Origin of the sequence: Streptomyces sp. NPDC020362 (genome assembly GCF_040642095.1) — a bacterium.
Classification (GTDB): domain Bacteria; phylum Actinomycetota; class Actinomycetes; order Streptomycetales; family Streptomycetaceae; genus Streptomyces.
This window is the reverse complement of record NZ_JBFAET010000031.1, coordinates 1-54,271: the sequence shown is the minus strand read 5'-3', so window position 1 is coordinate 54,271 and position 54,271 is coordinate 1. Positions and strand designations below refer to the sequence as shown.

The 54,271-nt window shown below is 70.3% G+C and carries 57 protein-coding genes, 1 tRNA gene and 1 pseudogene (1 of these 59 cut by a window edge); 22 read left to right on the top strand and 37 right to left on the bottom strand.

The genetic code is table 11. The features are described 5' to 3' along the window. Positions 1-268, top strand: the 3' portion of a protein-coding gene (locus AB0H32_RS15130; protein WP_361119535.1) for a DEAD/DEAH box helicase. It extends 2,318 nt beyond the left edge of the window; 268 of the gene's 2,586 nt are visible here — the last part of the coding sequence; the start codon falls outside the window, past its left edge; the stop codon is at positions 266-268. A gap of 126 nt (positions 269-394) precedes the next feature. Here AB0H32_RS15130 and AB0H32_RS15125 read toward each other — a convergent pair whose 3' ends face one another. From AB0H32_RS15125 to ssd, 7 genes and pseudogenes are all read right to left on the bottom strand, one after another. Further along, entirely contained in the window at positions 395-892 is a 498-nt protein-coding gene (locus AB0H32_RS15125; protein ID WP_361119533.1) for an Rv3654c family TadE-like protein, read from the bottom strand. A gap of 176 nt (positions 893-1,068) precedes the next feature. Beyond that, a pseudogene (locus AB0H32_RS15120) lies at positions 1,069-1,428 on the bottom strand (TadE family type IV pilus minor pilin); the annotation flags it as partial. After that, positions 1,415-1,615: a DUF4244 domain-containing protein gene (locus AB0H32_RS15115; protein ID WP_361119531.1), complete on the bottom strand. Its 201-nt coding sequence runs from the start codon at positions 1,613-1,615 to the stop codon at positions 1,415-1,417. The gene AB0H32_RS15115 and the pseudogene AB0H32_RS15120, both read right to left, overlap by 14 nt. Positions 1,616-1,714: 99 nt before the next feature. Then, entirely contained in the window at positions 1,715-2,500 is a 786-nt protein-coding gene (locus AB0H32_RS15110) for a type II secretion system F family protein (protein ID WP_361119529.1), read from the bottom strand. Next, positions 2,497-3,342, bottom strand: coding sequence for a type II secretion system F family protein (locus AB0H32_RS15105; protein WP_361119555.1), 846 nt, complete (start codon positions 3,340-3,342; stop codon positions 2,497-2,499). Before AB0H32_RS15105 ends, AB0H32_RS15110 begins: the two co-directional genes overlap by 4 nt. 23 nt (positions 3,343-3,365) lie before the next feature. Continuing rightward, positions 3,366-4,598: a TadA family conjugal transfer-associated ATPase gene (locus AB0H32_RS15100; protein ID WP_361119527.1), complete on the bottom strand. Its 1,233-nt coding sequence runs from the start codon at positions 4,596-4,598 to the stop codon at positions 3,366-3,368. Then, entirely contained in the window at positions 4,595-5,701 is a 1,107-nt protein-coding gene (gene ssd, locus AB0H32_RS15095; RefSeq protein WP_361119525.1) for a septum site-determining protein Ssd, read from the bottom strand. The genes AB0H32_RS15100 and ssd overlap by 4 nt, the downstream gene beginning before the upstream one ends. A 582-nt stretch (positions 5,702-6,283) precedes the next feature. Here ssd and AB0H32_RS15090 point away from each other — a divergent pair. Beyond that, positions 6,284-7,117: an HAD-IB family hydrolase gene (locus AB0H32_RS15090; protein WP_361119524.1), complete on the top strand. Its 834-nt coding sequence runs from the start codon at positions 6,284-6,286 to the stop codon at positions 7,115-7,117. A gap of 336 nt (positions 7,118-7,453) precedes the next feature. Here AB0H32_RS15090 and AB0H32_RS15085 read toward each other — a convergent pair whose 3' ends face one another. Continuing rightward, positions 7,454-8,278, bottom strand: coding sequence for an oxidoreductase (locus tag AB0H32_RS15085; RefSeq protein ID WP_361119522.1), 825 nt, complete (start codon positions 8,276-8,278; stop codon positions 7,454-7,456). Positions 8,279-8,424: 146 nt separating this feature from the next. Here AB0H32_RS15085 and AB0H32_RS15080 point away from each other — a divergent pair, with 146 nt between their 5' ends. Beyond that, on the top strand, positions 8,425-9,405 hold the full coding sequence (locus AB0H32_RS15080) for an ATP-binding protein (protein ID WP_361119520.1): 981 nt from the start codon (positions 8,425-8,427) through the stop codon (positions 9,403-9,405). A gap of 3 nt (positions 9,406-9,408) precedes the next feature. On the opposite strand, the gene AB0H32_RS15075 is transcribed toward AB0H32_RS15080, so the two are convergent. Then, positions 9,409-10,674, bottom strand: a complete 1,266-nt coding sequence (locus AB0H32_RS15075) for a hypothetical protein (protein ID WP_361119518.1) — start codon at positions 10,672-10,674, stop codon at positions 9,409-9,411. 335 nt (positions 10,675-11,009) lie between these two features. Between AB0H32_RS15075 and AB0H32_RS15070 the strand changes: the two genes are divergently transcribed. The 6 genes from AB0H32_RS15070 (at position 11,010) to AB0H32_RS15045 (ending at position 19,166) form a co-directional block, all read left to right on the top strand. After that, the gene (locus AB0H32_RS15070) at positions 11,010-13,310 is read left to right on the top strand and encodes a SulP family inorganic anion transporter (protein ID WP_361119516.1); all 2,301 of its coding nucleotides are present in this window, start codon (positions 11,010-11,012) and stop codon (positions 13,308-13,310) included. Between the two features lie 115 nt (positions 13,311-13,425). Then, positions 13,426-15,381, top strand: coding sequence for an acetate--CoA ligase (gene acs, locus AB0H32_RS15065; protein WP_361119514.1), 1,956 nt, complete (start codon positions 13,426-13,428; stop codon positions 15,379-15,381). Positions 15,382-15,780: 399 nt separating this feature from the next. Continuing rightward, complete coding sequence (nhaA, locus tag AB0H32_RS15060) at positions 15,781-17,238, top strand: Na+/H+ antiporter NhaA (RefSeq protein ID WP_361119512.1); 1,458 nt, start codon at positions 15,781-15,783, stop codon at positions 17,236-17,238. A gap of 86 nt (positions 17,239-17,324) precedes the next feature. Beyond that, complete coding sequence (locus AB0H32_RS15055) at positions 17,325-17,813, top strand: phage holin family protein (protein ID WP_361119510.1); 489 nt, start codon at positions 17,325-17,327, stop codon at positions 17,811-17,813. After that, the gene (locus tag AB0H32_RS15050) at positions 17,810-18,745 is read left to right on the top strand and encodes an alpha/beta hydrolase (protein ID WP_361119508.1); all 936 of its coding nucleotides are present in this window, start codon (positions 17,810-17,812) and stop codon (positions 18,743-18,745) included. The genes AB0H32_RS15055 and AB0H32_RS15050 overlap by 4 nt, the downstream gene beginning before the upstream one ends. 241 nt (positions 18,746-18,986) lie before the next feature. Continuing rightward, positions 18,987-19,166 carry a hypothetical protein gene (locus tag AB0H32_RS15045; RefSeq protein WP_361119506.1) on the top strand — a complete coding sequence of 60 codons (180 nt, stop codon included), beginning with the start codon at positions 18,987-18,989 and terminating at the stop codon, positions 19,164-19,166. A 16-nt stretch (positions 19,167-19,182) separates the two neighbouring features. On the opposite strand, the gene AB0H32_RS15040 is transcribed toward AB0H32_RS15045, so the two are convergent. The 3 genes from AB0H32_RS15040 to nth all read right to left on the bottom strand — a co-directional run bounded on the left by AB0H32_RS15040 (position 19,183) and on the right by nth (position 22,378). Beyond that, a complete protein-coding gene (locus AB0H32_RS15040; protein ID WP_361119504.1) occupies positions 19,183-20,382 on the bottom strand; it encodes a MarP family serine protease in 1,200 nt (399 codons plus the stop codon). A 141-nt stretch (positions 20,383-20,523) separates the two neighbouring features. Then, the gene (locus AB0H32_RS15035) at positions 20,524-21,219 is read right to left on the bottom strand and encodes a CoA pyrophosphatase (protein WP_361119502.1); all 696 of its coding nucleotides are present in this window, start codon (positions 21,217-21,219) and stop codon (positions 20,524-20,526) included. Positions 21,220-21,271: 52 nt separating this feature from the next. Beyond that, positions 21,272-22,378, bottom strand: a complete 1,107-nt coding sequence (nth, locus tag AB0H32_RS15030) for an endonuclease III (protein ID WP_361119500.1) — start codon at positions 22,376-22,378, stop codon at positions 21,272-21,274. 330 nt (positions 22,379-22,708) lie between these two features. On the opposite strand from nth, the gene AB0H32_RS15025 reads away from it, so the two are divergent. Beyond that, positions 22,709-23,383: a Crp/Fnr family transcriptional regulator gene (locus tag AB0H32_RS15025; RefSeq protein ID WP_018547939.1), complete on the top strand. Its 675-nt coding sequence runs from the start codon at positions 22,709-22,711 to the stop codon at positions 23,381-23,383. A gap of 264 nt (positions 23,384-23,647) precedes the next feature. Then, complete coding sequence (locus AB0H32_RS15020; RefSeq protein ID WP_361119498.1) at positions 23,648-24,469, top strand: nucleotidyltransferase domain-containing protein; 822 nt, start codon at positions 23,648-23,650, stop codon at positions 24,467-24,469. A gap of 80 nt (positions 24,470-24,549) precedes the next feature. On the opposite strand, the gene AB0H32_RS15015 is transcribed toward AB0H32_RS15020, so the two are convergent. The 4 genes from AB0H32_RS15015 to AB0H32_RS15000 form a co-directional block, all read right to left on the bottom strand. Beyond that, positions 24,550-25,380, bottom strand: coding sequence for an MBL fold metallo-hydrolase (locus AB0H32_RS15015; protein ID WP_361119496.1), 831 nt, complete (start codon positions 25,378-25,380; stop codon positions 24,550-24,552). Further along, positions 25,377-26,258 (bottom strand): NUDIX hydrolase, encoded by an 882-nt coding sequence (locus AB0H32_RS15010; protein ID WP_361119494.1) that lies wholly within the window; start codon positions 26,256-26,258, stop codon positions 25,377-25,379. Before AB0H32_RS15010 ends, AB0H32_RS15015 begins: the two co-directional genes overlap by 4 nt. An 80-nt stretch (positions 26,259-26,338) precedes the next feature. Next, positions 26,339-26,803 (bottom strand): RidA family protein, encoded by a 465-nt coding sequence (locus AB0H32_RS15005; RefSeq protein WP_361119492.1) that lies wholly within the window; start codon positions 26,801-26,803, stop codon positions 26,339-26,341. Continuing rightward, entirely contained in the window at positions 26,800-26,958 is a 159-nt protein-coding gene (locus AB0H32_RS15000; protein WP_009189813.1) for a DUF4177 domain-containing protein, read from the bottom strand. The genes AB0H32_RS15005 and AB0H32_RS15000 overlap by 4 nt, the downstream gene beginning before the upstream one ends. 106 nt (positions 26,959-27,064) lie before the next feature. Between AB0H32_RS15000 and AB0H32_RS14995 the strand changes: the two genes are divergently transcribed. Together AB0H32_RS14995 and AB0H32_RS14990 are read left to right on the top strand one after the other, a co-directional pair. After that, positions 27,065-28,042 carry an ArsA-related P-loop ATPase gene (locus AB0H32_RS14995; protein ID WP_361119490.1) on the top strand — a complete coding sequence of 326 codons (978 nt, stop codon included), beginning with the start codon at positions 27,065-27,067 and terminating at the stop codon, positions 28,040-28,042. Next, entirely contained in the window at positions 28,039-29,457 is a 1,419-nt protein-coding gene (locus AB0H32_RS14990) for an ArsA family ATPase (protein WP_361119488.1), read from the top strand. The genes AB0H32_RS14995 and AB0H32_RS14990 overlap by 4 nt, the downstream gene beginning before the upstream one ends. A gap of 313 nt (positions 29,458-29,770) precedes the next feature. Here the strand turns inward: AB0H32_RS14990 and wblA are convergent, their stop codons facing one another. After that, a complete protein-coding gene (gene wblA / locus AB0H32_RS14985) occupies positions 29,771-30,109 on the bottom strand; it encodes a transcriptional regulator WblA (protein WP_361119553.1) in 339 nt (112 codons plus the stop codon). A 564-nt stretch (positions 30,110-30,673) separates the two neighbouring features. Between wblA and AB0H32_RS14980 the strand changes: the two genes are divergently transcribed. After that, positions 30,674-33,001 (top strand): transglycosylase domain-containing protein, encoded by a 2,328-nt coding sequence (locus AB0H32_RS14980; protein WP_361119486.1) that lies wholly within the window; start codon positions 30,674-30,676, stop codon positions 32,999-33,001. A gap of 377 nt (positions 33,002-33,378) precedes the next feature. Here AB0H32_RS14980 and AB0H32_RS14975 read toward each other — a convergent pair whose 3' ends face one another. Next, positions 33,379-33,846, bottom strand: coding sequence for a GatB/YqeY domain-containing protein (locus tag AB0H32_RS14975; RefSeq protein WP_361119484.1), 468 nt, complete (start codon positions 33,844-33,846; stop codon positions 33,379-33,381). A 92-nt stretch (positions 33,847-33,938) separates the two neighbouring features. Here AB0H32_RS14975 and AB0H32_RS14970 point away from each other — a divergent pair, with 92 nt between their 5' ends. The 3 genes from AB0H32_RS14970 (at position 33,939) to AB0H32_RS14960 (ending at position 36,131) form a co-directional block, all read left to right on the top strand. Continuing rightward, the gene (locus tag AB0H32_RS14970; protein WP_361119482.1) at positions 33,939-34,865 is read left to right on the top strand and encodes a metallophosphoesterase; all 927 of its coding nucleotides are present in this window, start codon (positions 33,939-33,941) and stop codon (positions 34,863-34,865) included. A 367-nt stretch (positions 34,866-35,232) separates the two neighbouring features. Then, complete coding sequence (locus AB0H32_RS14965) at positions 35,233-35,991, top strand: Pr6Pr family membrane protein (RefSeq protein ID WP_361119480.1); 759 nt, start codon at positions 35,233-35,235, stop codon at positions 35,989-35,991. Positions 35,992-36,057: 66 nt separating this feature from the next. After that, positions 36,058-36,131, top strand: a tRNA-Pro gene (locus AB0H32_RS14960). An 82-nt stretch (positions 36,132-36,213) separates the two neighbouring features. Here AB0H32_RS14960 and AB0H32_RS14955 read toward each other — a convergent pair. The 17 genes from AB0H32_RS14955 to AB0H32_RS14875 all read right to left on the bottom strand — a co-directional run bounded on the left by AB0H32_RS14955 (position 36,214) and on the right by AB0H32_RS14875 (position 47,987). Continuing rightward, a complete protein-coding gene (locus tag AB0H32_RS14955; protein WP_361119478.1) occupies positions 36,214-37,419 on the bottom strand; it encodes a site-specific integrase in 1,206 nt (401 codons plus the stop codon). Positions 37,420-37,493: 74 nt separating this feature from the next. Then, positions 37,494-37,706, bottom strand: coding sequence for a helix-turn-helix domain-containing protein (locus tag AB0H32_RS14950; protein WP_361119476.1), 213 nt, complete (start codon positions 37,704-37,706; stop codon positions 37,494-37,496). 230 nt (positions 37,707-37,936) lie between these two features. Then, positions 37,937-39,046, bottom strand: coding sequence for a DUF3631 domain-containing protein (locus AB0H32_RS14945; RefSeq protein ID WP_361119474.1), 1,110 nt, complete (start codon positions 39,044-39,046; stop codon positions 37,937-37,939). Between the two features lie 349 nt (positions 39,047-39,395). Next, on the bottom strand, positions 39,396-40,298 hold the full coding sequence (locus tag AB0H32_RS14940; RefSeq protein WP_361119472.1) for a bifunctional DNA primase/polymerase: 903 nt from the start codon (positions 40,296-40,298) through the stop codon (positions 39,396-39,398). Positions 40,299-40,382: 84 nt separating this feature from the next. Then, positions 40,383-40,922: a hypothetical protein gene (locus AB0H32_RS14935; protein ID WP_361119470.1), complete on the bottom strand. Its 540-nt coding sequence runs from the start codon at positions 40,920-40,922 to the stop codon at positions 40,383-40,385. A gap of 11 nt (positions 40,923-40,933) precedes the next feature. Continuing rightward, positions 40,934-41,122 (bottom strand): hypothetical protein, encoded by a 189-nt coding sequence (locus AB0H32_RS14930; protein ID WP_361119468.1) that lies wholly within the window; start codon positions 41,120-41,122, stop codon positions 40,934-40,936. A 413-nt stretch (positions 41,123-41,535) separates the two neighbouring features. Beyond that, positions 41,536-43,617, bottom strand: coding sequence for a cell division protein FtsK (locus AB0H32_RS14925; protein WP_361119466.1), 2,082 nt, complete (start codon positions 43,615-43,617; stop codon positions 41,536-41,538). Between the two features lie 91 nt (positions 43,618-43,708). Then, positions 43,709-43,906, bottom strand: coding sequence for a DUF6257 family protein (locus tag AB0H32_RS14920; RefSeq protein ID WP_361119464.1), 198 nt, complete (start codon positions 43,904-43,906; stop codon positions 43,709-43,711). A 79-nt stretch (positions 43,907-43,985) separates the two neighbouring features. After that, positions 43,986-44,363, bottom strand: a complete 378-nt coding sequence (locus AB0H32_RS14915) for a DUF6251 family protein (RefSeq protein ID WP_361119462.1) — start codon at positions 44,361-44,363, stop codon at positions 43,986-43,988. Then, a complete protein-coding gene (locus tag AB0H32_RS14910; RefSeq protein WP_361119460.1) occupies positions 44,347-44,694 on the bottom strand; it encodes an RRQRL motif-containing zinc-binding protein in 348 nt (115 codons plus the stop codon). Before AB0H32_RS14910 ends, AB0H32_RS14915 begins: the two co-directional genes overlap by 17 nt. Continuing rightward, the gene (locus AB0H32_RS14905; RefSeq protein WP_361119459.1) at positions 44,694-45,554 is read right to left on the bottom strand and encodes a protein spdB; all 861 of its coding nucleotides are present in this window, start codon (positions 45,552-45,554) and stop codon (positions 44,694-44,696) included. The genes AB0H32_RS14910 and AB0H32_RS14905 overlap by 1 nt, the downstream gene beginning before the upstream one ends. Continuing rightward, positions 45,551-46,159, bottom strand: a complete 609-nt coding sequence (locus AB0H32_RS14900; protein ID WP_361119457.1) for a GGDEF domain-containing protein — start codon at positions 46,157-46,159, stop codon at positions 45,551-45,553. The genes AB0H32_RS14905 and AB0H32_RS14900 overlap by 4 nt, the downstream gene beginning before the upstream one ends. 68 nt (positions 46,160-46,227) lie before the next feature. Further along, the gene (locus tag AB0H32_RS14895) at positions 46,228-46,680 is read right to left on the bottom strand and encodes a Pycsar system effector family protein (RefSeq protein ID WP_361119455.1); all 453 of its coding nucleotides are present in this window, start codon (positions 46,678-46,680) and stop codon (positions 46,228-46,230) included. Then, positions 46,677-46,946, bottom strand: coding sequence for a DUF6284 family protein (locus AB0H32_RS14890; protein WP_361119453.1), 270 nt, complete (start codon positions 46,944-46,946; stop codon positions 46,677-46,679). The genes AB0H32_RS14895 and AB0H32_RS14890 overlap by 4 nt, the downstream gene beginning before the upstream one ends. Positions 46,947-47,037: 91 nt before the next feature. Further along, the gene (locus AB0H32_RS14885) at positions 47,038-47,256 is read right to left on the bottom strand and encodes a hypothetical protein (RefSeq protein ID WP_361119451.1); all 219 of its coding nucleotides are present in this window, start codon (positions 47,254-47,256) and stop codon (positions 47,038-47,040) included. A gap of 130 nt (positions 47,257-47,386) precedes the next feature. Next, the gene (locus AB0H32_RS14880) at positions 47,387-47,767 is read right to left on the bottom strand and encodes an RNase adapter RapZ (protein WP_361119449.1); all 381 of its coding nucleotides are present in this window, start codon (positions 47,765-47,767) and stop codon (positions 47,387-47,389) included. A gap of 43 nt (positions 47,768-47,810) precedes the next feature. Next, positions 47,811-47,987: a hypothetical protein gene (locus AB0H32_RS14875; protein WP_361119447.1), complete on the bottom strand. Its 177-nt coding sequence runs from the start codon at positions 47,985-47,987 to the stop codon at positions 47,811-47,813. Positions 47,988-48,461: 474 nt separating this feature from the next. Between AB0H32_RS14875 and AB0H32_RS14870 the strand changes: the two genes are divergently transcribed. Then, positions 48,462-48,842: a GntR family transcriptional regulator gene (locus AB0H32_RS14870; protein WP_361119445.1), complete on the top strand. Its 381-nt coding sequence runs from the start codon at positions 48,462-48,464 to the stop codon at positions 48,840-48,842. 158 nt (positions 48,843-49,000) lie between these two features. Then, positions 49,001-50,248: an XRE family transcriptional regulator gene (locus AB0H32_RS14865; RefSeq protein ID WP_361119443.1), complete on the top strand. Its 1,248-nt coding sequence runs from the start codon at positions 49,001-49,003 to the stop codon at positions 50,246-50,248. Between the two features lie 65 nt (positions 50,249-50,313). Here AB0H32_RS14865 and AB0H32_RS14860 read toward each other — a convergent pair whose 3' ends face one another. Continuing rightward, positions 50,314-51,402: an XRE family transcriptional regulator gene (locus tag AB0H32_RS14860; RefSeq protein ID WP_361119441.1), complete on the bottom strand. Its 1,089-nt coding sequence runs from the start codon at positions 51,400-51,402 to the stop codon at positions 50,314-50,316. Positions 51,403-51,437: 35 nt separating this feature from the next. Then, the gene (locus AB0H32_RS14855; protein ID WP_361119439.1) at positions 51,438-52,088 is read right to left on the bottom strand and encodes a hypothetical protein; all 651 of its coding nucleotides are present in this window, start codon (positions 52,086-52,088) and stop codon (positions 51,438-51,440) included. A gap of 237 nt (positions 52,089-52,325) precedes the next feature. Between AB0H32_RS14855 and AB0H32_RS14850 the strand changes: the two genes are divergently transcribed. From AB0H32_RS14850 to AB0H32_RS14840, 3 genes are all read left to right on the top strand, one after another. Continuing rightward, positions 52,326-52,700, top strand: coding sequence for a hypothetical protein (locus tag AB0H32_RS14850; RefSeq protein WP_361119437.1), 375 nt, complete (start codon positions 52,326-52,328; stop codon positions 52,698-52,700). Then, positions 52,697-53,359 carry a hypothetical protein gene (locus AB0H32_RS14845; RefSeq protein ID WP_361119435.1) on the top strand — a complete coding sequence of 221 codons (663 nt, stop codon included), beginning with the start codon at positions 52,697-52,699 and terminating at the stop codon, positions 53,357-53,359. Before AB0H32_RS14850 ends, AB0H32_RS14845 begins: the two co-directional genes overlap by 4 nt. A gap of 102 nt (positions 53,360-53,461) precedes the next feature. After that, a complete protein-coding gene (locus AB0H32_RS14840) occupies positions 53,462-53,893 on the top strand; it encodes a hypothetical protein (protein ID WP_361119433.1) in 432 nt (143 codons plus the stop codon). The last annotated feature ends 378 nt before the right edge of the window (positions 53,894-54,271 follow it).

Genomic DNA, 54,271 nt, shown 5'->3' with positions numbered 1-54,271 from the left:
CGCCTCCTGCGAGTGCGAGGCCGGCTGCCCGTCCTGCATCCAGTCCCCCAAGTGCGGCAACGGCAACGACCCGCTGCACAAGAGGGGGGCCGTGCGGCTCCTCACGGTGCTGTTGCGGGGGGCGCCGGAGGAGAAGCCGGACGAGAGGACCGAGGAGAGGCCCGAGGAGAGGCCCGAGGAGGAGCGGGAAGGGCAGGAGGGGCAGGAGAAGCCGCAGGAGAAGCCGGCTGGGCGGGAGACGCCGGAGGAGCCGCAGGAGCGGCCGTAGGAGCCGCAGGAGAGCGACTGAGCGGCGCGATGCCCGGGACGGGCGCCTGCCCCGGTCCCTCGGACGGCACAGGCTCCACACGCACCGCCGCTCCCATCGGCTCCGGTCCTGTCGGCGCCGGTCCCGTCAGCGCCGTTCCGGCAGCACCGCAGGCTTGGGCGCCGGTCCCAGCGGCACCGCCGGCGTAGGCGTCGGCCCCAGCGGGACCGCCGGCGTAGGCGTCGGCCCCAGCGGCACCGCCGGCGTAGGCGTCGGCCCCGGTTCCGGCGGAACCGTTCCCGCCGGCCCCGCTCTTGCCCTCACCTGCGCGGCGAACGGCCCCCGTCCCGACGTCGCCGTCACGTCCGATGTCTCGCCCACGATCGCGCACCGCACCAACCGCGTCCTCTGGGCCACCGCGATCCGCTGGGCCCGGGCACAGGCCCGAGCGCCGCCCTCGGCCCAGTGGTCCGCAGCCGCGAGCGCGGCGAGATCCGCACCGCCGGCCGCCCGGTGCCTCACGACGACGGCGTGCCCGAGGGCGAGGACGGCGCCGAACACCGCGCACAGCACGGCGATCGCCCCGAGGCTCCAGATCGTCGCGGACCCGCGATCCGAGCAGCGGCCGCCACGCAGACGGCGCATCACGGCCCCACCTCCCCGGCTCGCGCCGCCCTACCGGGCCCGGCGCCCGCAGCCCCCGCGGCTCCGGAGCCGCCCCCTTCGGCCGGACCATGCGCCGCACCCGAACCGGACCCCATGCCCCGCTTCACCGCCGGACCCGAACCGGACCCCACGGCCTCCTCCTCCGCCGGACCCGAACCGGACCCCACGGTCCCTTCCGTCGCTGCCACGGCCTCCTCCCGGACCTCGAACGGCAACCCGCTCAGGACCGGCGGTCTGACCACCACCGTCACCCGGACCCGGTCGCCCTCGCGGCCGACGGACACCCGTGCTCCGCGCGGGGCCGCCTCCCGGGTCACCTGCACCACCGCGTCGGGCGGGTCCTGCCGGGCGGCGGCCCGGGCGCCGGTGCGGGCGGCGTCCACACACTGGATCTGGGCCGCCACCACAAGCAGCCCCCAGACCAGCGTCATCGTGAACGCCACCAGCACGGACAGCACCACGGCCGCCTCCGCGGTCACGAACCCCCGGTCCGCCCCTCGCTCACATCCGCGCACTGAGGGCCCGCTTCACGATGGACTGCAGCTCCGCCTTGACCTGGCCGCTGGTGACGACCTCGTACAAGAGCAACGCGAATCCGACCGCCGCGACGATGCCCATCGCGTACTCCGAGGTCACCATCCCCGCGTCCCGGCGGCACCGCTCCCGCAACCGCGCCCACAGCTCTCCTGCCTTCTCGTGCATCTCGAACTCCTTTCGTTCCAGCCCTGTTGTCTTCATCTCGTTCCAGCCCTGTTGTCTTCATCGCGTGCCTTCTGCAGCGCCCCTCGTCAGCCCCCCTCGTCAACCCCCGCCCCCTCCCACCACGCCGCCCGCCAGCCCGATCACCACGGGCAGCACGCCGATCGCGATGAACGCGGGCAGGAAGCACAGCCCCACCGGTGCGGAGATCAGCACGGCCGCCCGGCGCGCCCGGGTCGTGGCGGCCCGTGACCACTCCGTGCGCGCGTCCGAGGCGAGGCGGGCGACGGGCCCGGCCGCGGGCAGTCCGGACTCGTCGGCCCGTTCCAGCAGCCGCGCCAGGGACCCGGCGCCGGGCAGCGCGGCCAGCCCCCGCCAGGCGTCCGCCGGTTCGCCACCGAGCCGCACCTCCGCAGCGCCCCGGGCCAGCGCGTCCCCTGCGGGGCCGCCGAGGGCCTCCCCCACCGCCTGCGCGGCGATCACCGGACCGGCACCGGCCGCGATGCAGGCGGCCAGCAGATCGGCCGCGAGCGGGAGTTGACGGGCGGCGAGTACCGTGTCGACCTCCTCTGCCGGGCGCGTCCTCTCCTGCCGGCGCCGCCACTGCCACAGCCCTGCGGCGAAGGCGAGCCCCACGGCGGCACCGGCGAGCCCGCCGACCAGCACCCACGCGCCGCACGCCGCCCCGGCCACCGGGAGCCACCGCCGTACGGCTCCCATGACCTCGAAGGACGGGCCCGCGCGGGCCGTCTCCAGGGCCAGCAACTCGGCCGCCCTGCGCCGCGCCCGGCGCCGTCGCCGGGCCGCCTCCAGCCGCCACACCGCCCAGCCGAGGGCGAGCGCCGCGGTGACCACCGTCCCCAACCTGTGGGCGACTTCCCCGCTCATACGCCCTCGGCTCCCCGGACGATCCGGGCCGCCCACCACATCCCGGCGCCCTCGAACAGCGCTCCGGCCACCAGGCAGCCCAGCCCGGGCCCGCTGTGCAGCAGCACGCGCAGCGGGTCGGCGCCCATGGCCGAGCCGAGGAGCAGCCCGAGGGCGGGAAGTGCGGCCAGGAGCACTGCCGTCGCCCGGGCACCCGCCAACTGGGCGCGCAGGTCGGCACGTTGGTCCCGCTCGGCGCGCAGGGCGCCCTCCAGGCGGTCGAGGCCGGCCGCGAGTCCGGCGCCCTGGTCCACGGCCACCCGCCAGCAGGCGGCGAGGCCCAGCAGGCCCTCGGCACCCGGTTGCCGGGCCGCGACGGCGAGCGCGCCGGGCACGTCCCCGCCGAACCGTGCCGCCGCGACCACGGCTCCCTGCGCCTCCCCCAGCCCGTCGGAGTCCCGCGCGGCCCGCAGCAGCGCCTCCCCCGGCTGCCGTCCCGCACGCACCTCGGCGGCGAGCGCTCCGCACAGGCCGATCACCGCCTCCGCGCGGCGCTCCCGGGCCCGTCCGGCCCGGTGGGCCAGCCGCAACCGGCGCAGCACCGGCACCCCGGCCGCCCCCGCGACGACCGGAATCACGGAGGCGCCCAGCAGCGCGAGCAGCAGTCCGGCCGCGAGCGACCACCACTCGACTCCCCACCGGCCCCGCAGCCGCCGCAGTTCCTCCGTCGCCTGTTCCCAGGAGGGCGGACCGGCCGCCACCGCTCCGCCGCCCGCGAACAGCAGCCGGGCCCGCCGCATGCCGTGGTGCCGTCCGGCCAGCAGCCAGACCGCGGCTCCGACGCAGGCCGCTGCCGCACTCATCGACATCTCGGTGCTCACGTCCGTCACCACTCTCGCTCCTCTCGTTGCTCGTCTCGTTCGCGCCTGTCCCTGCTCCCGCCCCCGAACTCGCCGCGCAGCAAGTCCCGCAGCCGCTCCCAGCCGCGCTCCCGGGCGAAGGCAGAAGCGCCCCAGCGCAGTGCCGGTACCGTCCGCACCAGCCCCGAGCCGTCCCGTTCCAGCACGTGCACCTCGGCGATCCGGCGCCGCCCGGACCGGTCCCGTACGAGGTGGAGCACCACCGACAGCGCGGCCGCCACCTGGCTGTGCAGGGCCGCCCGGTCGAGCCCGGCCGCCGTCCCGAGGGCCTCCAGCCGGGCCGGAACGTCCGCGGCCGCGTTGGCGTGCACGGTGCCGCAGCCGCCTTCGTGGCCGGTGTTGAGCGCGGCCAGCAGATGCACCACCTCGGGGCCGCGCACCTCCCCGACGACCAGCCGGTCGGGCCGCATCCGCAGCGCCTGCCGGACGAGGTCCTCCAGGGTCACCAGGCCGGCCCCCTCCTGATTGGCGGGCCGGGTCTCCAGCCTTACGACGTGCGGGTGTTCCGGTCTCAGCTCCGCCGAGTCCTCGGCGAGCACGATCCGTTCGCCGGGTCCGACCAGGCCGAGCAGGGCGCTCAGCAGGGTCGTCTTCCCGCTGCCGGTGCCGCCGCTGACGAGGAAGGACAGCCGGGCGGCCAGCAGAGCCCGCAGGATCCGGTCCCCGCCGGGCGGCACGGTGCCCGCCTCGACCAGTTCCGTGAGGGTGAACGCCCGGGGCCGTACCACCCGCAGGGACAGGCACGTACAGCCGACGGCCACCGGGGGCAGCACCGCGTGCAGCCGGGTCCCGCCGGGCAGCCGGGCATCGGCCCAGGGCCGGGCGTCGTCGAGCCGGCGTCCGGCCACGGCGGCCAACCGCTGCGCGAGGCGCCGTACGGCCGCCGCGTCGCGGAAGACCACCGGGGTCAGTTCCAGGCCGCCGCCGCGATCCACCCACACCCGGTCCGGCGCGGACACGAGGACGTCGGTGACGCCCGGGTCGGCGAGCAGCGGCTCCAGCGGGCCGGTGCCGACGAGCTCCGAACGCAAGTGCTCGGCCGCGCCGAGGACTTCGGCATCGCCCAGTACCCGGCCCTGTTCCCGCAGTGCCTGGGCCACGCGCGCCGGAGTGGGTTCGGCGCCGCTCTCGGCCAGCCGACGGCGGACTCCGTCGAGCAGGGCCGCGCCGTCGGCCCGGTCGAATCCGGGGAGCGTCATCGCGTGCCTCCCGCCTCGGCCAGGGCCTGCTCCCAGAAGGCGGTGCAGAAGCGGGCCAGGGGACTGCGTCCACTCGCGCCGGGCGGCTCGGGGGCGGGGTGCGGGCGCAGCAGCGCAGGCTCCACGGGCACCTCGCCGGCCAGGGGCAGGCCGAGCAGCCGGGCCACCTCGCGGTCGTCGAGTCCGGGCGCGTACGGCCCCCGGACCGCCACGCGCAGGTCCCGTACGACCATGCCGACGGCGGACGCCACCCGGCCGGCCGCCGCCACCGCGCGCAGTTCGGCCGGGACGACGAGCACCGCAAGGTCGAGCTGGGCGAGGGCCTCGGCGACCCCGTCGTCCAGGCGGCGCGGGAGGTCGACGACGACCGCGCCGCCGCGCCGCCGGGCGGCGGCGAGGACCGCGCGTACGGCCTGGGGCGGAATGCCGACGCAGTCCCCGCGGTCCCAGCTGAGCACCCGCAGGGCGTGCAGCTCGGGCAGCGACTCCTCCAGGGCGCCGCCGCCGACCCGGCCACGCGAGGCGGCGAAGGCGGGCCAGCGCAGCCCCTCGGCCGTCTCGCCGCCGAGGAGTACGTCGAGTCCGCCGCCCAGCGGATCGGCGTCCACCAGGAGGGTGCGCAGCCCCTCACGCGCGGAGGTGACGGCGAGCGCGCAGGCGAGCGTGGACGCACCGGCCCCGCCCCGGCCGCCGATGATCCCGACGGTGAGGGCCGGGCGGCCGACGCCCTCGGCGACGTCGGCGATCCGGTCGACCAGCCACTGCTCGCCGTCGGGCAGCATCAGGACGTGGTCGGCGCCGATCTGGACGGCCCTTTTCCACACCCCGGGGTCGTCCTGGTCGCGGCCGACCAGCACCACTCCGCGCCGGCGCGCGGCTGAGCTCACCCGGCGGACGGCGTCGTCGCCGACGAGGACGAGCGGGGCCGTTTCCCAGCCACCGCCGTGATCGGGTACGCCGTGGTGCACCTCGGGCGTGGCGCCTGCGGCCGCGCACAGGCGCAGCAGATCGTCGAGGAGTTCTGTGTCCTCGGTGACGATGAGCGGCTGTCCCGACCGGTCTCCGGTGGCGGGTGACGAGTCGTGGGTGACGGTTCCGGCCACGTGTGATCCCCCTTGGCTGCGGCTTCCGCGCAGCCTCTGCGGCCACGCGATTCGCAAAGTTGTGGAGAACCGGCAACCGGTCTCCATATGAGCGGCCGATAGGAACCGGCCATACGCGCCCCGACAATCGGAACCGGCCATGAACTCGCCATGGCCGGAGCGCGCTGGAATCACGGTGCAGCGAACCCGGAAAACATGTGGATCTTGGTCGAAAACCGTGGACAACTCAGCGGTTGTGAATATCGCTGTCACTCATACCGGTGACCTCTGTACCGATCCCTGTACGGCTTCCACAGAGCAGTCTTCCGATTACCCACGGTAGCTAATCATGGACATGGCAAGGCTGCGCCCGTGCTGCTGCCCAACAGCCTCACAACCAGGGAGAAAGGAACGAAAACCCACCCGGACATGCGACGACCCCCGCCGGGGGGGAGAGCGGGGGTCGTCCCCACGGCCGACTCGGGGGGGGAGGAGTCGGACCGGGTTAGCACGGTCGCGAACGATCCGTGACTTCCATGGTGTACCCGAGAGCCCTCTCAGGCAAACCCACGCGCCCCACCTTACGCCGAATGGTGGGCGCATATGCTCAGGGGCGTGGAAAACCACTCCTTGCCCCGCGCAGCAGCCTTCTTTGACCTGGACAAGACGGTCATTGCGAAGTCGAGCACGCTCACCTTCAGCAAGTCCTTCTACCAGGGTGGACTGATCAACCGCAGGGCCGCACTGCGTACCGCATATGCCCAGTTCGTGTTCCTGGTCGGCGGCCTCGACCACGACCAGATGGAGCGCATGCGCGAGTATCTGTCCGCGCTGTGCCGCGGCTGGAACGTCCAGCAGGTCAAGGAGATCGTCGCCGAGACCCTGCACGACCTGATCGACCCGATCATCTACGACGAGGCCGCCTCCCTCATCGAGGAGCACCACACCGCCGGCCGCGACGTGGTGATCGTGTCCACCTCGGGCGCCGAGGTGGTCGAGCCGATCGGCGAGCTGCTCGGCGCCGACCGGGTGGTGGCCACGCGCATGGTCGTCGGCGAGGACGGCTGCTTCACCGGGGAGGTGGAGTACTACGCCTACGGCCCGACCAAGGCCGAGGCGATCAGGGACCTCGCCGCGACGGAGGGGTACGACCTCGACCGCTGCTACGCCTACAGCGACTCGGCGACCGACCTGCCGATGCTCCAGGCGGTCGGGCATGCGCACGCCGTGAACCCGGACCGCGCACTGCGCCGCGAAGCGCTCTCGCGCGGGTGGCCGGTTCTGGAGTTCCGCCGGCCGGTCCGGCTCAAGCAGCGGCTGCCCTCCTTCTCCGTGCCGCCCCGCCCGGCGCTCGTCGCGGCTGCGGCCATAGGAGCGGCGGCAGCCACCGCGGGCCTGGTCTGGTACGCGAGCCGGCGCCGCAGCATCGCCTCCTGACCGATTCACGCCCGTTTGAACCTGAAAGTAAAGAAGTGCAGGCAGGGGTTCCGCTTGCACATTGCTTGCAGTACAAAGGATTTAACGGCCCGCGAGACCAAAGGACATCCGAGAGGATCCCCTTCTACGCACATGGCCCACGGACCTTGTATGGACATCGGGCACCCACGCGACGTCGACCCGTCGATTACGGGCCAGCCGCACCAGGTGACGGGCAAAGTCCCCGACCTGATGGGCGACATATCGAGGACGCTTGGTAACCGGGTGAACATGCCAGCGGCGGTACGAGGACTCGTACCGCCGCAACCCGTGTCCGGGGTTTTTCGGGGGGGTTTCTCAGGCCGCCCCGCGCTGCAGCGCCTCGCACACCGCGGTTGATTCGCGCTGGCCCAGTTCGACCGCCCTGCCGCAATGCGCGATCCAGGCCGCCATGCCTTCCGGAGTGCCGGAGACGTACCCGTCGAGCGCGGAGAGGTAGGAGGCGCGGCCCAGTTCGGCATGACCCACCTCGGCCGGACAGACGGCCTTGGGGTCGAGACCACTGCCGACCAGGACGATCCGCTCGGCCGCGCGCGCGACCAGGCCGTTGTGGGAGGTGAAGGGGCGCAGAGCGAGCAGCTCGCCGTGCACCACGGCGGCCGTCACCAGTGCGGGCGCGGAGGTGCCCGCGATGATCAGGTCCGCGAGACCCTCCAGGCGGCCGGACACCTCCTGGGCGTCCGGCAACGGCAGTTCGACCAGCGGCTCGTCGACCGGCTCACCCGACTGGCGCGGCCTGCCGACGCCGTCATCGTTGCCCGCCGCGGCCACAAGGTGCAGCCGGGCCAGCACCCTGAGGGGCGACTGCCGCCAGATGGACAGCAACTGGCCCGCCTCGGCCGTCAGCCTCAGCGCCGCACCCACGACACGCGCCTCGGCGTCGGCGCTGAAGTCGGTGCGCCGCCGCACCTCCTCCAGGGCCCAGTCGGCGCCGGACAGCGCCGCCGAACCGCGGGCGCCGCGCAGCGCCGCCTCGGAGGTGATCTCGTTGCTGCGGCGCCGCATGACCCGGTGCCCGTAGACCCTGTCCACAGCCTTGCGCACGGACTCCACGGACTCGGCCACACCGGGCAGCGAGCCCAGGGCCGCGAGCGGATCGGCGGTCGCGCCTGTCGTACTCATGAGTACGACACTACGCGTCCGCCCTACACCCGGCCGCGACCCCCCAACGGGCTTCGGGCCCCTTTGAGCGGCCTCGCCCCACGAAGGAGTGGTCTTCTTCACTCCGACTGCCACATACAGCTATCGCATGACTACCCTTGGTGAACATGAAAATTGCTTTCGTCGGGAAGGGCGGCAGCGGCAAGACCACGCTCTCCTCCCTCTTCGTCCGCCACCTCGTGGCCGCCGGCCGGCCGGTCGTCGCCATCGACGCGGACATCAACCAGCACCTCGGCCCCGCGCTCGGCCTGGAGGAGACGGAGGCGGCCGCCCTCCCCGCCATGGGTGAACGGCTGTCGCTGATCAAGGACTACCTGCGCGGCGCCAACCCGCGCATCGCCTCCGCCGCCACGATGATCAAGACGACCCCGCCCGGCGAGGGCTCGAGGCTGGTACGGGTGGGAGAGCCCAACCCGGTGTACGACGCCTGCGCACGCCCGGTGGAACTCGACGGCGGCGCCGCGCGTTTGATGGTCACCGGCCCCTTCACGGACGCCGACCTGGGGGTCGCCTGCTACCACTCCAAGACGGGAGCGGTGGAGCTGTTCCTGAACCACCTCGTCGACGGCCCCGACGAGTACGTCGTGGTCGACATGACCGCGGGTTCGGACTCCTTCGCCTCCGGCATGTTCACCCGCTTCGACATGACGTTCCTCGTCGCCGAACCGACCCGGAAGGGGGTCTCCGTCTACCGCCAGTACAAGGAGTACGCCCGCGACTTCGGCGTCACCCTGAAGGTCGTCGGCAACAAGGTCCAGGCGCAGGACGACATCGACTTCCTCCGCGCGGAGGCCGGCGACGACCTGCTGGTGACGGTCGGGCACTCGGACTGGGTGCGGGCGATGGAAAAGGGACGCCCGCCGCGGTTCGACCTCCTGGAGGAGGCCAACGCCCATGCCCTGCACACGATGCGGGCCGCCGCCGACGCGACGCACGAGCTGCGCGACTGGGCGCGCTACACGCGTCAGATGGTGCACTTCCATCTGAAGAACGCCGAGGCGTGGGGCAACGAGCGCACGGGGGCCGACCTGGCGGCGCAGGTCGACCCCGACTTCGTGCTGAGCGAGAGCGTGGCAACTCCCGCCTGAGGGTTACTGCTTGTCGGCCGGCGCTCCGGGGACACCCTTCGGGGCCGGGGCCGGGCGGCCGGAGAGGAAGGACGCCCAGCCCTGCCGGGGCGCCTCACCCACCTTCAGGGTCCGCAGCTTCGCCAGCGTCTGCGGGTTCTGGGCATCGAGCCAGTCGACGAGCTGGTGGAAGGAGACACAGCGCACCTCGGACTTGTTGCACACCTCCTTCACCACCTCGTCGACGGCACGCATGTAGGTGCCGCCGTTCCAGGACTCGAAGTGGTTGCCGATGATCAGGGGCGCGCGGTTGCCGTCGTAGGCCCGGTAGAAGCCCTTGAGCAGGCCGTCGCGCATCTGGTCGCCCCAGTAGTCGAACTTGTCGGGGTCGCCCTGGGTCTGGGTGCCGGACTGGTTGACCATGAAGTTGTAGTCCATGGTCAGCTGCTCGTAGGTGTGCCCGGGGAAGGGGACCAGCTGCATGGACACGTCCCACAGGCCCTGCTTCTTCTTGGGCCAGACCTGGTCGTCGACTCCGCTGGAGTCGTAGCGGAAGCCCAGCTGACGGGCCGCCTTCATGAAGTTCTTCTGCCCTTCCAGGCAGGGTGTGCGGGCGCCGATCAGCTCCTTGTCGTAGTCGAAGGGCAGCGGGGTCGCCTTCTTCAGGCCGGTGTTCGTCTTCCAGGACTTCACGAACTCCTTGGCCTGGGCGATCTCGCTCTTCCACTCCTTGACCGACCACTCGCCGACCCCGCCGTCGGGGCCGCAGAAGTGGCCGTTGAAGTGGGTGCCGATCTCGTTGCCCTCCAGCCAGGCCAGCCGCACCTGCTTGAGGGTGTCGGCGATGCCCTGCTCGTCGTTGAAGCCGATCTCCGAGCTGCCAGGCGAGTGCTGGGGCGGATGGTAGAGGTCACGCTTCTCCTCCGGCAGCATGTACACGCCGCTGAGGAAATACGTCATCGTCGCGTTGTTCTCCTTGGCGACCTTGCGGAAGTGGGAGAACAGCTTCTGGCTGTCCTCACCCGCGCCGTCCCAGGAGAACACCACGAACTGCGGTGGTTTCTGGCCGGGCTTCAGCCGCTCGGGGACGGGCAGATGCGGCTGCGAGCCGGTGTACGCGGTGGACCCGTCGCCGATCAGCCGGAGCACGCTGTTGGGTGCGGGCGCCCCCTTATGCGGGCCGGACGTTCCTTGTTTCGATCCGTTGGAGCCGGTCGCGCAACCGGCGAGCGACGCGGCAGCGGCCGCGGCGACCATGGCACCGGCGGCGACCCTCTGAGTGGCGGCCATGTTCCGCCCACCTTCTTCCTTCTCTCACGAGAACGCTGGCGAGGGGCGTTTTCTGTTGATCTGCCGGGTTGTGCCGACAGCGCCGCCAAGGTCGCACGGGACCGAGAAGGAATTAATACGACAAGCCGATAAAATGATTGGTTCGTCAATAGGGGTGAACGGCTACTCCATTTGCTACGAAAAGCTATAAATACCCTTTACTTGGCATTACGGTTCATTTACCAAGCGTTGATCTCATCCCGCCGCTGCACGCCGTGACCCCCTGGCCGCGACCGAGCCCGCCCCCGACGGCGAGCACCCGGGCCGCGACCACGCCGCCCGGAGGAGACGGGACCATGTCAGCCTGCTCACCCCCTCGCACCCAGCACCCTCACGCGCCCCACAGCACCCCGCCGGCACCGCGCCGCGGCTTCCGCATCGAGGGCGCCGATCTGTCCGCGTCCCTCGCGGTGTTCCTGATCGCCCTGCCCCTGTCCCTCGGCATCGCTCTCGCCACCGGCGCCCCGCTGCAGGCAGGGCTGGTCGCCGCCGCCGTCGGCGGACTCGTCGCCGGACGGCTCGGGGGCAGCCCGCTGCAGGTCAGCGGCCCCGCCGCAGGACTCACGGTGGTCACCGCCGACCTCATCCACCGCTACGGCTGGCGGGCCACCTGCGGCATCACCGTTCTCGCCGGGCTCGCCCAACTGGGCCTCGGCTGCCTGCGCGTGGCCAGGGGTGCGCTCGCCGTCAGCCCCGCCGTGGTGCACGGCATGCTCGCCGGCATCGGCGTCACCATCGCCGTCGCCCAGCTGCACATCGTTCTCGGCGGCAGCCCGGACAGCTCCGTCCTCGCCAACCTGCTCGCCCTGCCCGCCCAGTTGGCCCACCTGCATCCGGCCGCCGTGTCGATGAGCGTGCTGACCCTGACCCTGCTGCTGGCCTGGCCGCGCATCCCCGGCCGCGCCGGACGCCTCACACGGGGCGCCCCGGCCGCCCTGGTCGCCGTCGCCGGAGCCACCGCCACCGCCGCGCTGACCGGGCTGGACCTGCCCCGGGTCGACCTGCCGTCCTGGCGCAGCCACGCCCTGGCCTCGCTGCCCGAGGGGCCGGTGCTCGGCGTCGCCGCCGCCGTACTCTCCACCACCCTGGTGTGCAGCGTGCAGTCGCTGCTGGGCGCGGTCGCCGTGGACAAGCTGGCCGCCGCCCGGCCCGGGGCCCCGGTCGGCCGCTCGGACCTGGACCGCGAGCTGCTCGGCCAGGGCGCCGCCAACATCGTCTCCGGCGCGCTCGGCGGGCTGCCGGTCGCGGGAGTGGCCGTGCGGAGTTCGGCGAATGTGCATTCCGGTGCCGTGAGCCGGAACTCCACGATGCTGCACGGCGTTCTCGTAGTAGTCGCCGCGCTGCTGATGGTCCCGATCCTGGAGCAGATCCCGCTCGCCTCGCTCGCCGCCCTGGTGATGGCCGTCGGCATCCAGATGGTGTCCCTGCACCACATCCGCACGGTGACCCGCCACCGTGAAGTGCTGGTGTACGCCGCCACCACACTCGGCGTGGTGTTCCTCGGCGTCCTGGAGGGCGTGGTCCTCGGGGTCGCCGTGGCGGTCGCCCTCGCCCTGCGCCGCCTCACCCGCACCCGTATCACGCACGAGCAGAAGGGAGTAGTCCATCACGTACGTGTACGAGGCCAGTTGACGTTCCTCGCGGTGCCCCGGCTCAGCAGAGCCCTGCATCTCGTACCCCAAGGCGCCCACGCCGTAGTGGAGTTGGACGGATCGTTCATGGACCACGCGGCGTACGAGTCACTGCAGGACTGGCAGAGCACCCACACCGCGCGGGGCGGTTCCACCGAGCTGACGGGCCGGCGCAGCGGAGTCCGGACCGCCGATCCGACCTCGTCCGCCATGTGCCGCTGCCGGCCCTGGACACCCTGGCGCAACCACCGGGCCTGCTTCCCGGGGGCTCCCGCCGCGCCGGTCGCCCAGGAACTCGCCCGTGGCATCGGCTCGTTCCAGCGCAACACCGCCCCGCTGGTGCGGGAGGAGCTGGCGCGGCTGGCGCGGGAGGGGCAGCGGCCCGCACAGCTCTTCCTCACTTGTGCCGACTCCCGGCTCGTCACGTCGATGATCACCTCCAGTGGTCCCGGCGACCTGTTCGTCGTCCGCAACGTCGGCAACCTGGTGCCGCCGCCGGGCGAGGAGCACGGCGACGACTCGGTGGCGGCCGCCGTCGAGTACGCGGTGGAGGTGCTCGGGGTGCGGTCCATCACGGTGTGCGGGCACTCGGGGTGCGGGGCGATGCAGGCGCTGCTGACCGCCGAGCCCGGGAGTGCGGCGACCCCGCTGAGGCGGTGGCTCAGGCACGGTATGCCGAGCCTCGAGCGGCTGGCCGACGACCGGCGCACCCGGCCCCGGCTGGCCGGGCGCGCGCACGCCGACGTGGCGGAGGAGCTGTGCCTGACCAATGTGGTCCAGCAGCTGGAGCACCTGCGGGCGCACGCCCCGGTCGCGCGGGCACTCGCGACCGGCGCGCTGGAGCTGCACGGAATGTATTTCCACGTGGGCGAGGCGCAGGCCTATCTGCTCGGCCGAACCGGGAAGGTGTTCGAAGACGTCAGAGGAGACGCAAGCGCGGCTGAGGAGCTGCGCAGTCCGGTGTGACCGGCCACTTCAGACAGGTCTAAACCAATTTCGCCGAAGACTCTTGTCATCGGACCCCCGTGTCTGATGAGCTGTGGCCTAGGACACAACGGACACCCCGGGAAAGGGAGATGTCGTGAGCAACGAAAGCCTGGCCAACCTCTTGAAGGAGGAGCGACGCTTCGCGCCGCCGGCCGACCTGGCCGCGAACGCCAATGTCACGGCCGAGGCGTACGAGCAGGCCAAGGCTGACAGGCTCGGCTTCTGGGCCGAGCAGGCCCGTCGGCTGACCTGGGCCAAGGAACCGTCGGAGACGCTGGACTGGTCGAACCCGCCGTTCGCGAAGTGGTTCAAGGACGGCGAGCTGAACGTCGCCTACAACTGCGTGGACCGGCACGTCGAGGCGGGCCTCGGGGACCGGGTCGCCATCCACTTCGAGGGCGAGCCCGGCGACAGCCGCGCGATCACCTACGCGGAGCTGAAGGACGAGGTCTCCAAGGCTGCCAACGCCCTGCTGGAGCTGGGTGTCCGCAAGGGCGACCGGGTCGCCATCTACATGCCGATGATCCCGGAGACGGCGATCGCGATGCTGGCCTCGGCCCGTATCGGCGCCGCCCACTCGGTGGTCTTCGGCGGCTTCTCGGCGGACGCGCTCGCCACCCGGATCCAGGACGCGGACGCCAAGGTCGTCATCACCGCCGACGGCGGCTTCCGGCGCGGCAAGCCGTCCGCGCTCAAGCCGGCCGTGGACGACGCGATCGCTCGCGTGGACAACGTCGAGCACGTGCTGGTGGTGCGCCGCACCGGGCAGGAAGTGGCCTGGAACGCCGAGCGCGACGTGTGGTGGCACGAGCTGGTGGAGCGCCAGTCGGCCGAGCACACCCCGGAGGCGTTCGAGGCGGAGCACCCGCTGTTCATCCTCTACACCTCCGGCACGACGGGGAAGCCGAAGGGCATCCTGCACACCTCCGGCGGCTACCTCACGCAGGCGGCGTACACGCACTGGGCGGTGTTCGACCTCAAGCCGGAGACGGACGTCTACTGGTGCACGGCGGACGTCGGCTGGGTCACCGGGCACTCGTACATCGTGTACGGGCCGCTGGCGAACGGCGCGACGCAGGTCATGTACGAGGGCACGCCGGACACCCCGCACCAGGGCCGGTTCTGGGAGATCGTGGAGAAGTACCGGGTCACGATCCTCTACACGGCGCCGACCGCGATCCGGACGTTCATGAAGTGGGGCGACGACATCCCCGCCCAGTTCGACCTGTCCTCCCTGCGGGTCCTCGGCTCCGTGGGCGAGCCGATCAACCCCGAGGCGTGGGTCTGGTACCGCAAGCACATCGGCGCCGACCGGACGCCGGTCGTGGACACCTGGTGGCAGACCGAGACCGGCGCGATGATGATCTCGCCGCTGCCCGGCGTGACCGAGGCCAAGCCCGGCTCGGCGCAGCGCCCGCTGCCCGGCATCAGCGCGACGGTCGTCGACGACGAGGCGCACGAGGTGCCCGACGGCGGCGGCGGCTACCTGGTCCTCACCGAGCCGTGGCCGTCGATGCTGCGCACCATCTGGGGCGACGACCAGCGGTTCCTCGACACCTACTGGTCGCGCTTCGAGGGCAAGTACTTCGCCGGTGACGGCGCGAAGAAGGACGAGGACGGGGACATCTGGCTGCTGGGCCGGGTGGACGACGTCATGCTGGTGTCCGGGCACAACATCTCCACCACCGAGGTGGAGTCGGCGCTCGTCTCGCACCCGGCGGTCGCCGAGGCGGCCGTCGTCGGTGCCACCGACGAGACCACCGGCCAGGCCATCGTCGCCTTCGTGATCCTGCGCGGTACCGCGTCGGAGGACGACAAGCTCGTCGGCGAGCTGCGCGACCACGTGGGCGCCACGCTCGGCCCGATCGCCAAGCCCAAGCGGGTCCTGCCGGTGGCGGAGCTGCCGAAGACCCGCTCGGGCAAGATCATGCGCCGGCTCCTGCGGGACGTGGCGGAGAACCGTCAGCTCGGTGACGTCACCACACTGACGGACTCCACGGTCATGGACCTCATCCAGGCCAAGCTCCCGGCAGCGTCGAGCGAGGACTAGGCGGCAGCCCCCAAGGGGCGCCCGGCGTGCACACGCCGGGCGCCCCTTTTGCATGCACCGTGCACCTCGCCTTTGCCCGCAGCTCTGTCCGCAGCACGGACCTCGCCTCGCACGCGGCACGGACCTCACCCCGTACGCGGCACGGACCTCACCCCGTACGCAGCACGAACCTCGACTCACACGCAGCGCAGGCCTCGGCCCGTACACAGCGTGAACCTCACCCCGTACACAGCGTGAGCCCACGTCGACTCATACGCGGCGTGAACCTCAGCGGATGCATCTCGCGCCAACCTTAGGTAAACTAAGCAAAGCCCTCAATGCGAAACGATCCTCAAGGTGTGCCGGGAAGTCTGGTCGGCAAGTGCTCCGTCCTGCCCACCCGATCCGGAGGTCCCCGCCGTGGCCGCGCCCCGCAAGACCGCGCCCCGTAGCCCGAACACCGCCCGCAAGGTCCTCGGCCGCCTGTCCCTGCCCGAGCGGACGTTCGTCGCGGATGCGCTGCGCACCGAGACGGTCGGCGGCGTACTGCTCCTCGTCGCGGCGGTCGCGGCACTGATCTGGGCGAACATCCCCGCGCTGCGCCACAGCTACGCGTCGGTCAGCAACTTCCACTTCGGCCCCGGCGCCCTCGGCCTGGACCTCTCCGTGGCCCACTGGGCCGCCGACGGCCTGCTCGTGGTGTTCTTCTTCGTCGCCGGCATCGAACTCAAGCGCGAGCTGGTCGCCGGGGACCTGCGCGCCCCCAGGGCGGCCGTGCTGCCCGTGGTGTCGGCGCTGTGCGGCATGGCCGTACCGGCGCTCGTGTACACCCTCACCAACCTCACCGGCCACGGCTCCACACAGGGCTGGGCGGTGCCCACCGCCACCGACATCGCCTTCGCGCTCGCCGTCCTCGCGGTCATCGGCACCTCGCTGCCCAGCGCCCTGCGGGCCTTCCTGCTGACCCTCGCGGTCGTCGACGACCTCTTCGCGATACTGATCATCGCGATCTTCTTCACCGACCGGATCGACTTTCCCGTGCTCGGCGCGGCCGTCGCCGGACTGGCGGTCTTCTGGGTGCTGCTGCGCAAGGGCGTACGCGGCTGGTACGTGTACGTGCCCCTGGCGGTCGTGAACTGGGCGCTGATGTACAACAGCGGCGTGCACGCCACCATCGCCGGCGTCGCGATGGGCCTGATGCTGCGCTGCACCGCCCGCGAGGGCGAGCAGCACGCGCCGGGCGAGCACATCGAGCACCTGGTGCGGCCGCTGTCGGCCGGTCTCGCCGTACCACTGTTCGCGCTGTTCAGCGCCGGTGTGTCGATCACCGGCGGGGCGCTCGGGGACGTGTTCGCCAGGCCGGAGACGCTGGGGGTGGTGCTCGGACTCGTCGTCGGCAAGACGCTCGGCATCTTCGGCGGCACCTGGCTGACCGCGCGGTTCACCCATGCCGAGCTGAGCGAGGACCTGGAATGGGCCGACATCTTCGCGGTGGCCTCCCTCGCCGGGATCGGCTTCACCGTCTCGCTGCTCATGGGCGAGCTGGCCTTCGCGGGCGACACGGCGCTGACCGACGAGGTGAAGGCGGCCGTCCTCGTCGGATCGCTGATCGCGGCCCTGTGTGCGACGGTGCTGCTGAAGATGCGCAACGCCAGGTACCGCGGGCTGTGGGAGGACGAGGAGCGCGACGAGGACCGGGACGGCATCCCGGACGTCTACGAGCAGGACGACCCCGCCTACCACCTGCGGATGGCGAAGATCTACGAGAACAAGGCCGCGGAACACCGGCGCGCCGCCGCCGAGAAGGCCGCCGCGGCGCGCCACGGGCTTCAGGAAGTGCCGGGCGGGGCAGGCGAGGAGGACGGTCGTCCGGCATGATCTGACGAGACGGTACAAATCAAGACGGTCTTCGAGACGGCAGACGGTCTTCAAGACGGCAGACGAGACATCAGAGGGAGAACGCGATGAGCGCACCCGACGGCAGCCCGGTCGGCGCCGAACGCAGCATCGGCCAGCTGTTCGCCTCGGCGACGACCGATTTGTCGGCGCTGGTGCACGACGAGATCGCGCTGGCCAAGGCTCAGCTCAAGCAGGACGTCAAGCGCGGCGCGACGAGCGGCGGTGCGTTCACGGCGGCCGGCATGGTGCTGCTGTTCTCCCTCCCGATGCTCAACTTCGCGCTGGCGTACGGCATTCGGACCTGGAGCGGCTGGAACCTCGCCATCTGCTTCGTGCTGTCCTTCGCGGCGAACGTCCTCGTCGCCGGTCTCCTCGCGCTCATCGGCATGGCGTTCGCGAAGAAGGTCAAGAAGAGCCAGAGCCCGCAGATGGTCGCCGCCTCGGTGAAGGAGACGGCGGGCGTCCTGCAGAACGCCAAGCCGCATCCGCGCCCGGAGCTGCCGCAGGACCGGGCTCCGGAGGCCATCGAAGCTGTGGCACGCTCGTCGTCATGACGGAGCCCGCAGCGGCATCGGCCGTACGAATCGAACTTCCCCACGGGGAAAAGGTGACGCACCGGGACGTCGCCGCCAACGGCGCGCGATTCCACATCGCCGAACTCGGCGACGGCCCCCTGGTGCTGCTGCTGCACGGCTTCCCGCAGTTCTGGTGGACCTGGCGGCACCAGCTGGTCGCGCTCGCCGACGCGGGCTACCGGGCCGTGGCCATGGACCTGCGCGGTGTCGGTGGCAGCGACCGCACCCCGCGCGGGTACGACCCCGCCAACCTCGCCCTGGACGTCACCGGCGTGATCCGCTCGCTCGGCGAGCCGGACGCCGCTCTGGTCGGCCACGACCTGGGCGGCTATCTGGCCTGGACGGCGGCGGCGATGCGGCCCAAGCTCGTACGGCGGCTCGCGGTCGTCTCGATGCCGCACCCCCGGCGCTGGCGCGCGGCGATGCTGCGGGACGCCCGGCAGACGGCCGCCAGTTCCTACATCTGGGGGTTCCAGCGGCCGTGGATCCCGGAGCGTCAGCTGACCGCCGACGACGGCGCGCTGGTGGGGCGGCTGATCCGCGAGTGGTCCGGGCCGCGACTGCCGGACGACGCGGACGTGGAGACGTACCAGCGGGCCATGTGCATCCCGTCCACCGCGCATTGTTCGATCGAGCCGTACCGCTGGCTGGTGCGCTCGCTGGCCCGCCCGGACGGCATCCAGTTCAACCGCAGGATGAAGCGGCCGGTGCGGGTGCCCACCCTGCATCTGCACGGTTCGCTGGACCCGGTGACCCGCACGCGCAGCGCGGCCGGCTCGGGCGAGTACGTCGAAGCCCCGTACCGCTGGCGCCTGTTCGACGGTCTCGGTCACTTCCCGCACGAGGAGGACCCGGCGGCCTTCTCGACCGAGCTGATCAACTGGCTGAAGGATCCCGAGCCAGACCGCTGAGACCCCGGACAGCCGAGACCCCGGACAGCCGAGACCCCGGACAGCCGAGACCCCGGACCGCGCCCGGCGTCCGGCCGGGCTCCGGGAGGTCGCCGTCCAAGACCGGTCGGTGACCGGGCCGGTGCGTGGAGTATCCGGTTCCTGGACACTTGTTCCTCGAACGGCCACATGCCTGCCGCATAGGCCAATTGGGGGGCGCGCAGGCGGTTATAGACCTTGGGGCAGGGGCACACGTCGGGGTATGGGCTGGACGCACGACTACAGTGACGCACCCCGCAACCGCCGTTCCGCTGCCGGGCCGGGCTCCCCGCAGCGGGGCACCCCGCAACTGGCGGGGACGGACCTGAGGGTGGGGATTCCGCGCATCCTGCGCCGCCGGGCCCGCTGGGTCTCCATGCGCCTGCGTCACCCGCGCGGCTGAGCCCCCTCGCCGAGGATCACAGGGCGCAGCTGTCCGTGCCCACCTGTTCGTTCGCCGTACGACCCCGGGCGATGTCCTGCTGGATCTCGTCCGCCGTGAGGGCGTAGCCGGTGTCGGCGTCGTCGAGGGACTTGGCGAAGACCACGCCGTACACCTTGCCCTGGGGCGTGAGCAGCGGGCCGCCGGAGTTGCCCTGACGGACGGTCGCGTACAAGGAGTAGACGTCGCGGCGGACCGTGCCGCGGTGGTAGATGTCCGGGCCGTTGGCCGAGATGCGCCCGCGCACGCGCGCGGCGCGGACGTCGTACGAGCCGTTCTCCGGGAAGCCCGCGACGATCGCGCCGTCACCGCCGGCCGCGTCCTGGGCGGAGAACCGGAGGGCGGTCGCCTTCAGGTCCGGCACGTCGAGGACTGCGATGTCGCGCTTCCAGTCGTAGACGACGACCTTGGCGGCGTACTTGCGGCCCTCCCCGCCGATCTGCACGGTGGGCGCGTCGACGCCCCCGACGACGTGCGCGTTGGTCATGACGCGGCGGTCGGCGAAGACGAACCCGGTGCCTTCCAGGACCTTGCCGCAGCTCTGGGCGGTGCCGGTGACCTTGACGATGGACCGCTGGGCGCGGGTGGTGACCCTGCTGTGCGCCAGCGCCGGGTCGGGCGGCCGGACGTCGGCGATCGGCTCGTTGGCGAAGGGGCTGAAGACCTGCGGGAAGCCGTTCTGCGCAAGGACGGTGGAGAAATCGGCGAACCAGGTGTTGGCCTGCGTGGGCAGCGCACGGGAGACGCCGAGGAGCACCTTGGAGCCGCGGACCTCCTTGCCGAGCGTCGGCAGGGTCGTACCGGCGAGGGCGGAGCCGATCAGCCAGGCGACCAGCAGCATCGCGACGACGTTGACCAGAGCGCCGCCGGTGGCGTCCAGGGCGCGGGCCGGGGACCAGGTGATGTGGCGGCGGAGCTTGTTGCCGAGGTGGGTGGTCAGGGCCTGGCCGATGGAGGCGCAGACGATGACGACGACCACGGCGACGACGGCGGCGGTGGTGCCGACCTGCGCGTTGTCGGTCACGGCGTCCCAGATGACGGGCAGTGCGTACACGGCCACGAGACCGCCGCCGAGGAACCCGATCACCGACAGGATGCCGACGACGAAGCCCTGCCGGTAGCCCACGACCGCGAACCACACGGCCGCCACCAGCAACAGGATGTCCAGCACGTTCACCGCTTCAGGCCTCGCCTATCCACTCCGGTCCCAGCACCCCGGCCGGGGATCCGGGAGCCCGCGCAACAGCCGCCCTGGTCCGGGCACCCGGAAGAACACAGCTCACAGCACCCGGAAAAACACAGCACGGACGACACCCTGTCATGACCGCCAGTCGAGCGGGACCTGCTTCTCCCTGTCCCAGGGGCGCTCCCAGCCCGCGTAGTGCAGCAGGCGGTCGATCACTCCGGCCGTGAAACCCCAGACCAGGGCCGATTCGACCAGAAATGCCGGGCCTCGGTGGCCGCTGGGGTGCACCGCCGTGACCCGGTTGACGGGGTCCGTGAGATCCGCCACGGGGACGGTGAAGACACGGGCCGTCTCGTTCGGATCGACGACGCCGACCGGGCTGGGCTCGCGCCACCAGCCGAGCACGGGCGTGACGACGAATCCGCTGACCGGGATGTAGAGAGCGGGCAGCACGCCGAAGAGCTGGACGCCGGCCGGGTCGAGCCCAGTCTCCTCCTCGGCCTCGCGCAGGGCGGCTCTGAGCGGCCCCTCGGTCTTCGGGTCTCCGTCCTCCGGGTCGAGGGCGCCGCCCGGGAAGGACGGCTGGCCCGCGTGCGAGCGCAGGGAACCGGCGCGCTCCATGAGCAGCAGCTCGGGGCCGCGCTCGCCCTTGCCGAACAGGATCAGCACGGCCGACTGGCGCCCCGAGCCGTTCTCCGGCGGCAGAAAGCGGCTGAGCTGGATCGGCTCGACCGTCTCCGCCGCCCGCGCCACGGGCTCCAGCCAGCCCGGCAGGCCCTCCTTGCGCAGCGCCACCGGGCCGTCGTGCGTGTCGCTCGTGTACGTCATCGCCACCCCCGTCCTGCCGTGTCCAACGCCCGAAGCCCCGGAGATCGTTCCGTCATCCGGCCCCCAGCGGCGGCGCCGGCTTGCCTCCCGCGTCGAGGTAGGCCTGCGGAGGCTTCAGGCGCTGGCCCGGGAAGCCGCCCTTCTCGTACTTCAGGAGCTTCTGCGCCTTCTCCGGGTCGGTCTCGCCCTCACCGTAGGCGGGGCACAGCGGGGCGATGGGGCAGGCACCGCAGGCGGGCTTGCGGGCGTGGCAGATGCGGCGGCCGTGCCAGACCACGTGGTGGGACAGGTCGGTCCAGTCGCTCTTCGGGAACAGCGCGCCGACGGCCGCCTCGATCTTGTCCGGGTCGGTCTCGGCGGTCCACTGCCAGCGCCGGACCAGCCGCTGGAAGTGCGTGTCCACCGTGATTCCGGGCCGCCCGAAGGCGTTGCCGAGCACGACGAAGGCGGTCTTGCGGCCGACGCCGGGCAGCTTGACGAGGTCCTCCAGCCTGCCGGGCACCTCACCGCCGAAGTCCTCGGCGAGGGCCTTGGAGAGCCCTATCGCCGACTTCGTCTTGGCCCGGAAGAAACCGCAGGGACGCAGGATCTCCTCGACCTCCTCCGGGTTGGCGGCGGCGAGGTCCTCGGGTGTGGGGTACTTGGCGAAGAGCGCCGGGGTCGTCTGGTTGACCCGCAGGTCGGTGGTCTGGGCCGAGAGCACCGTGGCGACCAGCAGCTGGAAGGGGTTCTCGAAGTCCAGCTCGGGGTGGGCGTACGGGTAGACCTCGGCGAGTTCGCGGTTGATACGGCGAGCGCGCCGGACCAGGGCGGTGCGGGTCTCGTGCGCCGGGGGCTTCGCAGCGGCCTTCCCGACAGGCACCGCCTTCTTGGCAGCGGCCTTCCCGACAGGCACCGCCTTCTTGGCAGCGGCCTTCCCGACAGGCACGGCTTTCTTGGCAGCGACCTTCCCAGCAGGCGCGGTCATCTCGGCAGCGGCCTTCTCGGCGGGCGCAGCTTTCTTCGCGGCGGCCTTCTCGGCGGGCGCCGTCCTCTTGGAGGCGGCCTTGGAAGCAGCCTTCTGGGCGGCGGTCTTCTTGGCAGCGGCCTTCTTGGCCGGAACGGCCTTCTCGGCGGACAGAGGCGTCCCGGGAGGCGTAACCTTCTTGACAGAAGCCACCTTTTTAACCGTTTTGCCTGTCTTCTTACTACCGTCGGGGCCTTGTTCGCCCACAGCGGAATTTTGACGTACAGACACCCGCCCAGCCCCCTTGGCCTGTGCTCTCACCGGCGATTTGGACACCCGGCCAGCCTAAAGCCCGGCACCGACATCCGCCCCGGACCCGGAAGATCAGCCCCCGATTGGACCCCTGCCGCTTACCTCGCGAGACCTGTGCGGCATCCTTGTGACAGATCACACTGTTTGGACCGTCCGGCAATATGGGGAGCACGGTCCCCTGGTACCAAGGGGGAGCAAGATCCCCTGAGCAGGTCGACAAGGAGAGAACTCGTGGACGACGTTCTGCGGCGCAACCCGCTCTTCGCGGCGCTCGATGACGAGCAGTCCGCGGAGCTGCGCGCCTCCATGAGTGAGGTGACCCTCGCACGTGGAGACTCCCTGTTCCACGAGGGCGACCCGGGCGACCGGCTCTACGTCGTCACCGAGGGCAAGGTCAAGCTCCACCGCACCTCCCCCGACGGCCGCGAGAACATGCTCGCCGTCGTCGGCCCCGGCGAGCTGATCGGTGAACTGTCGCTGTTCGACCCCGGCCCGCGCACGGCGACCGCGACCGCGCTGACCGAGGTCAAGCTGCTCGGTCTCGGCCACGGCGACCTCCAGCCCTGGCTGAATGCCCGCCCCGAGGTGGCCACCGCCCTGCTGCGCGCCGTCGCGCGCCGCCTGCGCAAGACCAACGACGCCATGTCCGACCTGGTCTTCTCCGACGTCCCCGGCCGTGTGGCCCGTGCCCTGCTGGACCTCTCCCGCCGCTTCGGCGTGCAGTCCGAGGAGGGCATCCACGTCGTCCACGACCTGACGCAGGAGGAGCTGGCCCAGCTGGTCGGCGCCTCGCGCGAGACCGTGAACAAGGCACTGGCCGACTTCGCCCAGCGCGGGTGGCTCCGCCTGGAGGCGCGGGCCGTGATCCTGCTGGACGTCGAAAGGCTCGCGAAGCGGTCGCGCTGAGGACTCGTCGCCGAGATCCCCGTGGGTTGCCGCCCCCGGACACGGCTTCCTCTGTGAGCGGTCACCGTGGGCTGCGGCCCCGGACCCCCGCCTCCCCTGTGAGCGGTCACCGCGGGCTGCGGCCCCCGACTCCCCTTCCTCTCCGAGCGGTCCTCGTCCTCGGACGCCGGACGGGCCGGTCTTCCGCCGGGCCGGCCCGAAATACCGGCGCAGGCCCGCCGTAAATCACCTGTCACGGCGGTGGGGACCGGGCACAGTGGCCCCATGGCCGAAACCGTTCCCCGCAGAGGTCTCGACGACCAGGGCTGCATCGAGCGCGAAGGCTCCCTCGCGCGCGTGCCGCACGTGTTCCGTCCGGTCGTGGCCGCCGCCCGCGACGGGCTGCTGGACCTCTTCGGCGCCCGGCTGCACAGCGCGTACCTCTACGGGTCGGTTCCGCGCGGCACCGCGCGCGTGGGGCGCAGCGACCTGGATCTGCTGGTCGCCCTGCGCGAGGAGCCGGCCGACGCCGACCGGGAGGCCGTGCGTACCCTCGGCGAGGCGCTCGACAAGGAGTTCCCGCAGATCGACGGCGTGGGCACGCTGCTGTACGGCCGGGCGCGGCTGCTGAGCGACCTGGAGACCTACGACCTCGGCTGGTTCGTCGCCTGCCTGTGCACCCCGCTGCTCGGGGACGACCTCGCCGAGTACCTGCCCCGCTACCGCCCCTCCTCCCTGCTCGCCCGCGAGACCAACGGCGACCTCGCGCTTCTCCTCCCCCGCTGGCGGGAGCGGATCGCCGCCGCCGGGGACACCGAGGAGGCCCTGCGCCCCCTGGTGCGCTTCATGTCCCGGCATCTCGTGCGCACCGGCTTCACCCTCGTGATGCCCCGCTGGAACGGCTGGACCAGCGACCTGCGGGAGATGGCCGAGGCGTTCGGCACGTACTACCCGCAGCGGGCCGCACAGCTGCGCGGGGCGGCGGAGTACGGAAGCGAGCCCGTCGGCGACCCGGACGTCCTGCGGTCGTACGTGGACGACCTCGGGCCCTGGCTCGCCGAGGAGTACGCGCGCGTGCACGGCGTCAAGGCGCCCCGCCCGGACTGAAGCCCCCCGCCCCGGCCGAAGCTCCCGTCCGGGCTGAAGGCTTCCCCTGCCGCCCTGGAGGCTCCCCGTCCGGACGGGCCCTAGATCAGCCCGTGCTCGCGCAGGTACTCCAGCTGGGCCCGCACCGACAGCTCGGCCGCCGGCCACAAGGAGCGGTCCACGTCGGCGTACACGTGGGCGACGACCTCGGCGGGCGTGCGGTGGCCGTCCTCGACGGCCGTCTCGACCTGGGCGAGGCGATGGGCCCGGTGGGCGAGGTAGAACTCGACGGCGCCCTGGGCGTCCTCCAGGACCGGCCCGTGGCCCGGCAGGACCGTGTGCACGCCGTCGTCGACCGTCAGCGACCTCAGGCGGCGCAGGGAGTCCAGATAGTCCCCCAGGCGGCCGTCGGGGTGCGCCACGACCGTCGTACCGCGCCCGAGGATCGTGTCGCCGGTCAGCACGGCCCGGTCGGCCGGGAGATGGAAGCACAGCGAGTCCGCGGTGTGCCCGGGGGTCGGTACGACCCTCAGCTCCAGGCCGCCGACGGTGACCACGTCCCCGGCGGCCAGTCCCTCGTCGCCGAGCCGCAGCGCCGGATCGAGGGCACGCACGCGCGTGCCGGTCAGCTCGGCGAAGCGGCCGGCGCCCTCGGCGTGGTCGGGGTGGCCGTGGGTGAGCAGCGTGAGGGCGACGCGCTTGCCGGCCCTCTCGGCCGTGTCCACCACGGTGCGCAGGTGGCCGCCGTCCAGGGGGCCCGGGTCGATCACCACGGCCAGGTCGGAGTCGGGCTCGGCGACGATCCAGGTGTTGGTGCCGTCCAGGGTCATCGCGGAGGCGTTGGGGGCCAGCACATTGACGGCCCGTTCGGTCGCGGGGCCCGAGAGCACCGCGCCGCGGGGCTGGCCGGGCAGGGCTGCTGCGTCGGTCATGCGGGGCCTCCACCGGTGCTCGGAGCGGTCGGGACGTGCTTGGTGAACTCGTCGTGCCCCGGCCAGGTCAGCACGATCTCGCCGTCCTCCAGGCGGGCGCGCGCCAGCACCGGGGTCATGTCCCGCCCGGGCGCGGCGGCGAGCGCCTCGGCTGCGGTGGCGTGCGGGAGGAGCTGGCGCAGGGTGGCGATGGTGGGCGGCATCATCAGCAGCTCGCCCTTGTCGTACCCGGCGGCGGCCTCAGCCGGGCGGATCCACACCGTGCGGTCGGCCTCCGTGGAGGCGTTGCGGGTGCGCTGGCCCTCGGGGAGGGCGGCCACGAAGAACCAGGTGTCGTACCGGCGGGACTCGAACTCGGGGGTGATCCAGCGGGTCCAGGCACCCAGCAGGTCGGAGCGCAGCACCAGACCGCGGCGGTCCAGGAACTCGGCGAAGGACAGCTCGCGCGCGACCAGGGCCGCGCGGTCCGCCTCCCAGTCGTCCCCGGTGGTGTCGCCGACGACCGAGTCGGGGTCGGGCCCGGCGAGCAGGACGCCCGCCTCCTCGTACGTCTCCCGCACGGCCGCGCAGACGATCGCCTGGGCGCCGGTCTCGTCGACGCCCAGCCTCTTCGCCCACCACGCGCGCGTGGGGCCCGCCCAGCGGACCCGACGGTCGTCGTCGCGCGGGTCGACACCGCCGCCGGGATACGCGTACGCGCCTCCGGCGAAGGCCATGGAGGCGCGTCTGCGCAGCATGTGGACGACGGGGCCGTCCGGGGTGTCCTTCAGGAGCAGCACCGTGGCCGCGCGTTTGGGGGTCACCGGTGTGAGGGTGCCGGCCGCGTGCGCGCGGATGCGGTCGGGCCACTCCTCGGGGTACCACTGCCCATTCGCCATGGCCGGAGGCTATCCCGTATAGGGCGAATGTTCGAGAGGTACCCGAGGTCAGAGGGGCTGCGGCAGGGGGGCGGGGCGGGTTACGGAACCAGCTCGACCTGGATCTCGACCTCCACCGGCGCGTCCAGCGGCAGCACCGCGACGCCCACCGCGCTGCGGGCGTGCACGCCCTTGTCGCCGAGCACCTCGCCGAGCAGCTCGCTGGCGCCGTTGACGACACCGGGCTGCCCGGTGAAGTCGGAGGCGGAGGCGACGAAGCCGACGACCTTCACGACGCGCGCGATGCGGTCCAGGTCGCCGGTCACGGACTTCACGGCGGCCAGTGCGTTCAGCGCGCAGGTGCGGGCCAGGTCCTTGGCCTCCTCCGCCGTGACCTCGGCGCCCACCTTGCCGGTGACCGGCAGCTTGCCCTCGACCATCGGCAGCTGGCCGGCGGTGTACACGTACACGCCGGACTGCACCGCGGGCTGGTACGCGGCCAGCGGCGGTACGACCTCCGGCAGGGTCAGGCCCAGTTCGGCCAGCTTGGCCTCTACCGCGCTCATGCCTGCTTCTCCCGCTTCAGGTAGGCCACGAGCTGTTCGGGGTTGGGCCCGGGCACGACCTGGACGAGCTCCCAGCCGTCCTCGCCCCAGGTGTCCAGAATCTGCTTCGTGGCATGGACGAGCAGCGGCACGGTTGCGTATTCCCACTTGGTCATGGGCCGACTGTAGCCGCTGTGACCCGGGGGACCCGCGGACGGCCGGGGGTGCCGTTGTCCACAGCCTCCCGCGTGGCTGTCGGCCGGACTGGTTAGGCTCGAAGGCGTGAGCAGGCTCCAGGTCGTCAGCGGCAAGGGCGGGACCGGAAAGACGACGGTCGCCGCCGCACTCGCGCTGACCCTCGCGACCGAGGGGAAGCGGACGCTTCTCGTGGAGGTCGAGGGTCGGCAGGGCATCGCCCAGCTCTTCGAGACGGAGGCGCTGCCCTACGAGGAGCGGAAGATCGCGGTCGCTCCCGGGGGCGGGGAGGTGTACGCCCTGGCCATCGACCCCGAACTGGCCCTTCTGGACTACCTCCAGATGTTCTACAAGCTCGGTGGCGCGGGCCGGGCCCTGAAGAAGCTCGGCGCGATCGACTTCGCCACCACCGTCGCGCCCGGGCTGAGAGACGTCCTGCTCACCGGCAAGGCGTGCGAGGCGGTGCGCCGCAAGGACAGGAGCGGGCGCTTCACGTACGACTACGTCGTCATGGACGCCCCGCCGACCGGCCGCATCACCCGCTTCCTGAACGTCAACGACGAGGTGGCGGGCCTTGCGAAGATCGGCCCGATACACAATCAGGCGCAGGCCGTGATGCGGGTGCTGAAGTCGCCGGAGACGGCGGTGCACCTGGTGACGCTGCTGGAGGAGATGCCGGTCCAGGAGACCGCCGACGGCATCGCCGAACTCCGGGCGGCGCGGCTGCCGGTGGGCAGGGTCATCGTGAACATGGTCCGGCCCGAGGTGCTGGACGCGGCCGATCTGGAACTCGTACGGACCGTGCCGCGTTCCACTCTTGCCCGGGCGCTGTCGGCCGCCGGGCTCGGCGGCGCACGGCGGGGCGGGAACGCCGAGCGGCTGGTGGACCCGCTGCTGGAGCAGGCCGCGGAGTACGCCGAGCGCTATGCGCTGGAGCAGGAGCAGCGCGCGGTCCTCGGCGAGCTGGGCCTGCCGATGCACGAACTGCCGCTGCTCGCCGAGGGCGTGGACCTGGCGGGCCTGTACGAACTCGCCACCGAGCTGGGGAAGCAGGGGTTGTCATGAGTCCGGACCCGTCCGAGGCGCAGGACGCCGCCCGCCCCCGCCTTTCCCCCGCGCGGGTGCTCGACATCGACCTCCTGCTGGACGACCGGAAGACCCGGATCGTGGTGTGCTGCGGCTCGGGCGGGGTCGGCAAGACGACGACCGCGGCGGCACTGGGCCTCAGAGCCGCCGAGCGGGGCCGCAAGGTGGTCGTCCTCACCATCGACCCTGCCCGGCGCCTCGCCCAGTCGATGGGCATCGACTCCCTGGACAACGTGCCGCGGCGGGTGAAGGGCACCGAGGATCGCGGAGAGGCAGCGCGCAGCGATTCGGCCGAGGGCGATGGCGAGCGACGGACGGGCGGCGAACTGCACGCCATGATGCTCGACATGAAGCGCACCTTCGACGAGGTCGTCGAGGCGCACGCGGACCCCGAGCGGGCGGCCGCGATCCTGGCCAACCCCTTCTACCAGTCGCTCTCGGCGGGCTTCGCGGGCACGCAGGAGTACATGGCGATGGAGAAGCTGGGCCAGCTGCGGGCGAAGGACGAGTGGGACCTGATCGTGGTCGACACCCCGCCCTCCCGCTCGGCGCTGGACTTCCTGGACGCGCCCAAGCGGCTCGGTTCCTTCCTGGACGGCCGCCTGATCCGCCTGCTGACCGCCCCCGCCAAACTCGGCGGACGCGCGGGGATGGCCTTCCTCAATGTCGGCATGTCGATGATGACCGGCACGCTGGGCAAGCTGCTGGGCGGCCAGCTGCTGAAGGACGTCCAGACGTTCGTGGCCGCGATGGACACCACCTTCGGCGGTTTCCGTACGCGCGCGGACGCCACGTACAAACTGCTGCAGGCGCCGGGTACGGCGTTCCTGGTGGTGGCGGCCCCGGAGCGGGACGCGCTGCGCGAGGCCGCGTACTTCGTGGAGCGGCTGGCCGCCGAGGACATGCCGCTGGTGGGTCTGGTCCTCAACCGGGTCCATGGCAGCGGCGCCGGCCGGCTGTCGGCCGAGCGGGCGCTCGCCGCCGCGGAAAATCTTGAGGAACCCCGCATTGTGGATCAGGGCGGCGGGAAAGCTGGACTTCGTAACTCTCCCGACACGTACGGCAGTTCAGAACCTCCCGCTTCGGCGACACCGGCTCCGGACGACGGCTCCCCCGCCGCCACGGACGAAGGCTCCCCCGCCATCACGGCCGACAGCTCTCCCGCCGCGGACCCGGAGCGATCCGTCGACCAGCTCACCGCAGGCCTGCTGAGGCTGCACGCCGATCGCATGCAGCTGCTCTCACGCGAGCAGCGCACGCGTGACCGCTTCGCCGCCCGCCACCCCGAAGTGGCGGTCGTCGAGGTACCCGCGCTCCCCGGAGACGTCCACGACCTCACGGGCCTGCGTACCATCGGCGACCGACTGGCGGCGGGGCACGCGGAGCTGCCCTAGCGACAGACGTAACAGACGTATACGAGGGCTGCCGTAGCGACAGACGCATACGGGGCTACCACCGGCAGGCTCACGAGGCTGTCGTGGCGGCAGGCGTACAGCGCCGTCGCAGCGACGGCCGTGACAAGAGGCCGTCGCAGGCCGCACACGGGCCTCACACCGGGCCGGACCACCCTCGCCCGCCCGATACGCGCCGCCGCTTCCCCCGGCGCAGGTCCTGCAGGTGTTGTCCCAGGACGCAGGTCCGACCGTTGCTTCCCGTGGCTTTCGCCCGGTCGGAGCGGTCCTGGGTGCCCGCCGCGAGCCGATGCCCTCAGCTCACCGCCGCGTAGTTCTCGTACACCTCGTCGCTGTCGAGGGGCAGGATGCCGACGCCCCGCTCATACTCCGAGCGGGCGGTCTCCAACAGCCTCCGCCACGAGGTCACGGTGGGCCGCCGGCGCAGCAGTGCGCGGCGCTCCCGCTCCGTCATGCCTCCCCACACGCCGAATTCGACGCGGTTGTCCAGCGCATCGGCCAGGCATTCGGTGCGTACCGGACATCCGGTGCACACTGCCTTGGCCCTGTTCTGCGCTGCTCCTTGAACGAACAGTTCATCCGGATCGGTAGTGCGGCAGGCAGCCTGCGCACTCCAGTCGGTTACCCAGCCCATACCGGCGCCGTCCTCTCCCGAATCGAGGCTCCCCCACGGCGGCAGCGGCATATTCACCGCCGCCAGTTGAGGACGTTACGGAAGGCGGGGACAGCGCAACACCCCCTTCGGGCCCAATCTTGAATGGCCCGAACGGACTATGGGTAAGCGGCAGATCACCCGCGGGAGTGAGCTGACGACATGCGTGATCATCCCGGCAAACCGGGACAGCTATGGTGCGCCACATCGGGCACCGGGTAACACACGAGGCGGATTCGGACACGCCCCCACCAGAAAGTCGGGGTACTTCCAGAACGATTCGGGGTCGCCGGACGTATTGATACGTGGCCGCACTGCCGTGACAGTTGAGAGCAGCTTAGGCCAAGGCCTGCGCGCGTGTCCGGCGAATGAGAAGGTAGGCACCGTGCTTTGCCGCGCCGTGGCGCGGCAGCACTCCTCCGGCGTGCCCTGAAACGCCCCGGGCCGGACATCTCCGGCATCTCGGACATCACGATCCGGCACCCGAACATCCCGAGAAGCGGTCGCTCCATCGGAACGCTCAGGAGTACGGATTAGGCTGCCCCCATGCCAAAGAAGCGCTCGGGCAGTGGTCTGTCGGCAACACAGCAGGCCGCCAAGTTCCTCGGTGTCAGTGTGCTCGCGGGAGCCGTGATGGCGGGCATCGCGCTGCCCGCGGCCGGCGCGCTGGGCCTCGCGGCCAAGGGCTCGGTCAAGGGCTTCGACGAGATCCCGGCCAACCTCAAGAGCCCCCAGCTCAGCCAGCGCACCACCATCCTGGACAGCAAGGGCAACCAGATCGCGGCCGTCTACTCCCGCGACCGTACGGTGGTGGACCTCAAGGACATTTCGCCGTACATGCAGAAGTCGATCGTCGCGATCGAGGACTCGCGCTTCTACAAGCACGGCGCGATCGACCTCAAGGGCGTGCTGCGCGCCCTGAACAAGAACGCGCAGAGCGGCGGGGTCTCCCAGGGCGCCTCCACGCTCACCCAGCAGCTGGTGAAGAACTACTTCATCGAGGAGGCCGGCGACGACCCGACGAAGGTCGCCGAGGCCACCCAGCAGACCCTGGGCCGCAAGGTCCGCGAGCTGAAGTACGCGATCCAGATCGAGGAGAAGCTCGGCAAGAAGAAGATCCTCGAGAACTACCTGAACATCACCTTCTTCGGCGAGCAGGCCTACGGTGTCGAGGCCGCCGCCCAGCGCTACTTCTCCAAGCACGCCAAGGACCTGAACCTGCAGGAATCCGCGCTGCTGGCCGGCATCGTCCAGTCCCCGAGCCGCTACGACCCGGTCAACGACGAGGCAGAGGCCACCAAGCGCCGCAACACCGTCCTGCAGCGCATGGCCGAGGTCGGGGACGTCTCCCAGGCCGAGGCCGACAGGGCCAAGGGGAAGCCGCTCGGGCTGCACCCCAGTCAGCCCAAGAACGGCTGCATCACCGCGGTCGACGGCGCCGGCTTCTTCTGCGACTACGTGCGCGAGATCTTCCTGACCGACAAGGTCTTCGGCAAGACCCGGGAGGACCGGGCGAAGCTGTGGAACCGAGGCGGTCTGACGATCCGCACGACGCTCGACCCGCAGTCGCAGAAATCGGTCCAGGCGTCCATCAAGGACCACGTCTACAAGAGCGACGCCGTGGCCACCGCCGCGACCATCGTCGAGCCCGGCACCGGCAAGATCCTCGCCATGGGCCAGTCCCGTCCGTACGGCTTCGGCAGGAACGAGACGCAGATCAACCTGTCGGTGAACCAGAACAGGGGCGGCGGCGCCGGCTACCAGCCCGGTTCGACGTTCAAGCCGATCGTGGCGGCAGCCGCCATCGAGGGCGGCAAGCCGCCGACGCAGGAGTACTCGTCGCCGTACTCGATGCCCTACCCGAGCCCGGTGGCCGCGTGCGACGGCAAGACCTGGCACAACGACCCGGCCAAGCCGGCCAAGCTGACCAACGAGAACACCTCGGAGCACGGCCCGTACGGCATGAAGGAGGCGACCGCCAAGTCGGTCAACACCTACTACGTGCAGCTGATCAGCGACATCGGCATCTGTCCCGTCACCGACATGGCACAGAAGATGGGAGTGGAGCGCGCCGACGGCCGCAAGATCGACCAGGCCCCCTCCATCGCGCTCGGCACCCAGGAGATGTCCCCGCTGACGATGGCGAACGCCTACGCCACCTTCGCCTCGCGCGGTATGTACTGCACCCCGGTCGCCATCGAGTCGATCACCCAGACGGTCGGCAGCGAGACGAAGTCCCTCGAGGTGCCGAAGTCGACCTGCTCGCGCGCGATGTCGGAGAAGACCGCCGACACCGTGAGCACACTCCTGAAGGGCGTGGTCGAGGACGGCACGGGTCAGGAGGCCGGTCTCGGCGCCCGCCCGAGCGCGGGCAAGACCGGTACGACGGACAAGCGGTACGCGGCCTGGTTCGTCGGATACACCCCGAACATGGCGGGCGCGGTCTGGGTCGGCGACCCGCAGCACAAGCGGCAGATGGTCAACATCACCATCGGCGGCGTCCCGCACGACAAGGTCTACGGCGGTCAGGTCCCCGGACCGATCTGGCGCGACATGATGACCGGCGCCCTGGAGGGCAAGCCCGCACCGGACTTCCAACTGGTCGACATCCCCGACGACAACAAGGGGGGCGACCGGGGAAAAGGCCGAGGGGGGAACAACGACGGGAACAACGGGGACCACACGGGCGGGGTCATCGGGGGACTGATCGGCGGTCTCACTGACGGCGGCACGAACGGGGACCCCGGAGGCACCACCGGGGTCACCACCGGCGGCACCATCCCGACGCCGACGTTCTCCCTCCCGGGAAACTTCATCCAGGGGCAGACGAACGGCGGGACCAATGGGAACGGGTTCGGGGGACGAAAGGGTTAGGAGCGACCACGGCGGGCCGCCGACCTCCGTCCCCACGGCCCGCCCCCGCGACACCGGGGCGAGCCGGCAGCACGGCTGATGCGAACCGCTGGTCCGAGCCGCTGGTCCGACTGGTCCGAGCCGGTGATCCGGGGCGGCGAGCCCGCGAGTCGGCCGAAGCGAGCCCGTGGACCGGGGCAGCGAGCCCATGAGTCGGCCGAAGCGAGCCCGTGGACCGGCTCTCGCGGAGCCGTGGACCGGCTCTCGCGGACCCGCCGGGGGAAGCCGGCACATCGATCCCGCGGATCCTCCGGTGAAACTGGATCAGCTCAGCCGCGCCGCCCGCCCCGCGGCTGAACCGACTTCCCGGCTCTCATGAGCCTTCTTGCTCTTCCGGATCAACCAGCCAGGAACTTCTTCACCGCGGCGGCGACGCGGCCGCCCTCGGCCTGGCCCGCCACCTTCGGGTTCACGATCTTCATCACGGCACCCATGGCCCGCGGCCCCTCGGCACCGGCCGCCTTCGCCTCGGTGACGGCCTGCGCGACGATCGCGTTCAGCTCGTCATCGGACAGCTGCTTGGGCAGGTACGCGGCAAGGAGCTCGCCCTCCGCCTTCTCCCGCTCGGCCGACTCGGCACGACCACCCTGGGCGAAGGCGTCCGCGGCCTCGCGGCGCTTCTTCGCCTCCTTGGTGATCACCTTGAGCACCTCGTCGTCGGAGAGCTCTCGCTTCTCCTTGCCCGCGACCTCCTCCTTGGTGATCGCGGCGAGCGTCAGCCGGAGCGTCGAGGAGCGGAGCTCGTCGCGCTCCTTGATCGCGGCGTTGAGGTCGTCCTGCAGCTTCGACTTGAGCGTGGTGGTCATGCGGTCGATTGTCGCAGGTACGCCGGCGCGGGCGCGCCCTGATTTACCGGGCGGCCGGTCTCGGGGCCGACAGGGTCTGACACGATGGTCGTATGCGCGCGCGATACGGAGTACCCCTGGGAATCATGGCGGCAGGTGCCGCCGGACTGGCGTACGCGGCGGGCTTCGAGGCCCGCTTCTTCCGCCTGCGACGGGTGACCGTCCCGGTCCTCCCGTCGGGCATGCGCCCGCTGCGCGTCCTGCAGGTCTCCGACATCCACATGGTCGGCGGCCAGCACAAGAAGCAACGGTGGCTGCAGTCGCTGGCGGGCCTGCGCCCCGACTTCGTGATCAACACCGGTGACAACCTCTCGGACCCCGCGGGTGTCCCCGAGGTCCTGGACGCCCTCGGTCCGCTGATGGAGTTCCCGGGCGCCTACGTCTTCGGCTCCAACGACTACTACGGCCCCAAACTCCGCAACCCCGCCCGTTACCTGCTGGAGAAGACCAGCGGGCGCCACGGCCTGAACGGCAATCCGCCCGCCGTGGGAGTGATCCACAACCCCTGGGAGGACCTCAGGGACGGTTTCGACGCTGCGGGCTGGCAGAACCTGACGAACACGCGGGGCGTCCTGAAGATCGAGGGCATGTCGATCGAGCTGACCGGCCTGGACGACCCCCACATCAAGCGCGACCGCTACGCCCGGGTGGCCGGCGGCCCCTCCGGCACGTACGACTTCTCGATGGGCGTGGTCCACGCCCCGTACCTGCGCGTCCTCGACTCCTTCACGGCGGACGACTACCCCCTGGTCCTGGCCGGCCACACCCACGGCGGCCAGTTGTGCATCCCCTTCTACGGCGCCCTGGTCACCAACTGCGACCTGGACGCGGACCGCGTCAAGGGCCTGTCCACCCACACGGCAGAGGGGCGTACGTCCTACCTCCACGTCTCCGCAGGCTGCGGCACCAACCGCTACACCCCCGTCCGCTTCGCCTGCCCACCGGAGGCGACGCTGCTGACGCTGGTGGGGCGGGAGTAGACCGGCGAGGCCCCGGAGCGGGGAGACCGGCGACCGAGGGGGCGGGGAGACCGGTCGCCGATAGAGCAGGGCGACGAGACCGGTCACCAAGGGGCTCGGAGACCGGAAACCGAAGGCCCGGACACCGAAGCTCCTGACGCCGGAGGTCCGGTAGCCGAAGGCCCGGAAACCCAAGCTCCTGACGGCGGAGGTCCGGGAAGCCGAGGATACGAGAGCCTACGGTCCGGGGGCCGAAGGTCCGGGAGCGGTCCGGGGGCCGAAAATGCGGGAGCCTACGGTCCTGCCTCCGCTCGCGGGTTCGAACCGCCACCACCCGCCCGGAGTACTCCACATGGCCCCCTTCACCCCTTTTGCCTAGCTTGAGGGCATGACCGCCCCGATACCCAGGGACATCCCGGACCTGCCGGCGATCCCGAGCCCGCCCCTCGTGCTGCCCTCTCCCGTGCCGGCCACGGCCGTGGTGGCCCCGGTCCGCCGCCCTGCGGCGGCGCTGTTCCGCCTCCTGACCGCCCTCGCGGCGATCGCAGGAGTCGCCCTGGAACTCCTACTGGGCACCCCCGCCCGCACCCTGAGCTACTTCAGCATCCAGACCAGCATCCTGCTGGCCGTGGTCATGCTCCTGTCGGCGTCCAGAGCCTGGCGAGCCCGCCGCCCACTGCCCTCGGCCGTGACAGGGGCCACACTCCTCTACGTCGTGAGCAGCGCGCTGGTCTACCACCTGCTCCTGGCCCACACGACGCCCCCGTTCCTGATGACGGACGCGACCGCACCCCCCGCGCGCTGGCACGCCCAGTGGGTGGCCCTGCAGATCCTCCACACACTGGTCCCGGCGGCGACCGTCGCAGACTGGCTCCTGCTCACCCCCGCCGCCCGCCTGCACCTGCGCCAGGCCACGACCTGGCTCCTCTACCCCCTGGCCTATCTGGCCTTCTACCTCACCCGAGCCGCTTTCCTCGCCCCGTCCTCCCCCGCCCACTACCTGTACCCCTTCCTCGACGTCGACGCCCACGGCTACCGCAGCACCCTGGCGAACGCCCTCCTCGTGGGCCTCGCGATGTACGGTCTGGCGGTCCTCCTGATCGCCCTGGACCACACCCGCCCGACCCCGGTCCGCCGCCGCGTCTAAACCGGATTTCGTCTCCAGCCACCAGTGGGCTAAAGTAAACGTCGTCGCCGCGACAAGCAGCGACATCGGGGTGTAGCGCAGCTTGGCAGCGCGCTTCGTTCGGGACGAAGAGGTCGTGGGTTCAAATCCCGCCACCCCGACGCTGGTCAGAGGCCGCATACGAAATTTCGTATGCGGCCTCTGACGTACGCGGGGGCCAAACAGGGGGCCAAACAAAGTTGATCAGGCCACCGCGTCTCCCTCTTCCGAGTCCTCCGTCTCCTCCCCTTCCTGATCTTCGGCGAAGATGTCGTCCATCGCTTCGGCCCCCTCCGTGATCACGGGCCGGAGCTGCTTCCGGTAGACCGCTTCTGTGGTGGCTTGGCTGCTGTGGCCGACCAGGAGCGCGATCCGCTCCAGCGGGATGCCGTGATCGGAGAGCAGCGACACGAAACTGTGCCGAAGCTCCCGAGGCGTCCACTCCGGCTCCAGCCCGGCCTTTTTCACGATGGCCTTGAAGTCGCGCCGGACGTTGGCCGCATCGAGCGGCTCGCCGCTCCGGGTCGTGAAGACCCGGCCGGTCGGGCTCCACTCCATCCCTCGCGATGCCCGCTCCTGCTTCTGCCATCGCAGGTGCTCTTCGAGGACGTCGACCACCTGCTTCGGCAGAGCAATGGTCCGGCGGCTCTTCCTGGTCTTGGTCTCACCGTGCTTGCGCACCGAACGCCACACCGCGACGTGAGGCGGGATGCTGTCTTCCGGCTCCAGGAAGACGTGATCCCAGGTGAGAGGCCGCGCCTCTTCCGTGCGGACACCGCTCAGGAGCGAGACCACGAGGTAGGCGTACAGACGGGACGGGCGCGCGGCGGTGAGCACGGCTTTCGCCTGCTCAAGGTTCAGCGCCTTGCTCGGTCGACCAGGGCGCCCCTCCGGTGCGGTGACGAGTAGGGCGACGTTCCGCGCGGCCTTGTCCCTACGCTGAGCGTGCGCGATGGAGCGGCGCAGGATGGCAAGCAGGTCACGCAGGCTTCGCGTCGCGAGGAATGCGGCCCTGTCGTCCAACCAGTCGTCGACATTGTCCGCGCTGAGTTCCTTCAGCTTGGCCTTGCCGATGAACGGGATCAGATGCTTGGCCGCCATCGAGCGGTTCTTGCCGATGGTGCCCTTCTCATCGCGCCCCTTCAGCCCGCGTTCCAACCAGTCGTTCACCGCGTCGGCCACGGTGTAGTTGACCGGCGCCTTGACGCCAGTCTGCATCTCCTTCTTCAAGTCCCGGATCTTCTGACGGACTTCGGTCTTCGTCTTGCCGTACACCTTCGGTCGACGGCGCTTGCCGTTCGGGGCGTATCCCAGGGAGACGGCTCCGACATAGCTCTTCTTGGCGGTGTCCCAATAGATCGTGTCCGCACCGTGGCCGGCCCTTTGGGCTCGCTTCGGGATCTCGCTCATTTTCTGTTGTGCCTCCATAGGACAGGGCCGCGCCGTGAAGGGCGCGGCCCTGTGGAACTGGGGTGATGGGACGTTCAGGCAGTGGCCTCGGCCTCACGCTTGAGGAGTTCGACGTACTGCGCGACGTACTCGGGCGGCACGAGTCGGCGCCGACCGATGCGGACGGTCTGGAGTCGTCCGAGACGGATCTCTTCGTAGACCAACGAGCGGCCGATACCCAGAGCCGCCGCGGCTTCTTCCGGCCGGTACAGGAGCCGCTCGGCGGGAGCGGCGAGCGTGACGCTCATTTCTGAGTGCCTCCTAGGGCGGGGGTGTCTTGGGGCCTTCTCAGAGGTCCGCTACATCCGCTACGCCGCTACATCGCAGGTCAACGAGGGTGTTTGTGTAGCGGACGCACGAGATGTAGCGGCTACGGCGCCACGCGGGGGTGTGGCCGTAGCCGCTACGGCAGGTGGTTGCCGCTACAGGTTTTACGCCCCTGACCTGGGGTGTAGCGGATGTAGCGGCAGTAGCGGACCTACGGGGTGGGCGGCGGGCAGTAGCGGGCCCACGCGTCTTCCAGGTCCTCGCTGTAATAGCCCTTGAGGACCCCTCCGGCCGTACGGATGTTCCGAGAGGCGACAGGAGTTCCGTCCGCGGTGACGTACTGGCTGAGCATCTTGGACAGGCGCCGGTTGTCGAGCGCCTTGCCGTCGAGGTCGGCCCACGGGGCGTCATCGAGCGCATTGAGCCGGTCAAGAACGGCGATGGTGGGAAGCCGGTCGACGCCCACCATCACTTGGTCACGCAGGTCGGTCAGCAGCCGGATACCGATGCTGCCCTTGTCGTTGACCTGCGAGGCCTTGACCAGCTCGGTGCAGGCTTCACGAGCACGCCTAGGCCAATCGCCCCCGACCGCGTCCGCGACGGCAAGCAGCGGCTCCCACACGTCCGCCGGGCGGTCAGTGACGCCCTCGGGCATCTCCGGCCACGCCCCCATGACAAACCCGCGGGACGCTTCGGCCCACTTGGCGAGGCGGTCGCGCAGGGCGAACCCTTCCTTCTCGTGGATGCGCGAGCGATACGGCTCAGCCTTCTCATTCCGGGCCCGCCGGCGCATACGGATGATGACCGAACGGGTCAGGATCGTGTCTGGCAGCGAGCCGAGACCGGCGACCGCTACGGCGGTGTAAGACGGGAAGGCCTGCACGGTCTGGTTTGCTCCGTCCCCGACGCACCGGTACATGACCTTGCCGCGGCGGTGCCCGGCGTTGATGAACCCGCGCAGCTGCTCGTTCTCTCCGGCCTTGGGGCCAAAGACAGTGTCGATCTCGTCGAACAGGATCGTGGGCCGCTTGCCGTCGACCCCGGATACCGCCCGGAAGAGGGCGGCGGCGGATGCGTCGACTGCAGCCATCGGGTGCGGTACGAGGGTTTCCACGATCTCCAGTGCCCGGGACTTCCCCGACCCTGGCTCCGGGGACAGGAACGCGAGGCGCGGAGTGGACTCGAAGCAGTCGAGCAGGTGGGCGTGCGCATCCCACAACGTCACAGCGACGTAGGCGGCTTCGGTGGGGAAGACGTTGAAGCGCCGGTGAAAGGCTTCCACCTCGTCGAGCAGCGCGGCCCCGTCAACGGTGGGGGTCATGCGGCGGCCCTTCCTTCCTGGGGGTTGCGGAGCGGGCAGGTGTCACGGTGGGCGGTGTGCGCTTCGATCAGCGCAGTCACGCGGGCATGACCGATGGCGCTTCGATCCCATCCGCACAGGCACTTGGACGTGACCGTAGGGACGGCGCCGCGTGGTGCGCTGTTGTGCAGCCACGCCACCGGGTAGCGGCCGTCCCCGGCCTGCGGGTCGGAGCGAAGAACAGTTCGGACGCCCTTACGGGCGACGCCCTTCGGCTCGCCCAAGGCCACCCGAGGAGCGGAGGGTTCGGCGACGTGCGGGCCGGTGACTGCCGGGGGTTGGCCTTCCAAGGGAGGGGTGGCGGGGATGGTCATGCCGCCTCCCGAGGTCGGGCCTTGCGAATGGAGCTGTCCAGGGCGCTGCGGATCGTGGTGCGGCACTCGGCAGCGGTGAGCCCCGCCCTTTCGCCGATCCCTTGGAAGGCCTCCTCTGCCACGTGCCGGGGGAGGTCGCCCCACGCGACGAACCGCCCCACCTTGAAGGCGCACCGGTTCAAGGTGAGGTTGCGCTGGCCCTCCGGTGCTGCGGCCACGACGGCGCATTCGGCTTCCAGCGCGGCCAGGGCGGCGCGTCTCCCGTCCACCGCAGGCAGTTTCAGGGGATCCGTGGGGCGTGTGGGGGTGGGTTGCAGGATGGTTTGGAGCCATGAGGGCAGCACGGCCGTCTCAGGGTCGCACAGCACCTCGTACCGTCCGGCGGGAGTGATGCTGCCGGCGGTGACGACGTAGCCGCCCCATGCGCGGGTGTCGACCGAATCGGCAACGGTGCCAGCCGTGTTGCCCAGCTTCAGGCCGGGAGGGGCGGTGAAGTACAGGTGCTCTCCACCGCTCGCAGTCCGCACCCGGTAGGTGGTGGGGACGGTGTGCCCGGCGCGCTCGCAGAGCGCCGCAAAGATTGCCGCGCCGCTAGGCGCGTCCGAACTGTCCTTGCCCTTGGGCACGTCCAGGTCGATCACGATCAGCCCTGAGGGGCCAGTGGCGATGCCGACGTTGAACGGGGCCCGGGACCATGCGGCGCGGATGCGGTCGGGGTCGGTGGTGGCGCGCTGCTCCCACTTCACGTGGCCGCTCGCGCATATCCCGGTAAGGGTGCAGGTCTTCTCTCCGTGCAGCGCGGGCGGCTTGCTGCCAGGCCGCAGCGGAAAGACGTGCCAGCCGCGCTCGGTAGCGGTTAAGGCCGCTTTCAGCAGCGCGGTTCGGGCGTCATGCGTCATGCTGGATGTCTCCAGTTCCTTGATGGGGTGCTGGTTTGTCAGGGCGGCCCTGTTCATTGACGTGAGGGGCCGCCCTTGGCGTAGCTACTGGTCGGGGTCCGGGTGAAGCAGGCAGCAGCCCTCGCCGAAGGCGTCACAGACGCACTTGGCCTGCAAGGCGTACTGCTGGCGGACGTAGCCCTGAGGGTCCTTCTCGGCCTGCTCAGAGAGGTGCGGCGCGATGTGCGGCCGGTCGCTTTCGAGCAGCACCAGTGCCGCCGCGAGCGCGGTTTCCCGGGCGTCGCCGTCGCTGAACAGGTCGCGCTCGTCCAGCAGGGCGATGCGGTCCAGCAGCGCGGCTTTGCGCAGGTAGAAGTCCCGGTTCAGCTCGGTGAAGCACTCGGCCGTGGCCAAGGTGCGGGCGGTCCAGCCGATTTCGCTGATGATGGTGGGCGCGAGCGCGTACGCCGCGTCCGGGGCCGGGAAAGGCTGGAAGGCGGGGCGGTGGTCGGCCGTGACGTAGAAGCGGTGCCGACCACCGCGGGCCGGGTAGTGACGCATGGTGCCAGTGCTGAACGCGGCGTCGAGCGCGCTCATGACGTGCTCGGTGTCGGCTGGGTTACAGATGATCCGGATCTCGAACACGCTCGGCCTCATTACGGGTTGGGGATGGCGTGGACGACTGCGGCGGCGAGAGTGTTGATGGGGCCGGCCGCGCCGGTGGAGGCGAGGAAGAACCCGAACATGACGGCGATGAACGCGGCGCCGGGGGTGAGGCTGTGGGAGCGCAGCAGGAAGAAGAGGACGAGTCCGAAGAGAGCGACGAGGGAGACGGTCACTGCCATGGGATGGACCTCCTGTCGGGGTCGTGACGGTGGTGGTGGGGTCGGGTTCCGGCGTGGTGGATGTCGCGTCCGGTGTTGAGGAGTCGGCGGCCGATGCGGAGCCGGTAGCGCTGCCCGCGGCAGCGGCGGCACAGCTTGAAGGTGCGGTGAGCCTGGCGGATGCCGGTGCCGGAGCACTTCCGGCACGGGGCGAACGGCCGGATCGCACATAACAGTGCGTAACCAGCAAGTGTTAGCAGGACGGCGAGGCTAGCGAGAGCCACGAGGGCTCACATCCCTTCCAGGGGCGGTTTCGGGGTGTTTCCGCAGGTGGGCCGCTAGACGCTAGTTCGCTGATCAGCGGCCGTGCGGGGTGCTAGTGGGGGTGCTAGACCTAGCGGCGGCGGCTGCTAGGTCTAGCACCGCTACTCGGGCTAGGCGGCGGCCCGATCGGCGTTACGGCGTGTAATCGCGGCGGTGATGTCGGCGCGCTTGATGCCGCGCCGGTTGGCGCCCTCGCCGTCGTCGGTGGTGCCCCAGACCTGCCCCGGCTTGATGCCCCAGGGCTTAAGGGCAGCGGTGACGTTCTCGCCCTGCCACCCGGCGTAGGTGTCGGGGCGGGCGACGGCGAGGCGGGCGGCGATGCGCTCGCACCACACGGCCTTCTCGTCGTCGGCGATGGCGTCGAGGACATCGGCGAGGATGTCGGAACCGGTTGCGGTGTTCTCCGGGCCCTTGCCGATGGCGTGGCCGGTGACGTTGCCGTACTCCTCGCGCGCCTGGCGGGCGCGGGCGACGATGCGTTCGGCGGCGACCGCGTCCACGAACGCGGAAGCGACGATGCGGGGATCGTCGCCCTCACCGGCCATCCAGCAGATCCCCCGGTCGGAGCGGGAGAACATGGTGGCCCGGTACCCCGACTTGTACATCGACGTACCGAGCACCATGTCGTTGGCGGGCTGGCCCATGACCTTCAGGCAGAACCGCAGGACGGCATTCGCGCTGATGCCGGTGGGCAGGGACTTGGCGTCGGGGCGCTGGGTGCCGAACATGGCCACGATCCCCAGGGCGGGGCCGCGCTTGACCAGGTCGGTGCAGATCGCTTCGATCTCCTTGCCGTGCTCCTCGTGCTCGAACGGCACCTGACACTCATCGAAGCCGACCACGATCGGATGCAGCCCAAGACGCTTGTCGCCGGCGAGTTCGGGGGTGACCTTCGACTCGGGGCACCGCGTGCGGGGCAGGGACTTGATGACCTTCGCCCGCCGGCGCAGTTCCTCCTTCAGCTCCCGCAGCGATTCGAGGACGTAGGCAATGTCCTCGTCTTCCTCGCCGGCGCGGTAGCGGTGGCAGACCGGTTCCAGGGCGCCGAAGTCGCCGGTGCCCTTGAAGTCGAACGCGTGGACCTCGGCACGCGGGTCGAGGGCGGCGATCAGCAGGAACAGCCGCATGAGGAAGGTCTTGCCCATGCGGGGGATGGAGCCGACGACGACGGACGCGAACATGAGCGTCACGGCCACGTCGCGCATGCGCTGGTCGTTGCCGAACACCACCGGGCGGAACAGGTCCACCGTGCCGGACTTGGCCAACGGCCAGGCGGGCTTGGTGGTCTCGTTCATCGGCTTGTCCCCCACCCACAGCACCAGTCGTCCCTCGTGCTGCTCGGAGTCGGGGGACGGCCACACACAGCCGGTCTTGCGCCGCAGACCGGAGGCCAGGGGCTTGCGGGCCTCCATGATGTCCTCCGGCGTGACGCCGTAGGGAAGGTCGAGATCAGCGCGGTAGCCGGGCCCGTCACGGACGATCTCCGAGACGAACCGCAGCCCGTTCATGTCACCGCCCTTCTTGATCGCGGCCGTGATCTTCGCGTTCCCGATGGAGTCGAGTCCGCGCAGGACGATGGAGCCGGTGAGCTTCTGCACCTCGGTCTTCAGCACCGCCGGGCCGACCACGGGGGCGTCCGGCTGCTGACCGCCCAGGCCGAGCAGCATTACCCCGCCGGCCGCGAACGTGTAGAGGAATTCGGGGGCGAGGACGTACAGGTACAGGGCGAACCCGAGCCCGAACACCGCCGCGACCAGCGTGACGAGGCCGCGCAGGCGGATGCGGCCGGCGCGGAGCCGGGCCAGGCGCATGTACTCCTCGACGTCCTCCGTGCGTACCGCGAACTCGCGCAACGGTGCCGCCTCGCGGTCCCACACCCACCGGTTCGTCTTGGCGATGAAGCGGCAGGCGCCGCGGGGCGACATGAGGGCGAGGCGTCCGGCATACACCGGCACCCGCACCCCGTGATACAGCGCGGCGTATCCGAGGTTCGCGCCCGTGTGGCGGGCGGTGGCGAGGAAGTCACGCCGGTTGGTCAGCCATCCGGCGAGGACCGGCTTGCGCTTCTCCACGCGGACTTTCGGGTCCGGCAGGGCCGGGTTGTCCACCGCGACGGGCGTCGCCGGGGCGTCGTCGTCGCGGGCGGGGTCGGGTACGGGCCGCAGGTGCGGGCCCGCCATGCTGTCCGTCATGCTGAGTACTCCTGCTGCTCGAAAGAGGGGTGGTGGGTGGCCCGGGGGCGGTCCTGTTTCCTTGGCCGGGACGGCCGCCCCCGGGGCGTAGCTACTTGCCCTTGTTGGCGCGCTCGGCGCGCCGACGGGCCTGCTCCTCGATCCGGGCGACCCTGCGCTGAAGGTCGCTCTGGTCGACCCGGCCGCCGAACTGGCGGTCGTCGGCAAGGCCACGCTTGGCCATCCGGGCGACCAACATGGCGATCCGGACCTTCTCGCCGGCGGTGAAGCGGGGCTCGTTGCTGCTCACGACTTGTTCTCCGATCCGGGCCGGGCTGTCCGGCTCCCCACAGCCCCCGGGCACACGGTCCGGGGGCCACAGGCAGCTGTCAGCGACGGCCGCGGGCGCGGCGCACGCTGCTCGCGGCGCGCTTGCCGTCTTCGCCGCCCACCGAGCGGACGACGGTGACCACACCCCACGTGCAGACGGTGGCGATCAGGGCGAGCAGGGCGAGGTTGGCGGCGATGGCGGTGAGTACGCCGACCAGCAGCGGGCCGAAGTAGACGCCGGCCGCCACCGCGCCGGCACCGACCCCGGAGCCGAGCGCGAGGCGCTGCACGGTGCGGTCCGGCGGTGCCTGGTGCACGTGCTGGTGGATGACCTGCGGGCCGCTGTAGTGCTGCGGCGGGGCGGGCAGGTGGTCGGTGTAGGCGTAGGTGCCATCCGGGAGCTGTACGACCCGGGGCACGTCAGGCAGCGATTCCATCCGTGGTCCCTTCGGGGTAGACGCACGGCATGCACATGCCGTGCGCGGCGGGGATGACGTATCCGGCGTCCCGCTCGCACTGCGGGCAGCGGCGGCGGGCGGCGTTCGCCCTGTCCAGCGCCGCCCACTTCGCCGGCGTCATGGGCCGCACGGGCTTGGCCCGGTCGACGCGGTACAGGTAGGCGATGAGCGGAGGCCGGCGGCGGCGCGGGCGTTCGAGCTGCGCAGCCACGCCCTGGCCACCCGGGCGCAGACCCTGTGCCCGGAGTTGGCGGTAGGTGGCATAGCCGTCGGGAGCCAGGCGCCACCGGAACGTCGGCAGCGTCCCCATCAGACGACTCGCTTCCACGCGGCCCGCAGGCGCATCTCGGATGCGGAGTGGCCGGCCGCGCGGAAGCGGGTGGACATCTCGCGGTAGGACAGGGCGGGATCCTCGGTGTGCCGGATCTCGTCCACCAGCGCATCAAGGGCAGCGTCGGTGAGCGCGGGCCCTGCCTCCAGGGAGAGCGCCGAAGTGGGCTCGGTGGGGCCCCACACCGGGAGTTCCCAGCGGGGTGTGACACCGGGCGTGACGCGGGTCGTCACGCTGGTCAGCGCCCTGCCAGTCTCCTCACCGGCCCGGGCCGTCTCCAGCATCGACCATGCCCGCGAGAGGGTCTTTGCTGTCTTGGCCTGGACGCGTGCGACGCGTGCCCCGGCACCCGTCACGGCGGTCAGCCGGGTCTCCTCGCTGCAGGCTTCGGCCCGCAGCCGGGCACGGGCCACGGCCGCCTCGTCCCGGGCCTCCTGCTGGATCCCCCGGATGGCATCCAGCGCCCCAGGGGTAAGCGCGGTCCGCTCCCACAGCCCGTGCACCAGCCACAGCGCCTTCGCCGCGATCGGGAGCCAGGCAACGGCCAGCCATGCGCCAGCAGAGTTGTCGGCGGTGAGCGCGTGCGCCACCAGAACGCCGGCCGCCAGCAAGCCGAAGCACCAGCCGACCCCGGTCACGACACGGCTGTGGTCGCCCTGCGCGGCCAGGCGGCGTTCGTAGGCGAGGGTGGCCAGCCATCCGCCGTCGATCCCGAGACCGACGACCAGCGCGACCAGCCACGGCACGGCCGTGCCCAGCCACATCACGACCACGGCCAGCGTGAGGACCATCGAGACCGCCGTCATCGCAACGGCGGGCAGCACGGTCTTGCCTTTCATGCCGCCTCCTCGCGGTGCGGGGTGTGGGTGCCCGGGCGTCCGGTGCGGCGCCCGGCGGTCGTCGTGCACCGCGGCTCGGCGGCACAGGGGTAGTGCCAGCCGCCCCCGCTCCGCTTGGCCGCATACATGGCTTCATCCGCCAGCCGCAGCAGCAGGGAAAGCCCGTCCGGGCCCATTCGGCGACTGTCCGGGGCAAGGTCGCTGGACAGGGTCACACCGAGAGAGGCGCCGACGGTGAAGTCCCGGCCGTCATGGCGGAACGGGGCGGTGATCGCCCCGTGCAGTCCGCTCACCAGCCACGGCAGTGCGGCCGGATCGGACAGGGCCACGGCGGCGGCGAACTCGTCACCGCCGAGCCGGGCCACGACCGCCCCGGGATGCCCGGTGAGCGCCTCGGTGAGACCCGCGGCGGTGCAGCGGATCGCCGCGTCACCCGCGGCGTGCCCGAACGTGTCATTCAGCGACTTGAAGCCGTCCAGGTCGACCAGGACCACCGCCACGTGCGGGCGGCGGGCCAGCAACCGGACCGCGCGCCGCTCGAACGGGGCCCGAGTCCACAGCCCGGACAAGGGGTCCCGCCGTGCGGCCGACAACCGGCGACGCATCCACAGCCCGTGGACACTCCACCCGGCGGCTAACGGCCCCGCGGCCGACACCGTGCTCAGCAGGCCGTTCACAGCGCACCCCCGACAGCAAGCAGAGCGGCGAGGACGAGCAGGGCGCCGCCGGCCAACGTGAGGTCGACCGCGCGGCGCAGGCAGGTGAACTTGGCCACCGCGATCCGCGACAGGCCGACGACATCCTCGGCGAGATCCTGCGACAGGGTGTCGGTGATCTCCTCGGGGTGCACGGTGGCCCACAGCGGGAAGCCACGCCCGCCGCCCAGGTGCGGGCGGACCGACCACAGCAGCAGCCCGGCCGCCACCAACAGCAGCCCCATGCCCCCGCCCGCGGACATCCGGACGGGACCAGTGAGCGGGCCGGCGGAGTGGCCGACGGTCCAGGCCCCGGCGAGTACCGCGCCGACGAACGCCAGCAGCAGACTGGTCTTGCCGTCGGTCCGCGCGATCTCCGCCTTCACCTCAGCGTGCGCAGCCTCAAGGCTCTGCCCAGTCGTGGTGGTCATGCCGCACCCCCAGGCAGGCTCGCCGTGCTGGTGCGGTTGGCCACCAACGTCCGCTCGGTGAGCACCCGGGCCAGCGTGCGGCGCGTCCGGCGGGTGTCCAGCTCGGTCGGCGTGCGGTCCAGCGTGATGATCTGTGCGTCGAGCAGGTCGACTTCCGCCAGGATCAGCGGCATCTCCTGCTCGATCGCGTCCAGTTCCGCGTTCGTCGGCTCCATGAAGTCGGCGAACGCGGTAACAGCGTCCTGAACAGTGACGATGTCCTTCATTGGGTCGTGGTTCCTCTCACAGGTGGAACGGCCCAAACAGCACCCCCGGAGCTGCAACTCCGGGGGTGCACGCCGTTATGGGGGTGGGTGGTCAGAAGGAGCGGGAGATGGTGCCGTGGTTGTCGCCCTCGATGACGGTCATGCCGGTGCCGGAGAAGGTCCGGCGGCCGGTGTCCTGGCGGTCCTGGCCGCTGTCGCCGTCGTGGATGTCGCCGTTCAGGGCGACCGGGCCGGTGTTACCCGAGATGACCACTCCAGCGACGTCGCCGCTGTGGTCGCCGGTGACGGTGATCGTGTTCTTCCTGGCCATGTTCTGCTCCTTGGGTCAGCCGGCCGGTGGTGGCCGGAGCGCCCCGGGCCGGATTCGATCCGGCGTCGTCACGGCCCCCGCCGCAGGGCGGCAGGGCCGGGGCTGGAGTGCAGGGCTCAAGGGCTGGGGGTCAGCGCTGGACCACGGGGCGGCTCATGTCCCGGTGGGTGACCGTGACCTGGTGGCCGTCCGCGCGCAGCCGCTCGGCCAGCGCGAGAGCGAACGTTGGGGCTCGGTGCCGGCCGCCCGCGCATCCGTCGGCGACGGTCACGCCTCCGGCACTCGGACCGGAAGCGAACGCGGCAACGGCGGTAGCGGTAGCCCCGACCAGGGCGGTGATGCCGGGTGTGCCGAGCACGGCGGCGCGTACCGGGGCGTCCTCGGCGGTCATGTACCGCAGCTCAGGCGATACGTGCGGGTCCCGGAAGTGGTGACGCAGGTCGATCGTGAGGTGCGCCGCGGGCGGCGCATCGTGCAGGTAACCGAACGAGACGATCTCGACAGCAGCCATGAAGGCCTCCAAGAAGGGAGATGGTCTGCGGGAGTGCTCCGGGCTAGTAGCCGCCGTTGATCTCGCGGATCTTGACGTTCTTGCCGTGCCCGTCACGGAGACGGACGAGCGTGAAGTAGTTGCCGCCGACGTCCGTGATCCGGTGCGGCTCGCCCTCGTACTGGACGTCCGTGCCGACCTGGTTCACGTTCGGGTGCTTGGGGTTCGTGATGCGATGCATGGGATCCCCTTCGAGGGTCGTTGGAGAGGGAGCCGCACCATGAAGATGCGACGCGACCGCATCAAGAACGGCCGGAGTGCCCCGGGCGGGATTCGATCCCGCGCCCTCGCGGCGGGGTACCGGGGCTGCGAATGTGTCTCCTTCAGGAGTGCCGCACCCGTATCAGGTAGCGCGGCGTGATCCCGTTGTAGGCGTATGGAGACGTGACCTTTCGGTCTAAGCCCTCCCGATTGACCAGGGTCGGGTGCGCCCTCGGCCCGCTCTGTCCCGGGCCCCTTGGGGTCGCGTCCATGGACACGGCCCCCGTTGGGTGATGCGGCCTTGCAGGTCAAGCACTTGCAGACACAGCCGGCGAAGCCCTTCCGGGCTCGACGTGCTGATGCGTAACAGCATGTACTAGCACGTACCATCGCGCAAGAGGTCCACGGAGATTCGTGCTAGGTCGTACTAGGGGTGGGTACGCTCGATGGCGTGATGAGCGCTGAAATCTCGAAAGACGACCCGAGACCGGAGTCCGAGCAGGCGGCCGACATCCTGCGGCAAGAGATCCTGCGCGGCGACATCAAGGCGGGCGCCCACGTAGGCTCCGTGCGAGATCTGGCTACGCGCTTCAAGATCTCCGGAATGACGGTGCAGCGAGCCCTTGCCATCCTCCGCGAGGATGGGCTCATCATGACCACGTCGCGCGGCAGCTACGCCCGCGATCCGCAGCAAGCCACGGACTCCAGCGGGGCGGAAGCGGTTATCGACCTCCCCGAAGTCCTCCGCCAACTCGAACATCTCACCTCCCAGGTCTCGGAACTGCGCGGCAGGCTCGAAGCGCTCGAAGGCCGCTCCGTGCCGGGTGGTGCGTGATCTGCAATCAGCATGCTGGGAACTGGAGTTGAGAGGTAAGTGACAGCCAGGGGACGGCAGAACGGAGCTGGGGACATGTCCGGTGACACCCGCCTGTCACCTTCCCTGTCCCCCCGCCTCACGCGCGAGACTCGGAGCAGGCACTCGGAGGAGGGCGCATGACCGACGACAGGCCCGCATGGGCGCGACGCATCGCGGCTGAGCGGATGGCGCGCGACTGGTCGCAGCGAGACGCAGTCAGGGCTCTGCGAGCGCACGCTCCCACGGAGCTGCCGGCGGAAGAGAGCATGATCCGCCAGTGGAAACGCTGGGAGTCGGGGCAGATGCCGAACGACTTCTACCAACCGATCATCGCGGCCCTCTTTGGCACTGTGACGCGCGCGCTGTTCCCCGCGCCCGCACGGCGGGACGGAGACAGGGAGATCCTGGCAGCGTCCGGCATGGAGACGCTGGAGATCGTGAGCCGCCTCAACCGGTCCGACGTCGACAACGCCACGCTCGATGCCCTGCGGATCACGACAGACCGGCTCGCCTCGGAGTACCCGTTCATGCCGAGCGAGCAGCTTCTCGTCGAGGGACGGCAGTGGCTGCGCCGCGTCGTCGAACTCCACACGAAGAGCCTCACGCTCGCGCAGCACCGCGAGGTTCTCGCGCTGTCCGGTTGGCTCGCGCTCCTGGTCGGCTGTGTCGAGTACGACACGGGCGCCCGCCACGCGGCCGAGTCAACACGACAGGCCGCGCTCTCGCTCGCGACTGAGGCTGACCATGCGGAGGTCGCCGGATGGGCGCACGAGATGCGGGCATGGTTCGCCCTCACGACCGGCGACTACCGCGGCGTCATCGCGGCAGCGCGGGCCGGAGCCGAGACGGCGGCGCACCACGGCGTGGCCGTGCAGCTCGCAGCCCAGGAGGCCAAGGCATGGGCGCGGATCGGGGACCGCCGGCAGGTCGAGGTGGCCTTGGACAAGGGGCGGCGGTTGCTCGAACGGATGCCGTACCCCGAGAACCTGGACAACCACTTCGTGGTGGACCCAGCCAAGTTCGACTTCTACGCGATGGACTGCTACCGCCTGGTCGGCGAAGACAAGCTTGCGCGCACGCTCGCCGAAGAGGTGCTGAGGGCGGGAACTGACTTCGACGGCACCGAGCGTTCACCGATGCGCAATGCGGAAGCGCGCGTCACGCTCGGAGTCACGGCGGCGCGTGAGGGCGACTTGGAGCAGGCACTCATCATGGGTGAGCGGGCCCTCGAAGGGGACCGCCAGTCGGTTCCGTCGCTCATCATGACCAGCCGCGAACTCGCTGCCGAGATGAAGCACCGGTATGCCGCAGAACCCGCAGCGCAGGAGTACCTCGCACGACTGCATGCGCTCGGCCAAGAGAAGCCTGGGTTCTTGCCTCAGTGAGCGCTCACAGTCCGCACCGCCACTCAAGGGCCCTTTTCCAGCGCCCGACCAGACGAATACCTGATCTACGACGTGATTAGGCGAAGATCTGGCCGCCTGCCACCGATTTCCTGTCGACCGCCGTCCAAGGCCAGCGGAACCAGGCCAAAGACGTGCAAGTTGAGTTCATCTAGTGTGAGGCTCAAGTCATGGGCCATAGCAGATGACGAGATATGATTGGCCCTGAGCGTCGTGAAAACCTTGCTCAGCAACTGAGAAGTTTCTCGCGGAATTCCGTTTGGCTCTCCGGACCTGTAGCCCATCTGCGATAGATGCTTGATCGCGTTTCTATAGCTCCATTCTGAAATTAGGTCCAAGTCTCGCAACCTGTAAGCGAGAGCTACCGCTGCCACCTTCCACTTCAATTTTGCGCTAAGGATTCTAGTGGAGTCGGCTTGGTGAAGCATTTGAGCCAGAATCCCCGCTTGTGGCATCAGGAAGGCGGAGGCGAACTTTTGCGCTTCCTGTTCCGCTTCGGGCCCGTGTGGAATCCTATGCTCGGAATGTAGGACGAGGTGCCCGAGTTCGTGCGCTGCATCGAACCTTCCGCGTTCGCCACTCTTTTCAAGGTTCAAGACAATGAATGACTTAGTCCTGTTCCAGCGGAAAGAGAATGCATCCACGGCACTGCAATCAGCAGCCAACGAGAAAACGCGGACACCGTGCGCCTCCAGAAGGTGCACCATGTTGGGGATGGGGGCTTCGCCCAGTCCCCACAGTGCGCGCACCCGTTCAGCGGCCTGCTCGGGCGCTAGATGCGGGAGAGTGGGAACGTCAGGCACCGGCAGGTCAAACCGCTCTTCAACCCACCGATTGATGTCGACCACGATCCGGCCGGCGCCGCGAGCGGCATCCCGGTCCAATGCACTGATCTTGGACAGGGCGCGGAAGCTAACGGCGTCTACTTCGATTTCCTCCACGTCGGGCGCAGCGAAGAAGGCCACTGGTAGCTCCAGTGCTTGGGCCAGTGTTTGCAAAGTCTCCGCTGTCGGATTTTTGTGCCCATTTTCGTAAGCAGTGAGGCTGCGCACCGAGATTCCTGATTCCCTGGCGAGGCTGGCAAGCGTCATGCGACGCCTTTTTCGAGCAAGTACCAACCGTGAGGAAGTCAGCATAATCTCTTCTTCTCCTGACTCGTGGAGTCTCTAGTCTACATGACCCCCTTGAACTGCACGGGCACGACCACCGCTTTCTCTACGGGGGCTTCATCGAGCTTCTTAATGTCGTACTTCGGCCCAGTTAGCGGGTTATCCGTCAGGATAATCCGCTCGCGCCAGGTATCGACATAGTCGTCGTGCATGTCAACCGGCAGGGACAGTTCGAATAGCAAACCGCTCTCGGTGGACTTGTAGAGCAGGAACCAGGTGGGAATTTCAAACAGCGGTAGCTGTTCAAAATTCCGCTGAACGAGCTGGCGAATCGCCGAACCCTTTGGATTCTTCGCCCGCACTTCACCGGACCAGCTGGCATTTTCATCCATCACCTTTCCCGCCCCGCTGATGGCGGTGATCGCCATCAGGCCGGAGGGATGGAAGGTTCTGAGGATGTTCTGGGCGTTGCTGTAGGTCCAGCCCTGACGTTGTAGCCGCTCCCGGAAGAACCGGTTCGCGCGGGACCAGAAGGTGAACCCGGCCATGCCGGGCGCGTCCAGTTGCGTGCTCAAGCGTGCCTCTGCGGCTGCACCCTTCAGCGGCTCGTACAGGTCGCTGGGGGTGAGGGCAAGCGTCCGCAGACGTTCCACAGCCTGCACGCCTATGTGGCAAACGGGTTCCATGCGGCCTCCGTCGAGGGTCGGTTCCAAGAATCGTACCTCAAATGAGGGCCGATTCTTGGAACTTGATGAAGTGCCGGTCAGCAGGTGACGGCACCTCGCCAACGCGCGTGTCGGGCGCACTTCGACCGCGTCGGGGGCGACGTGCATCGCTCGGCTCGGCGAGCGGCGGTTCCCTCGTGTCGCACTAATCCAACTCCCGGACGGACAAGCCCCGTCGGTCGTACGGTCACAGCACAGACCCACCCGAGACGACCAGGAGAGAGCGTGATCGAATACGTCGCCCGATCCGGGCCCCCGGAAGCCATGAACTGCCCGGCCTTCATCTGCGACGCATGCCGCCAACAGGTCGTCGGCGCAGGCATCGTCACCTGGGCCACAACCATCGGAGACGGCCGCAGTCGGACCCACAGCCAGTCCCCCTTGTACGTCGCCCACAAAGGCGAATGCGGACGCAAGGTCGAGGCCATGCTTCACGCCGGCTACCCGGCGAGCGACGGATGGATCGACCTGTGGGACGACATCAGCGACTTCCTCAAGCAGCTCACGCACAACGCCACCAACGCATTCACCGACGATGCCGACGGCGAATACCACCAGCACCGACTCGAAGGCGCCCGCACTAACGGGGGGATGCAGTGACAGGCAAGCAGCTCACACCGCAGAACGCGACGATCACCACCGCAACCATCCAGGTACAGGCCCTGACCATCGGCAAAAAGCAGGTCACCCTCGCTGTCTTCCGGCAGCTCGAGGACGAAGCCATCATCAAGCCCCTCGACGCTGGCTTGGCCGGCGAACCCTGGGGGCGCGTCAACTACCACCCAGACAAGTGCGCCGACGAGAAGGAGCACATCCACGTCGTCTGGCAGAAGGGCGACGAGCTGCGCCGCGCCACCGTTTACGCACCGTCAGTTGCCGCGTACAAGCACCCGACCGCCGGCCTGTACGTCGAGGCCCTCATAGCCGAAGGGCTCGATCACAGGGACCCCCGAGCCAGCAGCGCTGGGGGAGCCGATCGCATTCAGGTGGTCAAGGCTGGGCGAGAGGGCGGAGTGGGCTTCACGCGCTTCACGCATCATGGCGTGCAGTTCCACGGGCCGGTCCGGTCCGACTTCCTCACCGTGTTCCACAACCACTACTTCCGGCGCGACGAGGACGAGAACCTCTGGCACCGAGTACGGCACGTGGCCGGCCCCGAAGCTACGTCGGAGACCATCGCCGCCGACCTCCCAGCTTTCGCCTACAACACCTCGTGGCGACAGCTGAAGGATCTTCCGCAGCTGTTCATCGCGGTCTAACAGCACGACTGTTGGGCTCGACCGAATCAGGCCCAGCCGCAGAGGTTAACGGCCCAGCTCCTGGTTGAGCCGTAGAGAGCGTGTCCCATCGAAGGAGACCGAATGACCAGTAACCACGATGCGGTCGAGGACCACGTAAGCGGAGTGCGCTTCGGCGGCAAGATCCTTTCCCTGATCCCCGCGCCCGAAGGATGGTTCGTCGGCACTCAGGTAAAGCAGTACAACCGCAAGACGAAAGAGACCGTCCACGAAGAGCCCAAGGTCAGTCCACTGATCGCCTGGGTCCTAGTCGACGCGATGTTCCGGGATGGCAGCCGCGAGATCCGCGTAGAGCCAGCGTTCCTGAGCGCCACAGGAAGCGTCACACACTCATCAGCCTTCCGCTGGTCGGAAGGAGCAGGCAACGTCGACCCGGACGGCTGGAGCACGACGGTGGCCGTCGACGTGATCCCAGCACCCGGCGCCGTCGCGGACATCCCGGCCTACGGCGCAGCCCAGCCCGGTCCTTCCGAGCCTGGCGACAGCAGCGCCTGACGCACAACCGGCCGGGACCCGACCGAACCAGGCCTCGGCCACCTCCCCAGTCTCTCTAACCTCTCATCTGACCAGCGCAGATACAGCAGTCAGCCACCCAAGATGGGGGCCAAACAGGGGGCCAAACGCGGCGACTCCACCGAAACAGTCCCGGACTGTAATGGACAGTGCCGGAGCCGAACGAGCAGGTCGGCTGCCCTGAATCAAGGTCACCAGGGGCGCAATCGCGTTCGGGACGAAGAGGTCGTGGGTTCAAATCCCGCCACCCCGACAGTGCAGTACCAGGTCAGAGGCCTGATCCGCAGAGCGCCCACCCACCTGTCCCGGTGGGCCGAGCGGCACAGGAACAAGGACCACCCGCGCGGACGGGAAACGGCC

What these genes read in the sequence shown, in the direction of transcription:
- AB0H32_RS15125 (WP_361119533.1), bottom strand. Translation starts at nt 892, where the DNA reads ATGCGCCGTCTGCGTGGCGGCCGCTGCTCGGATCGCGGGTCCGCGACG.
- AB0H32_RS15115 (WP_361119531.1), bottom strand. Translation starts at nt 1,615, where the DNA reads ATGCACGAGAAGGCAGGAGAGCTGTGGGCGCGGTTGCGGGAGCGGTGC.
- AB0H32_RS15110 (WP_361119529.1), bottom strand. Translation starts at nt 2,500, where the DNA reads ATGAGCGGGGAAGTCGCCCACAGGTTGGGGACGGTGGTCACCGCGGCG.
- AB0H32_RS15105 (WP_361119555.1), bottom strand. Translation starts at nt 3,342, where the DNA reads ATGAGTGCGGCAGCGGCCTGCGTCGGAGCCGCGGTCTGGCTGCTGGCC.
- AB0H32_RS15100 (WP_361119527.1), bottom strand. Translation starts at nt 4,598, where the DNA reads ATGACGCTCCCCGGATTCGACCGGGCCGACGGCGCGGCCCTGCTCGAC.
- AB0H32_RS15090 (WP_361119524.1), top strand. Translation starts at nt 6,284, where the DNA reads ATGCTCAGGGGCGTGGAAAACCACTCCTTGCCCCGCGCAGCAGCCTTC.
- AB0H32_RS15085 (WP_361119522.1), bottom strand. Translation starts at nt 8,278, where the DNA reads ATGAGTACGACAGGCGCGACCGCCGATCCGCTCGCGGCCCTGGGCTCG.
- AB0H32_RS15080 (WP_361119520.1), top strand. Translation starts at nt 8,425, where the DNA reads ATGAAAATTGCTTTCGTCGGGAAGGGCGGCAGCGGCAAGACCACGCTC.
- AB0H32_RS15075 (WP_361119518.1), bottom strand. Translation starts at nt 10,674, where the DNA reads ATGGCCGCCACTCAGAGGGTCGCCGCCGGTGCCATGGTCGCCGCGGCC.
- AB0H32_RS15070 (WP_361119516.1), top strand. Translation starts at nt 11,010, where the DNA reads ATGTCAGCCTGCTCACCCCCTCGCACCCAGCACCCTCACGCGCCCCAC.
- AB0H32_RS15055 (WP_361119510.1), top strand. Translation starts at nt 17,325, where the DNA reads ATGAGCGCACCCGACGGCAGCCCGGTCGGCGCCGAACGCAGCATCGGC.
- AB0H32_RS15050 (WP_361119508.1), top strand. Translation starts at nt 17,810, where the DNA reads ATGACGGAGCCCGCAGCGGCATCGGCCGTACGAATCGAACTTCCCCAC.
- AB0H32_RS15045 (WP_361119506.1), top strand. Translation starts at nt 18,987, where the DNA reads ATGGGCTGGACGCACGACTACAGTGACGCACCCCGCAACCGCCGTTCC.
- AB0H32_RS15035 (WP_361119502.1), bottom strand. Translation starts at nt 21,219, where the DNA reads ATGACGTACACGAGCGACACGCACGACGGCCCGGTGGCGCTGCGCAAG.
- AB0H32_RS15020 (WP_361119498.1), top strand. Translation starts at nt 23,648, where the DNA reads ATGGCCGAAACCGTTCCCCGCAGAGGTCTCGACGACCAGGGCTGCATC.
- AB0H32_RS15015 (WP_361119496.1), bottom strand. Translation starts at nt 25,380, where the DNA reads ATGACCGACGCAGCAGCCCTGCCCGGCCAGCCCCGCGGCGCGGTGCTC.
- AB0H32_RS15010 (WP_361119494.1), bottom strand. Translation starts at nt 26,258, where the DNA reads ATGGCGAATGGGCAGTGGTACCCCGAGGAGTGGCCCGACCGCATCCGC.
- AB0H32_RS15005 (WP_361119492.1), bottom strand. Translation starts at nt 26,803, where the DNA reads ATGAGCGCGGTAGAGGCCAAGCTGGCCGAACTGGGCCTGACCCTGCCG.
- AB0H32_RS15000 (WP_009189813.1), bottom strand. Translation starts at nt 26,958, where the DNA reads ATGACCAAGTGGGAATACGCAACCGTGCCGCTGCTCGTCCATGCCACG.
- AB0H32_RS14990 (WP_361119488.1), top strand. Translation starts at nt 28,039, where the DNA reads ATGAGTCCGGACCCGTCCGAGGCGCAGGACGCCGCCCGCCCCCGCCTT.
- wblA (WP_361119553.1), bottom strand. Translation starts at nt 30,109, where the DNA reads ATGGGCTGGGTAACCGACTGGAGTGCGCAGGCTGCCTGCCGCACTACC.
- AB0H32_RS14980 (WP_361119486.1), top strand. Translation starts at nt 30,674, where the DNA reads ATGCCAAAGAAGCGCTCGGGCAGTGGTCTGTCGGCAACACAGCAGGCC.
- AB0H32_RS14975 (WP_361119484.1), bottom strand. Translation starts at nt 33,846, where the DNA reads ATGACCACCACGCTCAAGTCGAAGCTGCAGGACGACCTCAACGCCGCG.
- AB0H32_RS14970 (WP_361119482.1), top strand. Translation starts at nt 33,939, where the DNA reads ATGCGCGCGCGATACGGAGTACCCCTGGGAATCATGGCGGCAGGTGCC.
- AB0H32_RS14965 (WP_361119480.1), top strand. Translation starts at nt 35,233, where the DNA reads ATGACCGCCCCGATACCCAGGGACATCCCGGACCTGCCGGCGATCCCG.
- AB0H32_RS14955 (WP_361119478.1), bottom strand. Translation starts at nt 37,419, where the DNA reads ATGAGCGAGATCCCGAAGCGAGCCCAAAGGGCCGGCCACGGTGCGGAC.
- AB0H32_RS14950 (WP_361119476.1), bottom strand. Translation starts at nt 37,706, where the DNA reads ATGAGCGTCACGCTCGCCGCTCCCGCCGAGCGGCTCCTGTACCGGCCG.
- AB0H32_RS14945 (WP_361119474.1), bottom strand. Translation starts at nt 39,046, where the DNA reads ATGACCCCCACCGTTGACGGGGCCGCGCTGCTCGACGAGGTGGAAGCC.
- AB0H32_RS14940 (WP_361119472.1), bottom strand. Translation starts at nt 40,298, where the DNA reads ATGACGCATGACGCCCGAACCGCGCTGCTGAAAGCGGCCTTAACCGCT.
- AB0H32_RS14930 (WP_361119468.1), bottom strand. Translation starts at nt 41,122, where the DNA reads ATGGCAGTGACCGTCTCCCTCGTCGCTCTCTTCGGACTCGTCCTCTTC.
- AB0H32_RS14925 (WP_361119466.1), bottom strand. Translation starts at nt 43,617, where the DNA reads ATGACGGACAGCATGGCGGGCCCGCACCTGCGGCCCGTACCCGACCCC.
- AB0H32_RS14915 (WP_361119462.1), bottom strand. Translation starts at nt 44,363, where the DNA reads ATGGAATCGCTGCCTGACGTGCCCCGGGTCGTACAGCTCCCGGATGGC.
- AB0H32_RS14910 (WP_361119460.1), bottom strand. Translation starts at nt 44,694, where the DNA reads ATGGGGACGCTGCCGACGTTCCGGTGGCGCCTGGCTCCCGACGGCTAT.
- AB0H32_RS14905 (WP_361119459.1), bottom strand. Translation starts at nt 45,554, where the DNA reads ATGAAAGGCAAGACCGTGCTGCCCGCCGTTGCGATGACGGCGGTCTCG.
- AB0H32_RS14900 (WP_361119457.1), bottom strand. Translation starts at nt 46,159, where the DNA reads ATGCGTCGCCGGTTGTCGGCCGCACGGCGGGACCCCTTGTCCGGGCTG.
- AB0H32_RS14895 (WP_361119455.1), bottom strand. Translation starts at nt 46,680, where the DNA reads ATGACCACCACGACTGGGCAGAGCCTTGAGGCTGCGCACGCTGAGGTG.
- AB0H32_RS14890 (WP_361119453.1), bottom strand. Translation starts at nt 46,946, where the DNA reads ATGAAGGACATCGTCACTGTTCAGGACGCTGTTACCGCGTTCGCCGAC.
- AB0H32_RS14885 (WP_361119451.1), bottom strand. Translation starts at nt 47,256, where the DNA reads ATGGCCAGGAAGAACACGATCACCGTCACCGGCGACCACAGCGGCGAC.
- AB0H32_RS14880 (WP_361119449.1), bottom strand. Translation starts at nt 47,767, where the DNA reads ATGGCTGCTGTCGAGATCGTCTCGTTCGGTTACCTGCACGATGCGCCG.
- AB0H32_RS14875 (WP_361119447.1), bottom strand. Translation starts at nt 47,987, where the DNA reads ATGCATCGCATCACGAACCCCAAGCACCCGAACGTGAACCAGGTCGGC.
- AB0H32_RS14870 (WP_361119445.1), top strand. Translation starts at nt 48,462, where the DNA reads ATGAGCGCTGAAATCTCGAAAGACGACCCGAGACCGGAGTCCGAGCAG.
- AB0H32_RS14865 (WP_361119443.1), top strand. Translation starts at nt 49,001, where the DNA reads ATGACCGACGACAGGCCCGCATGGGCGCGACGCATCGCGGCTGAGCGG.
- AB0H32_RS14860 (WP_361119441.1), bottom strand. Translation starts at nt 51,402, where the DNA reads ATGCTGACTTCCTCACGGTTGGTACTTGCTCGAAAAAGGCGTCGCATG.
- AB0H32_RS14840 (WP_361119433.1), top strand. Translation starts at nt 53,462, where the DNA reads ATGACCAGTAACCACGATGCGGTCGAGGACCACGTAAGCGGAGTGCGC.